Source organism: Stenotrophomonas sp. LARHCG68 (assembly GCF_052871705.1).
In genome coordinates, this window is record NZ_JBIXJV010000001.1 from 1,394,503 (window position 1) to 1,452,173 (window position 57,671).

Sequence of the window (57,671 nt, forward strand, 5' to 3'; positions counted from 1 at the left end):
TGCCGCCGTTCTTCATCGACGGCTTCGCGACCGAGGTCGCTCCTACAGCGTGCCCAAAAAAAACCCCGGCATTGCCGGGGCTTTTTGTTTGCCGGTACAGCGGGAGGATCAGCGATCCACCTGCGCCGTGCGTACCTTGTGCTGCTCCAGGTACTCCTTCGACGGTTCGTCGAGCTTGTCGCCGAGCACGCGGCGTACGCACACGAAGAACAGCGGGATCAGCAACACGCCGATGAGGGTGGCGAACAGCATGCCACCGATCACGCCGGTACCCAGCGAGTGACGGGCGTTGGCGCCGGCACCGGTGGAGATCGCCATCGGCAGGACGCCCAGGATGAAGGCGAAGGAGGTCATCAGGATCGGGCGGAAGCGCAGGTGCGCCGCTTCGATCGTGGCCTCGCGCAGGGTCTTGCCCATGGCGCGCTGCTCGACCGCGAATTCCACGATCAGGATCGCGTTCTTCGCCGCCAGGCCGATCACCGTCACCATGCCGATCTTGAAGTACAGGTCGTTCGGCAGGCCGCGCATCAACGAGAACACCACCGCACCGAGGATGCCGATCGGCACCACCAGCAGCACCGCGACCGGGATCGACCAGCTTTCATACAGCGCGGCCAGGCACAGGAACACCACCACGATGGACAGCACCATCAGCAGGGTGGCCGCGTTGCCCGCCAGGATTTCCTGGTAGGACATGCCGCTCCAGTCGAAGCCGAAGCCGGCCGGCAGGTCGTCCTGCACCAGCCGTTCCATCGTTGCCATGGCTTGGCCCGAACTGCCGCCCGGTGCCGGCGAACCGACGATGTTGACCGCCGAATAGCCGTTGTAGCGGTTCAGTGCGGGCGGGGCGTAGATCCACTCGGACTTGACCACCGCACTGAGCGGGATCATCGACGACTGCCCGTCGGCGTCCTTGCTCAGCGAGCTGGGCACGTAGTAGCTGCGCAGCGATTCCGGGCCGGTGCGGTAGGCCGCGTCGGCCTGCATGTTCACGCGCTTGATGCGGCCGGCGTAGAAGAAGTCGTTGACGTACACCGGCGCCAGCATCATCTGGATGGCGGTGTAGACGTCGTTGACCTTCACGCCCATGGTCTGCGCCTGCACGCGGTCCACGTGCAGCTGCAGCTGCGGCGAGTTCTCCAGCGTGTTGGGACGCACCGCGGTCAGCGACTTGTCCTGTGACGCGGCGCCGAGCAGGGTGTTGCGCGCATCCATCAGCGCATCCTGGCCGGCACCGGCACGGTCCTGCAGCCACATGTCGAAACCACCGAACTGGCCCAGGCCCTGCACGGTCGGCAGGTTGACGAAGAAGATCTGCGCGTCCTTGATGCCATACGCCTTCTGGTTCATCTTCTGGATGAACTCCGGCGCGGTCTCCTTGCGGGCGTCCCAGTCCTTCAGGCGGACGAAGGCCATGCCCACGTTCTCACCGGAGCCGATGAAGCTGAAACCGGTGATCTGCATCAGGCCTTCGAAGGCTTCTTCCTTCTCCAGCGTTCCCAGCAGCTGGTCGAACACGGCGCTGGTGCGGCTCTTGGTGGCGCCCGGCGGCAGCTGCACGATGGCCAGTGCGTAGCCCTGGTCTTCCTCGGGCAGGAAGCTGCCCGGCAGGCGGGTGAACAGGAAGCCGCACAGCACCAGCAGCAGCGCGAACACCATCAGCCAGCGTGGGCTGTGCTTGATGACGCCGCCGACCGTGCCGACGTAGCTCTTCTCCAGCTTGCCGTAGTACTTGTTGAAGGTGCGGTAGACCCAGTTCGGGTTGTCGTTGTGGGTCGGCTTGAGGAAGGCCGCGCACAATGCCGGGGTGAAGGTCAGCGCCAGCAGCGCCGAGAATGCCATCGACATGGCGATGGTCAGGGCGAACTGCTTGTAGATCTCGCCGGAGGCGCCCGGCTGCAGGGCGCTGGGGATGAACACCGCGGCCAGCACGACGGTGATGGCCACCACCGCGCCGGTGATCTGGCCCATCGCCTTCTGCGTGGCCGGCTTGGGGTCGAGCTTTTCCTCGCTCATGATGCGCTCGACGTTCTCGATCACCACGATCGCGTCGTCGACCACGATGCCGATCGCCAGCACCATCGCGAACAGGGTCAGCTGGTTGATCGTGAAGCCGATCGCCAGCATGCCCATGAACGTGCCGAGCAGCGCCACCGGGATGACCAGGGTGGGGATGATCGTGGCGCGGAAGTTCTGCAGGAAGATCAGCATCACCAGGAAGACCAGCACGATGGCTTCGATCAACGTGTGGATCACTTCCTTGATGGAGATGTTGACGAAGGTGGTGCTGTCATACGGGGTGAACCAGCTCACGCCCGGCGGGAAGCTCGGGGCCAGCTCGTCCATCTTGGAGCGCACCGCCTTGGACACGTCCAGGGCGTTGGCGCCGGGCAGCAGCTGGATGGCGAACACGGCCACCGGCTTGCCGTTGTAACGGGTGTCGAAGCCGTAGTTGCTGGCGCCGAAGGCGACGCGGGCGACGTCCTTCAGGCGCACCACGCTGCCGTCCGCGTTGGCGCGCAGGATGACGTTCTCGAAGTCTTCCGGGGTGCTGAAGCGGCCTTCGGCGACCACCGTGGCGGTGAAGGCCTGGTCGGACGGGGTCGGGTCGCCGCCCACCGAGCCGGCGGCGAACTGCAGGTTCTGGGTGCCGATGGCGTTGTACACGTCGCTGGCGGCCAGGTGGTAGCCCTGCAGCTTTTCCGGGTTCAGCCACACGCGCATGGCGTACTCGGAGCCGAACTGCTGGGTGCTGCCGACGCCCGGCACGCGCGATACCTGCTCCAGCACGCGTGCACCGACGATGTCGTTCAGGGCATCGCGGTCCACGCTGCCGTCATCGGAGCGCACGCCGATGGCCATCAGGAAGCCGGCGTTGGCCTTGGCCACCACCACGCCCTGCTGGGTCACTTCCGAGGGCAGGCGCGGGGTCGCCAGCGACACCTTGTTCTGCACCTGCACCTGGGCGATGTCCGGGTCGGTGCCGCTGTCGAAGGTCAGCGTGATGGTGGCGCGGCCGTTGGACGAGGACGACGAGCTGAAGTACATCAGGTTGTCGATGCCGGTCAGCTGCTGCTCGATCACCTGGGTGACCGATTTTTCCGTGGTGGACGCGCTGGCGCCCGGGTAGTTGGCGGTGACGGTGACCTGTGGCGGGGCCACGCTGGGATAGGACTCGATGCCCAGGTTGAGGATCGAGATCACGCCACCCAGCGAGATCAGGATCGCCACCACCCAGGCAAAGACCGGATGTTCGATGAAAAATTTAGGCATGACGGAGTTCCGTTAGTCCTTCTTCGCCGGTGCCGGTGCCGGCGCCTGTGCGGGGGCACCCGGCTGGGCGGCGGCCTGCGGCTGCCACGGCTTGGTCGTGGCCGGGGCGCCTTCCTTGACCTTCTGCAGGCCCGAGACGATGACCTTGTCGCCGCCGGCCAGGCCGGAGGAGACCAGCCAGCTGCCCGACTGCTGGCCATCGAGCACCACGTCCTTGCGCACGACCTTGCCATCGGCGCCGACGACCATCACGTAGCCGCCGCGGGTGTCGCGCTGCACCGCCTGCTGCGGCAGCAGGAAGGCGTTGTTGCGCGCGCCCAGGTTGGCCTTGAAGCTGACGAACGAGCCCGGCAGCAGGATGCGGTCCGGGTTCGGCAGCACCGCGCGCAGCGACACCGCGCCGGTGGCCGGGTCGACCGTCGGCGAGGAGAAGTCCAGCGTGCCTTCGTGGGCGTAGGCGCTGCCGTCGGGCAGGTTGACCTGCACGGTGGTCTTGCCGTCGCCGGCCAGTGCCAGCGTGCCCTTGTCCTGGGCGGCACGCAGGGCGCTCAGCTCATCGGCGGTCATCGAGAAGTTCACGTACAGCGGGTCGATCTGGTCGACCGTGGTCAGCAGGGTCACATCGCCCTGGCCCACCAGGGCACCTTCGGTCACCTGCGCCTTGCCGGCCAGGCCGGTGATCGGCGAGGTGACGCGGGCATAGCCCAGGTTGATGCGGGCATTGGCCACCGCGGCCTCGGCCTGCTGCACGGCGGCGGCGGCACTGCGCTCGGCGGCCACGGCGTTGTCCAGGTCCGACTGCGACACATACTTCTGTGGTGCCAGCGAACGGGCGCGGGTGGCGGTGGCGCGGGCGTTGGCCAGGGTGGCCCGGGCCGAGGCAAGGGCGCCCTCGGCCTCGTTGAGGGCGGCACGCAGCTGGGCCGGGTCGATCAGGAACAGCTCCTGGCCTTCCTTGACGTTGCTACCTTCCTCATAGACGCGCTTCTGCAGCACGCCGGCCACGCGCGCGCGCACGTCGGCCGAACGGTACGGGGACAGGCGGCCCACCAGCTCGCGCTGCAGCGGCAGGGTTTGCGGCTTGGCCTCGACCACGCCGACTTCCGGAGGCGGGGGAGCGGCCTGCTCCTGCGGCTTTTTGCAGGCCGCCAGCGAAATTGTCGCGGCGCAGGTAAGGGCGAGGAGACGGAGCGGGGCAGTCATCGGGGGAAAACTCCGGGGGTTCTTGATTTGTTGACGGAACCAGGAATGCCAGTCGGCGGTACCGGAAAGGCGCGCAGGAAGGCATCGATGGCGAATTCGGCCCAACGGTGGCGCTTTTCCGGCGTATCGCGATGGGGGGCGTGAAAGCGTTGGCGTTCGAAGTCCTGACCGGCAAGCATGCTGATCAGCAGTTCGGCCATGAACTGCGGATCGTCATGGATCAGGCGGCCTCTCGCCATCTCGGTTCGTAACCATTCAGTTATCTGACTGCGCACCGCGTCCGCGCTGAGGTTGTACAGGGTACGCGCCTCCTCGTGAAACTGGTTTGCACTGATGGCCAGCAATTGCGCGGTCTGGCGGATGCGGGGCTGGTTGCGGTGTTCCAGGTAGTGGATGGCGAATTCCACCAGGATCTGCCGCAGCGGCCGGCTGTCGCCCTTGATCAGCTGCGCGGTGGTGGTTGCCACGTGCTGCTGCATCACCAGCCGCAGCAGGTTGGTCTTGGAGCCGTAGCGGCTGTACAGGGTCTGCTTGGAACAGCCGACATGGGCGGCGACCGCATCCATGCTCAATTGCATGCCGTGGGTGGCCAGCAACTCGCCCACGGCAGCGAACACGGGCTGGTCCCGTGCCTGGGTGCGCGGCGGAGAGGAGGGCGGGGTGTTCACTTTCTGGACTATACCGTCCAGTACACAATTAGTACAGCGGCGCGAAACCCGACGGAATCGGCATGGCCGGAAATTGGTTGGGAAAGGCTTCAGGATGAAGAATATCCCTTGAAAACAGCGGTTTCGTTACATCTTCATTGCAATTTTGGCGCCGTGATTGCGGCCATGCAGCACAGCTATTTTTGTTGCCGGGGATACAATCGCCGCACCTTCAACGAGCCCTACCCGAAGCTCCGACATGAAATCGCAAAAGCCTGCTGCAAAGTCCGTCAAACCGAAGAGCACGCCCCTGGCCAAGCACGTCCCCGCCGACGCTGCGCTGTCGCTGGAGCCGGTCTTCGCTGCCCTGCGCAAGCGCTATCCCGCCGCGGCGCAGGCCCAGGCGGTCGCATTCGCCTCGGCCTTCTACAAGCGCATGGAAGGGGACGAGTTCAAGCTGCACTCGGCCGATGACTGGGCCGTGCTGGCCGCCGGCATGCTGGAGTTCGCACGTACCCGCAAGGCGGGCAAGGCCAACGTCCGCGTGTTCAACCCGACCCTGAAGGCCGATGGCTGGGAGTCGGCGCACACCGTGTTGCAGATCGTCAACGACGACATGCCGTTCCTGGTCGACACCGTGACCCTGGCGCTGGCCGAGCAGGGCGTCGGCGTGCATGTGCTGGGCCACCCGGTGATCGCCATTTCCCGCGACAAGGCCGGCAAGCTGGCTGGCGTGGGTGAGGGTGCGCTGGAATCGGTGATGCTGCTGGAGATCGATCGCCAGCCGGCGGCCGAGCTGGACGCAGTGGCCAAGCGCGTGTCCGAAGCGCTGGACGACGTGCGTGCCATCGTCAAGGACTGGGAGCCGATGAAGGCCAAGGCACAGGCGCTGGCCGATGACCTGGGCAAGCGTGTGCTGCCGGTCAGCAAGGCCTCGCGCGTGGAGGCGCAGGAGTTCCTGCGCTGGGCCGCGGACAACCATTTCACCTTCTTCGGCTACCGCGAATACAAGGTCGAGAAGCAGGGCAAGGAAGAAGTGCTGGTCGCCCAGAACGGCACCGGCCTGGGCCTGATGCGTGGCAAGGACACCTCGGTGGCGCGCCCGGTCAAGGGCCTGGCCGCGCAGGGCCTGAACACCAGCGGCGGCCTGGACGACGCGCTGATCCTGACCAAGACCAATGCCCGCTCGCGCATCCACCGCGGCGGCTACATGGACTACATCGGCGTGCTGGAGTTCGACGCCAAGGGCAAGATCATCGGCGAGCAGCGCTTCCTGGGCCTGTTCACCTCCAGCGCCTACAACCGTCGCCCGTGGGAAATCCCGCTGGTGCGCCAGCGCTATGAAGGCGTGATGCAGCGCTCGGGCCTGAGCCTGTCCAGCCACAGCGGCAAGGCACTGCGCCACATCCTGGAGTCGCTGCCGCGCGAGGAGCTGTTCCAGTCCAGCCAGGATGAGCTGTTCCGCACCGCCATCGGCGTGCTGGGCCTGCAGGAGCGCGTGCGCAGCCGCCTGTTCCTGCGCCGCGACAAGTTCAGCCGTTTCATTTCCGCGCTGGTGTTCCTGCCGCGCGAACGCTTCAACACCGACGTGCGCCTGCGCATCGAGAGCCTGCTCAAGGATGCGCTGCAGGGCGAGCACGTGGACTCCAGCGTGGTGCTGGGCGACTCGCCGCTGGCCCAGGTGCACCTGATCGTGCGCCCGAAGGCCGGCCAGAGCCTGGAGCTGGATACCGAAGGCCTGGAAAAGCGCCTGGCCCACGTGCTGCGCAACTGGCAGGACGACCTGCGTGAAGCGCTGGTCGCAAGCCACGGTGAAACCGAAGGCCTGCGCATCGCCGCCCGCATCGGCAAGGCACTGCCGGCCGGCTACATCGAGGACTCCAGCGCCGAGATCGCCGCGGCCGACGTGGCCCAGCTGGACGCGCTGACCGGTCCGGAAGACCTGCGCCTGAGCCTGCAGTCGATCCGCCGCGACGACGTCGATGGCCTGCGCCTGAAGCTGTACCGCCAGCTCGACGACATCCCGCTGTCGGACGTGCTGCCGATGATGGAGAACATGGGCCTGCGCGTGGTCGCCGAGCGCCCATACCGGCTGATGGTCGATGACGCGCCGGTCTACGTGCAGGACTTCGAGGTCGAATCGACCGTGCCGGGCATCGATGCGGCCGCCGCCAATGCCGGTTTCAGCGATGCCTTCGCCCGCGTGTGGCGCGGCGACGCCGAGAACGACGGCTTCAACCGCCTGGTGCTGGCCGCCGGCCTGGACTGGCGCCAGGTCTCGATGCTGCGTGGCTACTGCAAGTACCTGCTGCAGATCGGCGTGCCGTTCTCGCAGTCCTACGTGGAAGGCACCTTCAGCCGCTACCCGCTGCTGGCGCGCCTGATCGTGGAGCTGTTTGAAGCCCGCTTCGACCCGACCCCTGCCGTGGACGCCGCCGCGCTGGACGCCCAGCTGGCCCAGTTCAAGGCGCTGGCCGGTGGCGACGCGGCCACCCTCAAGCTGCTCGACGGCGTGGTCAAGGCGCGCAAGGGCAGCCGCGATGCACGCATGGCGCTGGTCCACGAGGTGCTGGTCAAGCTGCTCGACGGCGTCTCCAGCCTGGACGAGGACCGCATCCTGCGCAGCTTCATCGGCGTGATCGAAGCCACCCTGCGCACCAGCTACTACATGCCGCGCAAGGACGGCCTGCGTGCCGATGGCGGCCCGGCCGACTACATCAGCTTCAAGTTCGATGCCGCCAAGGTGCCGGACCTGCCCAAGCCGCGCCCGTACCGCGAGATCTTCGTGTGCGGCCCGCGCGTGGAAGGTACCCACCTGCGCTTCGGCCCGGTGGCCCGTGGCGGCCTGCGCTGGTCCGACCGCCGCGAGGACTTCCGCACCGAGGTGCTGGGCCTGGTCAAGGCACAGATGGTGAAGAACACCGTGATCGTGCCGGTCGGCTCGAAGGGTGGCTTCTTCGCCAAGCAGCTGCCCGACCCGTCGGTGGACCGCGATGCGTGGTTCGCCGAGGGCGTGGCCTGCTACAAGCGCTTCATCAACGGCCTGCTGGACATCACCGACAACATCGTCAACAACAAGATCGTGCCGCCGGTGGGCGTGGTGCGCCATGACCTGGACGATCCGTACCTGGTGGTGGCCGCCGACAAGGGCACCGCGACCTTCTCCGACACCGCCAACGGCATCGCCCGCGCGCACGGCTTCTGGCTGGACGACGCGTTCGCTTCCGGTGGTTCGGTCGGCTACGACCACAAGGGCATGGGCATCACCGCGCGCGGCGCGTGGGAGTCGGTCAAGCGCCACTTCCGTGCACTGGGCCGCGACTGCCAGAAGCAGGACTTCACCGTGGTCGGTATCGGCGACATGTCCGGCGACGTGTTCGGCAACGGCATGCTGCTGTCCGAGCACATCCGCCTGGTCTGCGCGTTCGACCACCGCCACATCTTCCTGGACCCGAATCCGGTGGCGGCGAGCTCGTTCAAGGAACGTGCGCGCATGTTCACCGTGCCGCGCTCGAGCTGGGCGGACTACGACAGCAAGCTGATCAGCAAGGGCGGCGGCATCTACCCGCGTTCGCTCAAGTCCATCGAGATCACCCCGCAGGTGCGCGAGGCCTTGGGCATCGATGCCAGCATCAAGGCGATGACCCCGACCGACCTGATCAACGCCGCGCTGAAGGCGCCGGTGGACCTGCTGTGGAACGGCGGCATCGGCACCTACGTCAAGTCCTCCACCGAGACCAACGCCGACGTGGGCGACCGCGCCAACAACGCGCTGCGCGTCAACGGTGGCGAGCTGCGTTGCAAGGTGGTGGGCGAGGGCGGCAACCTGGGCATGACCCAGCTGGGCCGCATCGAGGCCGCGCAGGTGGGCGTGCTGCTCAACACCGACTTCATCGACAACTCGGCCGGTGTGGACACCTCCGACCATGAAGTCAACATCAAGATCCTGCTCAACGACGTGGTGCGCGCCAAGAAGCTCACCGTCGACCAGCGCAACAAGCTGCTGGCGTCGATGACCGACGAGGTCGCCGAGCTGGTGCTGATGGACAACTACCGCCAGAACCAGGCGCTGAGCCTGATGGAGCGCATGAGCGCGACCCGCCTGGGGTCGAAGCAGCACTTCATCCGCACCCTGGAACAGCAGGGCCTGCTGGATCGCCAGATCGAGTTCCTGCCGTCCGACGCCGAGCTGTCGGCACGCAAGCTGCGTGGCCTGGGCCTGACCCGCCCGGAGCTGGCGGTGCTGCTGTCGTACTCCAAGATCGTCGCCTTCCAGCAGCTGCTGGAATCGGACATCCCGGAGGACCCGTACCTGTCCAAGGAGTTGCTGCGTTACTTCCCGCAGCCGCTGCAGAAGAAGTACGCCGATGCGATGGACCGCCACCGCCTGAAGCGCGAGATCATCGCCACGGCGGTGACCAACCAGACCATCAACCGCATGGGCGCCACCTTCCTGATGCGCATGCAGGAGGACACCGGCCGCACCGTGGCCGAGGTCGCCAAGGCCTACACCATCAGCCGCGAGACGCTGGATGCCCGTGCGCTGTGGACGCAGATCGACGCACTCGACGGCACCCTGCCGGAGGCCGTGCAGGTCGATGCGCTGGAAGTGATCTGGAAGCTGCAGCGTTCGTTCGTGCGTTGGCTGCTGAACCGTCCGGGTGCGATGCCGGGCATCACCGCCGCGGTCGATCGCTACCAGGGCCCGTTCAACGACATCCGCGTCGCCTCGGGCGTGCTGCCGGATTCGCAGCGCCCGGCCTACGAGGCCAGCGTCAAGCAGTGGAAGGAGAAGGGCCTGCCGGCGGCACTGGCACAGCAGCTGTCCGAACTGCACTTCCTGGAGCCGGCGTTTGACATCATCGAGCTGGCGCGTACCCGCAAGCTCAAGCCGGTGGACGTGTCCAAGGTCCACTTCCGCCTGGGCGAAGCCCTGCAGATGCCGTGGCTGTTCGAGCAGATCGACGCGCTGGAGGTCAATGGTCGCTGGCATGCGGTGGCCCGTGGCGTGCTGCGCGACGAACTGGCCGCGCACCAGCGCAACCTGACCGGCCAGGTGCTGTCGATGAAGGGCGCCTCGGCCGAGGCCAAGGTGGCGGCCTGGTTGAACCGGGACGACAGCAGCCTGCGCTTCACGCTGTCGATGCTGGCCGAGTTGGCCGAGCAGAAGACGCTGGACTACCCGACCGTGTCGGTGGCGGTGCAGCGCCTGGGCCAGTTGGCCGCGCACGGCGTCTGAAGCTGATGGTTTGAAGGCCGGGCCTGCGCGAGCGGGCCCGGCCTTTTTTGTTTCCGGTGTTTCTGTTTTTCCCTCACCCCAACCCCTCTCCTGCGGGCGGGAGAGGGATTGGGGTGAGGGCAAGAGGCAGCAACAGGAAACCCCACGCATGAAAGCAATGCTGTCGCTTCAGCCGCAGCGGGTTATCCTCGCCCCCAGAGCCGAACCCGAAGACGCCCGTGTCCCCCCGAATTGCTTTCCTGGCCAGTTCCGTCGACGCCGCGCAGCAGGCCCGCGGCACGCTGGCGGCCCGCTATGGCGACCATGATCCGGAAAATGCCGACGTGATCTGCCCGTTGGGCGGCGACGGCTTCATGCTCCAGACCCTGCACCGGCACGGCAACAAGGGCAAGCCGGTGTTCGGGATGAAGCTCGGCACGGTGGGTTTCCTGATGAACCACCACCGCGACGAAGACCTGGTCGAACGCCTGGCCCAGGCCGAGCCGGCGCACCTGCGCCCGCTGGAGATGATCGCGCTGACCGAATCCGGTACCAGCACCGGCTCGCTGGCCTACAACGATGTCTCGATGCTGCGGCAGACCCGCCAGGCGGCGCATATCGGCATCGACCTCAATGGCCAGCAGCGGGTGGAAGAGCTGATCTGCGACGGTGTGCTGGTCTCCACGCCGGCCGGCAGCACCGCCTACAACTATTCCGCGCATGGTCCGATCCTGCCGCTGGGCTCCAACACCATCGCTTTGACTCCGCTGGCCCCCTACCGGCCGCGCCGCTGGCGCGGGGCGATCCTCAAGGCCGACACCGAGGTGCGCTTCCGGGTGCTGGACCCCTACAAGCGCCCGGTCAGCGTCACCGCCGATTCGCACGAAACCCGCGACGTGGTGGAAGTCACCATCCGCGAATCGCGCGAGCGCCAGGTCACCTTGCTGTTCGACCCCGAGCACAACCTCGAAGAGCGCATCCTCAGCGAGCAGTTCATGTTCTGAGTGGGCGGCGTGACCGCCGTTGCACGGGGTTCCGGGTAGACTGGGTCCCGCTCCTCGATATCACTGGGTTCCTCGTTCATGGGTGACAACACTCCCCGGCTCCTCACCGTCGCGGTGACTTCGCGCGCCTTGTTCGACCTCGAGGAAGGGCATGCGTTGTTCGAACGCGAAGGGGTGGAGGCCTACGCGGCCTACCAGCGCGAGCACGAGGACGACATCCTCAAGCCGGGCGTGGCTTTCCCGGTGGTACGCAAGCTGCTGGCCCTCAACGACGGTGCACCGGAAGACACCCCGCGGGTGGAGGTGATCCTGTTGTCGCGCAACTCCGCCGACACCGGCCTGCGCATCTTCAACTCGATCCAGCATTACGGGCTGGACATCGTGCGCGCCACCTTCACCGCCGGCGAGCCCACCTGGCCGTACGTGAAGCCGTTCGGCACCGATCTGTTCCTGTCGGCCAACCCCGAATCGGTGCGGCGTGCATTGGTGCATGGCATCGCCGCGGCGACGATCCTGCCGCAGAGCGCCGCCGACGTGCTCGCCGCCACCGCCGCGGCAACCGATACCGGGCGTCCGAGCACCCAGCTGCGCATCGCCTTTGATGGTGACGCGGTGATCTTCAGCGACGAGAGCGAACGCATCTCGCGCGAACAGGGCGTCGAGGCATTTGGCCGGCACGAACGCGAACGCGCGCACGAGCCGCTCAGTGGCGGCCCGTTCCGCAACTTCCTTTCCGCCCTGCATGCGCTGCAGGCGGCCTTTCCGGCCGGCGAGGCGGCGCCCATCCGCACCGCGCTGGTCACCGCGCGTTCGGCACCGGCGCATGAGCGCGTGATCCGCACCCTGCGCGAATGGGGGGTGCGCCTGGATGAAGCCCTGTTCCTGGGCGGCCGCCACAAGGGGCCATTCCTGGAAGCCTTTGGCGCGGACATCTTCTTCGACGATTCGCAGCACAACATCGACAGCGCACGCCAGCATGTGACCGCCGGCCACGTGCCGCATGGCGTCGCCAACCCCGATTGATCCGCGGCAGGAGCAACTTCGGTCGCGAGGCCAACACTCCTCGCCGAGGATCGCTCGGCGCTGCCGTGGTCGGTTTGCAAACCGCCATGCAACGCATGTTAGGATGAAACCGCTTTCGCGGGCCTAGTCTTGACCCAGCGACAATCCTGTCGCGTCCTTTTCCATCTGCACGCAAGCGGCAGATCACCCGCCCGCACAGCACCCACCCGGTGATGAAGGGGCGGGGCCTGTTCCCCGATCGGTGGCTTGAATTCGCCAATCCCTCGTCGTGCTGCCTTGCGTGGCGGCCGGGTGTTTCGCGCGCGGCGCGGGACCGGACGCATTGTCTCTCCCGCCCGTGCATAACGCGCCCTTGCGCAGTGTTGTCGTGCCTGCACGGCAGCAGCTACACAGGAGAAACAACCCGAATGACCATGCGTATCGCCATTCTTGGTGCCGGCCCGAGCGGCCTGGCACAACTGCGTGCATTTGAATCCGCCCGCCGCGCGGGTGCACAGGTACCGGAGATCGTCTGCTTCGAGAAGCAGTCCGATCTGGGGGGGATGTGGAACTACACATGGCGCACCGGGCTGGATGCCTATGGCGAACCTGTACACGGCAGCATGTACCGCTACCTCTGGTCGAACGGCCCGAAGGAAGCGCTGGAATTCGCCGATTACAGCTTCGAAGAGCATTTTGGCCGCCCGATCGCCTCCTACCCGCCGCGCGCCGTGCTGCGCGACTACATCATGGGTCGCATCGAGAAGAGCGGCGTGCGCGACCAGATCCGCTTCAACATGGCAGTGCAATGGGTGGACTATTCCGAGCAGACCCAGCGCTTCACCGTGACCGTGCGTGATCTGAAGAAGGACGAGCTGGCAAGCGAGGAGTTTGACCGCGTCATCGTCGCCACCGGCCATTTCTCCACGCCGAACGCGCCGTTCTTCGAAGGGCTGGAGCGCTTCCCGGGACGCGTGCTGCACGCGCATGACTTCCGCGATGCCTGCGAGTTCACCGGCAAGGACCTGTTGCTGGTCGGCAGCAGCTATTCGGCCGAGGACATCGGTACCCAATGCCACAAGTACGGTGCCAGGTCGGTGACCTACAGCTATCGCAGCGCGTCGATGGGCTATGACTGGCCGGAGGCATTCGACGAGCGGCCGCTGCTGCTGCGCGTGGAAGGCACCACCGCGCATTTCGCCGATGGCAGCAGCAAGGACGTGGATGCCATCGTGCTGTGCACCGGCTACCAGCATCACTTCCCGTTCCTGCCGGATGCGCTGACCCTGCGCACCCGCAACCGGCTGTACCCGCCGGACCTGTACAAGGGCGTGTTCTGGATCGACAACCCGAACCTGATCTACCTGGGCATGCAGGACCAGTACTACACGTTCAACATGTTCGATGCGCAGGCCTGGTACGCGCGCGACGTGATCCTCGGGCGGATCGCCTTGCCGGAGGGGATGCGGATGCAGGCCGACAGCCAGGACTGGATGGCCCGTGAGGAGGCCACCACCTCGGTCGAGCAGGACATCGATTTCCAGACCGCCTATGTGCGCGACCTGCTGGATGCGACCGACTATCCCGACTTCAACGTCGAAGCGGTTGCCAACCTGTTCAAGCAGTGGAAGCACGACAAGAAGGACGACATCCTCGGCTACCGCAACTGCAGCTATCGCTCGGTGCTGACCGGTACCCTCGCGCCGCCACACCACACGCCGTGGATGGAGGCGATGGATGATTCGCTGGAGGCGTTCCTGGCCGACAGCGTGGTCGAGGAACCGCAGCGGCGTATCGCCTGAGCGGGGAGGGCGCCGACAACCGGCGCCCTGATAGTGCCGGGCCATGCCCGGCACGGAATACCCGCAACGCTGCGTGGCTGCGCGCTGCGTTGCAGGGGGCGTTTCGCACGTGGACGCGCGGCTACGGCGTCTGCAGCGGCAACTGGATTTGGTCAGCCGCCAGCGCAGTCCTTGCCGGCTCAGCACGAACACCACTTCGCGGCCATCCTCCAGGCGGGTGGTGGCGGTGAAGCGCGACAACGATTCGTAGTGGCCCTGGGTGTTGGCCAGGGGCTTGGCCGGCGCGGGCGGGCCCCAGGTATCGCCATTGGCCGTGTTGCCGATGGCACGCTTCCACAGGCTGTCGCCCTGCAACAGGGCGGCCACGCCGATGGGGGTCACCATCGTGTCGACGCCGGCGCCGGTCACGTTGCTGGCCACGCCCAGCAGCACCGCGCCGAAAAGATTGGACTGCGCGTCGGGACCGGCCTTGCGCACCATGTAGTCGCTGAGCTGGGCCTTGAGGTTGACCCGCAACGCCGGGAAGTCGACGTGACGTTGCAGGCGGCCGGTGTCGCGTTCCTCGATGGCGCGGCTGATGCCGTGGATGGCGAGGTAAGGGCCGCCAATGACATAGCCGGCCAGCGCCAGGGCGACCAGGATGACTGCAGGAAGGATCCATTTCTTCATCGTCTGCTCCTGCGGCTCACTGCCGTCCGCCGGCCTGCGATTCGGCCCAACGACGCAGCATCACCAGGGTTTCGGCCCACGCCTGGCTGCAGAAGCCGAAGTACTCGCTGTCGGGGTCCCAGCCCAGGTGCTGGAACTCCACCACGGTCATCGGCTCGCCTTCGTGCGGCAGGCCGCGCCACGCGCCGGGGCTGGCCCGGCGCGAGAGGTCGAAGCGGATTTCGGTCCCGGCCCAGGACGAGGCCGGGCTGAGCGCCGGGTGATGGCTGATGACCTCCAGCCGCACGCGTTGGCCGGGTACGGCCTCCAGCAGCTTCATCGCCACCACGCCATGCGCGCCACCGGGGTTGTGGCTGATGACCGGCTCGCCATCGATGACATGGTGCTGGTGGGGGATCCACCAGCGGCTCAGGCCCTCGGCCGAGGCCAGGGCTTCATAGACGGTGGCCAGGGGAGCGTCGATCCAGAGCTGGTGGTGGATGCTGGCCATGGCAGTGGGGTCCGGGAGGGTTGCAGGCAAGGTTGCCGCAAATCCGTGTTGGCTGCGTGAACCCCGGCTCAGAACTCCAGGTCCAGCGCCGCGCACAGGTAGTCGACGAACGGTGCCAGCGCGGCCAGGTCCTTGGCCAGTGTCTGGCGCAGGCGCGGCCCGGTCATGGTGTCGTCGTCGATGGCGCGCCACAGTACCCAGTTGCGATGCTTGAGGTCGTCGATGAACTCGAAATCGGCGGGGAACCCGCGCGGCGGGCGCACCAGTTTCTCGCTGGTCTCGAAGTCGTAGCGCTTGCGCACCGCCGGCGCGTGCGCGGCGGCCTTCCAGCTGCCCGGGTTGTCGAAGATGAACTGACGCAGCTTGCGCTGGGTGTCCGGTTCCGGATGCCAGATGCCGGCACCGATGAAGTTCTCGCCCGGTGCCAGGTGGATGTAGTACGACGGCGCGGGGACTTCCTTGCGGCGTTCGTGGAACAGCCGTGCGCCCTGCCAGGTCTTGTATGGCGTCTTGTCGTTGGAGAAGCGCGAGTCACGGTAGATGCGGAACAGCGAACCACCGACGGTGCGTGGGTCGGCACGGAAGTGCGCGCTGACCTCGGTCAGGTCTGGCTGCAGGTCGGTGATCAGGCGCAGGAACGGCTGCCGTACATGGTCTTCGTACTGCTGCTTGTGCTCGGCAAACCAGGCCTTGTCGTTGTGCCGGGCCAGGCCGCGCAGGAATTTGTAGCTGGCGTCGCTGAAGTACTGGGTCATAGCGTGGTCTGCAGGTCGTTGCCCCACTGGTCCAGCGCGTCGAGCAGGGTCAGGGAAGCCGGGTTGTCCTGGTGTTCGGAACGGAGTGCGGTGATCTGCGCGAAATACGCCGGCAAGGTCTGTTCGGACAGGCTGGGCACGTCGAGCAGTCGCTGGCGACGATACGCATCCCAGCGTGAGCGCGCGGTCGCATCCAGCGATTGCGGGTGGTTGCGGGCGCGGTAGCGGAACAGCAGCTCCGGCAGGCGCGGGTCACGGAAGCGTTGTTCCAGCGCCTGGAGTGCCTCCGGTGGGGCGGTGCGGACCTTGCTCAGCAGGCCCTTGTCGCCTTCGGCCAGGAAGCCGTCGTACAGCGAGGCGTCGGCGTCGACCGGGCCTTCCTGGCCGCGTTCGCGGGCGAACACCTGACGGGCCTTCTCGGCCAGTGCCGGGCCGATCGCGCGCAGCCTTTCGGCCTTGGCTTCGACCTCGGCCGGGTCGATGGCCAGGCGCTGGAAGTCGGGCGCGCGCAGGTGGTTCCAGGCCACCAGCGCCGGCACCTTGTTGAGGTGGACCTCTTTCAGTGGTACGCGCTGCTGGCCTTCGGGCAGGTCGGCGGCGCGGGTGTACAGGCGCTGGGTGATCTCCTCCACCGACAGGTCCATCAGCGCGTCGACGTCGCCTTCCAGATCGAACACGATCACCCGGTTGTTGATATGCGGGTGGTGGGCCAGCGGCAGTACCGGGGCCGCGCACAGCCGGCTGGCCGGGTAGCGCATGGAGATGTGCAGTACCGGCTGCATCGCCACCACGTCGAGCAGGCTGGCGACGAAGCGCTTGTCGCGCAGGCGCAGCGCGTACTCCCACATGCGCGGCTGCGCCTGCTGGAAGCGACGCGCCATGCCGATGGTGGCGTAGACGTCGGACAGTGCCTCGTGGGCATCGCCTTCGCGCACGTCGTTGGCCAACGCGAGGTGTTCCAGCTTGAACGAGGTGGCGCCGTCCTCGCGGGTGGGCCACTGGATGCCCTCCGGGCGCAGTGCGTGGACCAGGCGCAGCATGTCGAGCAGGTCCCAGCGCGAGTTGCCGCTGCGCCACTCGCGTTCGTACGGATCATGGAAGTTGCGGAACAGCCCGTAACGGACGAATTCATCGTCGAAGCGCAGCGTGTTGTAACCCAGCGTGCAGGTCTTCGGGCGTGCCATCAGCTCCTGGATGCGGGCGAACGCCTCCGCTTCGCTGACGCCTTCGGCCAGCGCGTGCTGCGGGGTGATGCCGGTGATCAGCGTGGCGATGGGCGAGGGCAGCAGGTCATCGGCCGGCTTGACGTAGAAGCTGACCGGCTCGTCGATCACGCGCAGTTGCGGGTCGGTACGGACCGCGGCGAATTGCGCGATGCGGGTGCGGCGTGGGTCCTGGCCGAAGGTCTCCAGGTCGTAGAACAGGAAGCTGTCGGCCATCAGTGCGCGCCCTCCAGTACGGGCAATTGCGCGTGCACGACCTGCTCCAGCGCGGCCCAGTCGATGTGCGCCAGCGTGTCATGGCCGGCGGTGGCGTCGGCCAGGATGCGCTGCTGGATGCGGGTGCGTTCCAGCGCGAGCGCATAGGGCGTGTGCAGGAAGGTGACCATCGTGTAGTGCGGGACGAAGCGGGTCGGCCAGCGCGCCTGCAGGGCCTGTTCCAGCTCGCGCTGCAGCAGGAAGGCCGGGTCGGCGACGCGGTCGCGCATCTCCAGGTAGTTGTCCAGCGCCATCTGCTGGATGGCCGCGGCATTGGGCTTGCGCTCGGCCTCGAATGCAGCGAAGGCGTCTTCGGTGGTCGCGCATTCGGCCAACGTGCGGGCCAGCACCACGCAGTCCTCGAACGCGCAGTTCATGCCCTGGCCGTGGAACGGCACCATCGCGTGCGCGGCATCACCGATCAGCACGGCCTTGCCACCCTGGTGCCAGCGGTCCAGGTACAGCGTGCCGAGCAGGCCCGGCGGGTGTTGTTCCCAGTCCTGGCGCAGGTTGGGGATCAGCGCCAGCGCATCAGGGAAATCGCGCTGGAACAGGGCCTCGGCTTCGGCACCGCTGCGCACCGTGGCGAAGCTTGGCTCCCCGGCGTTGGGCAGGAACAGGGTGACGGTGAAGGTGCCCTCGTCGTTGGGCAGGGCGATGCACATGTACCGGCCACGTGGCCAGATGTGCAGGGCATTGCCCTCGATCAGGAAGCGGCCGTCCGGACCGGGCGGGATCTCCAGTTCCTTGTACGAGTGGTCGAGGAAATCGATGCGCTCGCCCAGCGGTGACTTGCGGTTCATCGCCGCGCGCAGCGCCGAACCGGCGCCGTCGGCGCCGATCAGCGGTGTGTCGAAGTGGATGTCATGCGGCGAGTCATCGCGGTCATCGATGAAGCGGGCGTAGCCGGCATCGAAATCCACCGTGTGCAGGCGCCGGTGGAAATGCACCTGCGCACCGGCCTGCTCGGCCAGCTGCAGCAAGGTGACATTGAGGTCCTTGCGGTGCACTGACCAGATCACCTCGCTGTCGTCGCGCCCATACCGCTGCAGCTCCTCGCTGCCGCCACGCGGATGCACCATGCGCCCGCGCATCATCACCGTGCGCGCCATCACGGCGTCTTCCACGCCGGCCTGGCGCAGCGCGTTGCGCCCGCGCTCGGCCAGGGCCAGGTTGATCGAGCGGCCGGACTCGTAGTCGGCCACGCGCGGATCGCCGCGACGTTCGTAGATGGTGATGCGCCAGCCCTGGCGGGCCAGCAGGATGGCGAGCAGCGAGCCGGCCAGGCCGGCGCCGATCAGGGTGAGGCTGCGGGGAGCGGTCGTGGTCAAATGCAGGGGTTCCGTAGGCTCAGACACCGGCCCAGGCTTCCACTTCGTCGATGAAGCGGTAGACATCGCGGTAACGGTTGTACATCGGCGTGGGCGAGATGCGGATCACGTCCGGTTCGCGCCAGTCGCCCAGCACGCCCACCGATTGCAGGTATTCGAACAGCGAGCGGCCCTGGCTGCGGCCGCCGTTCACGCGCAGCGACAACTGGCAGCCGCGGCGTTCGAGCTCGCTGGGGGTGATGACCTGCAGCACTTCGCCCAGGCGCGCGCGGACCATCGTTTCCAGGTAGCCGGTCAGCCGCTCGGACTTGGCCCGCAGCGCCGGCATGCCGGCTTCGTCGAACAAGGCCAGCGAGGCCCGCAGCGGGGCCAGGCCGAGTACCGGCGGGTTGCTCAGCTGCCAGCCTTCGGCGCCGACTTCCGGCACGAACTGCGGCGCCATCTGGAAGCGGGTGGCCTGCTCGTGGCCCCACCAGCCGGCAAAGCGCGGCAGCGTGGTGTCGTTGGCATGGCGCTCGTGCACGAAGCAACCGGCGACCGCGCCGGGGCCGGCATTGAGGTACTTGTAGTGGCACCACACCGCGAAGTCGGGGGCGATGTCGTGCAACGCCAGCGGCACATTGCCGACCGAATGGGCCAGGTCGAAGCCGATGTTGGCGCCGTGTGCACGCGCCAGCCGGGTGATCGCGTCCAGGTCGAACACCTGGCCGGTGCGGTACTGCACGCCCGGCCACAGCACCAGCGCCACGCGCTTGCCGTTGCCGGCGATGGCGCGCTCGATCGCGGCCATCGAAATGGTGCCGTTGGGCTCGTCCGGCTGGACCTCGATCAGGTCGGTGTCCGGGTTGAAGCCGTGGAAGCGGATCTGCGCCTCGACCGCATGGCGGTCGGTCGGGAATGCGCCGGCTTCCATCACGATGGCCGGACGTTCGGCGGTCGGGCGGTAGAAGCTGACCATCATCAGGTGCAGGTTCACGCTCAGCGTGTTCATCGCCACCACTTCGCCGGGCAGCGCGCCGACCACGCGGGCCAGCGAGTCGCGCACCAGCCGGTGGTAGCTCATCCAGTGCGTGGGACCGGTGAAATGGCCCTCCACGGCAATGCTCGCCCACAGGTCCATGACTTCCTGCACCATCGCCTTGGCACCCTTGGGCTGCAGGCCCAGCGAGTTGCCGACGAAGTAGATCTGGTCCTCGGCGTCGTGCTGCGGGATCAGGAACTGCTTGCGCAGGTGGCGCAGCGGATCGGCAGCATCCAGTGCGGTGGCGTGGGCCGGGGACAGGGTTTCGTTCATCGGTGTGCGGGCGTCGAGAAAGAACCCGCAGTGTACCCCGGCACCGCGCCCCGGCTCAGGCCTCCGGGGTGGCCGGCTGGGGCAGCGGATGGACCGTGCCGCATTGCGTGCAGGTCCGGTGCTGCAGCGAGGAATGGAAGCGATCGAAGACCTTGGGCAGGTCGGTCTCGATGTTCTTCAACGGGAAGAACTCCTCGTAGATCTTGTGGTTGCAGCTTGGGCAGAACCACATGAATCCATCCAGTTCATGTTCCAGCCGCTTGCGCTCGACCACCAGCCCGACCGAGCCGGGCATGCGCTGCGGCGAATGCGGCACGCGCGGCGGCAGCAGGAAGATCTCGCCGGCCCGGATCGGGATGTCGCGCACCGTGCCGTCTTCCTGCACGCGCAGCACCATCTCGCCTTCCAGCTGGTAGAACCACTCCGGGCCTTCGTCCCAGTGGTAGTCGCTGCGGCTGTTGGGGCCGCCGACCACCATCACGATGAAGTCGCCGTTCTCGATCATCTTGTTGCCGACCGGCGGCTTGAGCAGGTGGCGGTGTTCCTCGATCCAGCCAGGCAGGTTGATGGGGGAAGCAAGCATGCGGATGTCCCGGCGGAAGGTTTGCCTTCTCCCGCCGACGGGAGAAGGTGCCCCGAAGGGGCGGATGAGGGAGCTCTTTTGCGTAAGCCCAAACGTACGACTCAGTGCCGCTTGCCGCGCCGCGGCACGAACGACAATGCCTTCTCGTAGGCCGGCTGCAGATCTTCCGGCGCACCGACGTCGATGCCCATCTCGCTGACCCGGCCGTCGCGCAGGCTGTAGACCCAGCCGTGCACCATCAGCTTCTGGCCGCGTGCCCAGGCGTCCTGCACGATGGTGGAGTGGCAGGCATTGACCACCTGCTCGATCACGTTCAGTTCGCACAGGCGGGCGTGGCGCAGCTCCGGGTCCTCGATCTGGGACAGGATGTCGTTGTGCTTCTGCGCGACATCGCCGACGTGGCGCAGCCAGTTGTCGGCCAGGCCGACGCGCACCTTGTTCAACGCCGCATGCACGCCGCCACAACCGTAGTGGCCGACGATCAGGATGTGCTTGATCTTGAGCTGGTCCACCGCGTACTGGATCACGCTCAGGCAGTTCAGGTCGGTATGCACCACCACGTTGGCGACATTGCGGTGCACGAACACCTCGCCCGGCGCCATGCCGATGATCTGGTTGGCCGGCACGCGCGAGTCGGAGCAGCCGATCCACAGGTATTCCGGGTTCTGCTGCTTGGCCAGCTGGTGGAAGAACTCCGGGTCTTCACGTTCGATCCGGTCCGCCCATTCGCGGTTGTTCTGCAGCAGCTTGAGGATGTCTTTCATCGTTGGGATTCCCTTGCGATCAGGTAGGAGAGGGCGCCGCACCGCGGGGCGGTGCGACGTCGCGGGAAGCGTTGTCGTCAGTCGTCGCCGGCCAGTCCGCGGCGGAACCGGCGCATCCACTGCGCAAGTTCGCGGTTGTCGGCATCGGCCAGCGCATCGAGGGCATCGATGACGGCCAGCTGGTTGGATTCGGGATGGTTCTGGCTGAACTTCAGCGTGAGTTCGGTGCGCTGTGCCTGGAAGCGGAAGCCGATGATGCCGCGCAGCATGCGCTGGTGGGGCGCATGGTCGCGTTCAAAGCGCCAGGCCTGGCCGGCGCGGGCCTCGAAATGGTCGCTGAGCTGTTCCAGCAGGTGGGAAAGGCTGTCGGCGTCATCGAAGGTGTGCAACTGGCCGGTCAACTCGGCGCCGGCATGGTTCCAGGTCGGGACCCGCGAGGCGGCCTCCTTGTCCGGGTACCAGCTGGCCGACACATAGCCGTGCGGTCCGTTGACCAGCACCTTGGCCGCGCCGGAATGGCGGGCCTGCGGATTGGGCCGCGCCCAGTGGCCGCTCAGCTCGATCCGGTCACCCTCACGCCGGTACAGCACCGGCAGCCGGGTGGCTTCCGGCAGGCCGTCGGCGCCGAGGGTCAGCACGGTGACGAACGGGTCGCGCGCCAGCAGCAGGTCCAGCCAGCGCAGATCGGTTTCGGCGAAGGCGGCCGGGGTGAACATCGGCCCGGATCAGGCCCGCCCGCCGAGCAGTTGCACCATGCGTCCGCGCAGGGCGTCGTCATCGCTGGCCTGCGGTGGCTGCACCTCGCTCAGCGAGAAGCCGCGTGCCAGCGCATCCTCTTCGTCCAGGCCGTCGTAGGCCACGAATTCGGCGTCGAACAACTGCGCGCGGGCGGTGTCCTCGCTGTCATAGCTGAGCGTGTTGCCGTCGCTGTCCAGCACCTCGGCGGTGCCGGCCGGGCGCACGCGCAGGCGTGCCCAGATCAGGGTGTTGCCGAGATGGGCCAGCCACCACTGGTCGGTGGGCGTGTCGGAGTCGTTCATTTCAGTACCAGGGAATAGAGCCAAAGCAGGCCGGCCATGCCCAGCCCGAACCAGATCACGTACAAGGCGATCCGGGCCGGGGTGGCCAGGCCGCTGAGCGCGCGGTCATCGAGCGCGCGGTAGCGGCCGCTGATCAGCCAGCGCAAGGCCCTGCCATCGAGGAAGGCGAACTCGCCAAAACCGTCCGCAACCGCCGGATGGCGGTCACGGACATGCACCAGCGTCAACGGCCAGAAGATCAGCAGCGCGCTGAACCCGGCGATCGCCACGCCGACGAAACACAGGGCGAAGAACAAGGTCATGCGCGTGGCGCCCGGTGACGGCAAGCAAGGGCAGGGCGGACAGCCGTGCCATGGGCGGTGACGGTGTTCACGGCGACCTGCTTTCTCATCACAAGGCTCCTGTCGATATCAGAACTCGGCCGAACCCGGGGCGCGCGGGTAGGGGATGGCGTCGCGGATGTTGGACAGGCCGCAGACGTAGACCACCAGGCGCTCGAAGCCCAGGCCGAAGCCGGCGTGCGGCACCGAGCCGTAGCGACGGAAATCGCGGTACCACTGGTAGTGCTCCGGATCCAGGCCGAACTGCGCCATGCGCGCGTCCAGCACGTCCAGGCGCTCTTCGCGCTGGCTGCCGCCGATGATCTCGCCGATGCCCGGGGCCAGCACGTCCATCGCCGCGACGGTCCTGCCGTCGTCGTTCAGGCGCATGTAGAAGGCCTTGATGTGCTCGGGGTAGTTGGTCACCACCACCGGGCGGCCGACGTGTTCCTCGGTCAGCCAGCGCTCGTGCTCGGTCTGCAGGTCCAGGCCCCATTCGACCGGGTAGTCGAACTTCTTGCCCGACTTCTGCAGCAGGGTGATCGCATCGCTGTACTCGATGCGCTCGAACGGTGCGTTGACGAACGACTCCAGGCGGGTGATGGCGTCCTTCTGCACGCGCTCGGCGATGAAGGCCATGTCGTCGGCGCGCTCGTCGAGCACCGCGCGGAACAGGTACTTCAGGAATTCCTCGGCCACGCGCGCGTCCTCGGCCAGGTCGGCGAAGGCGATCTCCGGCTCCACCATCCAGAACTCGGCCAGGTGGCGGGTGGTGTGGCTGTTCTCGGCGCGGAAGGTCGGGCCGAAGGTGTAGACCTTGCTCAGTGCCAGGCAGTACGCCTCGACGTTGAGCTGGCCGGACACGGTCAGGAAGGTTTCCTTGCCGAAGAAGTCGCGGCTGAAGTCGATCTCGCCGTTGCCGGTACGCGGCAGGTTGGCCATGTCCAGCGTGGAGACGCGGAACATCTGGCCGGCGCCTTCGGCGTCGGAGGTGGTGATGATCGGGGTGCTGATCCAGTAGAAGCCGTTCTCGTGGAAGTAACGGTGCACGGCCTTGGACAGGCAGTCGCGGATGCGGGTGACCGCACCGAACAGGTTGGTGCGCGGGCGCAGGTGCGCCACTTCACGCAGGAACTCCGGCGACATCGGCTTGGGCTGGATCGGGTAGGTCAGCGGGTCCTCGACCCAGCCGACCACTTCCAGCGTCTGTGCCTGGATCTCGAAGCTCTGCCCCTTGCCCTGCGACTTGACCAGGGTGCCGGTGGCGATCACCGAGCAGCTGGGGGTCAGGCTCTTGATCTCTTCGAAATTGGACAGCGTGTCGGTAGCCACGACCTGGATCGGGGCAAAGCCCGAGCCGTCGCTGACGTTGACGAAGGCCAGCCCCGCCGAGCCGCGCACCGTGCGCACCCACCCGCGAACCGTGACTTCTCCGCCTTCCGGGATCTTCCCGGCAAGGGCGTGTGCAACGCTGACCACCGTCATGACTTGAATCCTCTGTTGATCGACTCGATCTGTGAATGCGTGATTTTAGCGGCCTAAACGCCGGGCACGCGAGGCATTTATCAACGCTTGCGCTTCCCGGAGCCTGGCCACATCTATAATTGGACCGTAAATCTGCTGGAGTCGCCCCGCATGGCTGTTCATCTGACCCCCGTCGCCCATTTGCGCGTGCAGCGCTTCGTCAGTTCCACGCCCGGCGCGTTGGGCCTGCGTTTTGGCGTGACCCGCACGGGTTGCTCCGGTTGGGGGCACATCACCGACCTGGCCAAGGACCAGCGTGAAGGCGATACCGTGTTCGAGCAGGACGGGGTGCGCATCTACGTCGACGCGCAGAGCCTGCCGCTGGTGGATGGCACCGAGATCGACTTCGGCAAGCATGGCCTCAGCGAGACCTTTACCTTCAACAATCCCAATGCCGCCGCCGAATGCGGGTGCGGGGAGAGCTTCACCACCGACGAAGCCCTGGGCTGAGTCGACCGCCCAGCCGCGCTGGCGCCGAACCGCGCGCCACTGCGGCCTTGCCCGACGGATTCCCGCCGGGCGTCCATGCCCAGCAAGCGTGCCGGGCATGGCTCGGCATTACGTGCAGGTTTGTCCTGCCGGCGCCTGGCGACGCTCCAGCGCCACCGCCACGCCCCACAGCAGCAGGCCGACCGCCGCCGTCGCGGCGCCGACCCAGCCGGTCGAGCCATAGCCGAAACCTGCACCGATCGCCATGCCGCCCAGCCAGGGACCCAGCGCATTGGCGGTATTGAACGCGGCGTGGTTCGACGCCGCGGCCAGCGTCTGGGCCTCGCCGGCGGCGTCCATCAGGCGGGTCTGCAGGGCCGCGGCCAGGGCGCCCATGGTGCCCACCGCGATCACTGCCGGCACCATCGCCCAGGCCGAGTGCGCGGCCAGCGGGTACAGCAGCAACACCACGATCGACCAGGCCAGCAACACGCCGGCGGCGCGGAACTGCAACCGGTCCACCAGCTTGCCGCCGGCCACGTTGCCGATGATGGCGCCCACGCCGAACAGGCAGACCGCCACCGGCATCCAGCGTTCGTCCACGCCGGTGACATGCACCAGGGTCGGTGCGAGGTAGGTGAATACGCAGAACATGCCGGCGAAGCCGATCGCGCCGATCGCCAGCGCCAGCCAGACCTGCGGCGTGTTGAAGGCGCGCAGCTCGCGCATCGGCGTGGTGCGCGCCTCGTTCGGGTCGGGGGCCAGTTGGCGGGCGACCATCAGCACGGTGGCGATGGCCAGCAGGCTGACCAGGCCGAAGGCGGTGCGCCAGGTGAACTGCTGGCCCAGCCAGGTCGTCAATGGATTGCCGACCAGGATGGCGATGGACAGTCCCAGCAGCACCCGCGAGACGGCCGAGCCGCGTTGTTCGGGCGGGCTGATCGAGGCGGCCACCAGCATCGCCACGCCGAAATAGGCGCCATGCGGCAGGCCGGCCACGAAGCGGGCCAGCAGCATCGTGGCGTAGTTCGGCGCCAGGGCGCTGGCCAGGTTGCCAGCGGCATAGAAGCCCATCAGCCACAACAGCAGGGTGCGCCGGCTCACGCTGGCGCCGGCGAAGGCCAATACCGGCGCGCCCACCACCACGCCGATCGCGTAGGCGCTGATCAGGTGGCCGACCTGGGCTTCGCTGATGGCCAGGCCACGGCTGATCTCCAGCATCAGGCCCATGCTGGCGAACTCGCTGGTGCCGATGGCGAAGCCGCCGAGTGAGAGGGCGAGGAGGACGAAGGTACGTTGGCGCGGGCTCAGCGAGGCGGCCAGGGAGGGCAGAGGGGGCACGAGGGCTCCGGGTGCGGCGTGGAAGCGGTTACAGAGTGTACTTGCTGCGGCGCAGCAGTTGATTGGTCGGGCCGGGTGCAAGCATCGGATGCTGTGTTCAGCCGGGCGCACTGCCTGACTTGCCTGCGGGCCGGTTCGGGTGGATAATTGCCGGCTTCCTGCGCCCCGGCGCGGGATCCCTTGCCCCACCGCAATCCACGGCGGGGGGCTGTCCGGCCCGCAAGGGCTACATCCGAAAGGTATGAAAACATGAGTCGTCATTACGAAGTCGTGTTCCTGGTCCACCCGGACCAGAGCGAACAGGTTCCCGCCATGATCGAGCGCTACAAGGCGCTGGTCGAAGCCGGCAACGGCACCATCCACCGTCTGGAAGACTGGGGCCGCCGCCAGCTGGCGTACCCGATCCAGAACCTGGTCAAGGCCCACTATGTTCTGCTGAACATCGAAGCCGACCAGTCGGTCCTGAACGAGCTGACCGAAAGCTTCCGCTTCAACGACGCCGTGCTGCGCAACCTGGTCATCAAGCGTGACGAGGCTGACACCGAGCAGTCGCTGATCATGAAGAGCAAGGACGAGAAGGGTGACAAGCCCGAGCGTGGCGAGCGTCGTCGTCGTGACGACGAAGAAGGTGCCACTTCCAACAACGACGAAGCCGGCGACGACGCCGCTTCTGCTGAATAAGGAGCACTTTCATGTCCAAGTTCTTCCGTCGCCGCAAGTTCTGCAAGTTCACCGCCGAAGGCGTGAAGGAGATCGATTACAAGGATCTCAACACCCTGCGCCAGTACCTGACCGAGAACGGCAAGATCGTTCCGAGCCGCGTCACCGGCACCAAGTCCAAGTACCAGCGCCAGCTGTCGACGGCCGTCAAGCGCGCCCGTTTCCTGGCCCTGATCCCGTACACGGACAACCACGACGTCTGATAAGGCGCGGAGCGCTGGCCGGCCCTGCCGGTTCGGGCGCTCCGGTCTTCTCTACACCGTCCATTCGGACAGCAAGCGTTGCGGCGCCCCCGGGTGCCGCTAACGAATAACGGAGCACTACCAATGAAGCTGATTCTCCTGCAGAAAGTGACCAACCTCGGCGGCCTGGGCGACCTGGTCGACGTGAAGCCGGGCTACGGCCGCAACTTCCTCGTGCCGCAGGGCAAGGCCGTCCCGGCCACCGAGAGCAACGTTGCCGAGTTCGAAGCCAAGCGCGCCGAGTACGAAGCCAAGGCCAAGGCCGCCCATGACGGCGCCGAAGGCCGCGCTGCCAAGTTCGAAGGCGCCAGCGTCACCATCGGTGCGCACGCTTCGACCGAAGGCAAGCTGTATGGCTCGGTTGGCCCGCGCGACATCGCCGAAGCCTTCACCGCTGCCGGCCTGGAGCTGAGCAAGAGCGAAGTGATCCTGGGCGAAGGCGCGTTCCGCAACGTGGGCGAGTACGACGTGATCGTCAAGCTGCACGCCGACGTGGAAACCACCGTCAAGGTCATCGTCGAAGCCGACGCCTGATCCTGCCGCACGGGTTGCAAAGAACGGGCGCCGAAAGGCGCCCGTTTCTTTTGCCCGGCCGCCGCCGACCGCCCGTGAACCAAGGGTGTCGCTATACTCGGTTGCCAATGCCGCCTCGTGAACATTGAATCTCCACGGATATCAATGACTTGAGGGCGGAAGCGGAACCTCCGGAGTTTCCCTCCGGGCAACGGCTGGAACGCCGGGGCCCGCCAACAGCCCGAATCCATGCGTCTATCCACGATCAAGCTCTCTGGTTTCAAGTCGTTCGTCGATCCCACGACGCTGCACCTGCCGACCAACATGACCGGCGTGGTCGGCCCGAACGGCTGTGGCAAGTCCAACATCATCGACGCGGTGCGCTGGGTGATGGGCGAGAGCTCGGCCAGCCGCCTGCGCGGCGATTCGCTGACCGACGTGATCTTTTCCGGCGCCTCCGGGCGCAAGCCGGTGTCGCAGGCCACGGTCGAGCTGATCTTCGACAATTCCGACCACACCATTTCCGGCGAGTACGCCTCGTTCACCGAGATCTCGGTCAAGCGCACCGTCAGCCGCGACGGCAGCAGCAACTATTACTTGAACGGCACCAAGTGCCGGCGTCGCGACATCACCGACCTGTTCCTGGGTACCGGCCTGGGGCCGCGCAGCTACTCGATCATCGAGCAGGGCATGATCAGCCAGATCATCGAGGCGCGCCCGGAAGACCTGCGCGTGTATCTGGAGGAGGCGGCCGGCATCTCCAAGTACAAGGAGCGCCGCAAGGAAACCGAGACCCGCATCCGCCACACCCGCGAGAACCTGGACCGCCTGAACGACCTGCGCGAGGAGATCGGCAAGCAGCTGGAGCACCTCAAGCGCCAGGCCAGGCAGGCCGAGCAGTACCAGGCCTTGCAGGAAGAGCGCCGGGTCAAGGATGCCGAGTGGAAGGCGCTGGAGTTCCGTGGGCTGGATGGCCGCCTGGGTGGGCTGCGCGAGGCGCTGTCGCGGGAGGAAACCAAGCTGCAGCAGCTGATCGCCGAGCAGCGCGAGGCCGAGAGCGGCATCGAGACCGGCCGCGTGCGCCGCGAGGAGGCCGCCGAGGCGCTCAATCGCGCCCAGGCCGACGTCTACCAGGTGGGCAGCACGCTGGCCCGCCTCGAACAGCAGATCCAGCACCAGCGCGAGATGGCGCAACGCCTGCACAAGGCGCGTGACGAGACCCGGCAGGCGCTGGCCGACCTGGGTCAGCACATCAGCGGCGACGAAGCCCGCCTGATCGTGCTGCGTGAAGCGGTCGACGAAGCTGAGCCGAAGCTGGAGCAACTGCAGGAAGAGAACGAATTCCGCCAGGAAGCCCTGCGTGAGGCCGAGGCCCGGCTGGCCGACTGGCAGCTGCGCTGGGAGGCGCACACCCGCAACACCTCCGAAGCCACCCGTTCCGGCGAAGTCGAGCGCACCCGCGTGGACTACCTGGATCGACAGATCCTGGAAGCCGATCGCCGCCGCGAAGCCCTCAGCGCAGAGCGTGCCAGCCTGGACCTGGACGCGCTGGCCGAAGCCTTCGAGCAACTGCAGCTGCAGCATGAAACCCAGAAGACCACGGTCGACGAACTGAGCGAGCAGGTTGAATCCCGCAAGGAGACCGCCGCGACGCTGCAGGAAACGCAGCGCGGTAGCCAATCCGAGCTGGCCGACGTGCGCCAGCAGGTGCAGGCCGCGCGCGGCCGGTTGTCATCGCTGGAAGCGCTGCAGCAGGCGGCGCTGGGCCAGGAGCAGGGTGCCGCGGTGGCCTGGTTGAAGGCGCGCGGGCTGGATTCGGCGGCGCGTGTGGGCGAGCGCATCAGTGTCGAAGGCGGTTGGGAAAACGCGGTGGAAAGCGCGTTGGGCCAGCTGATCGAAGGCGTGCTGGTGGAAGCGCCGGAAACCCTGGTCGAGGCGCTGGGCGAGCTCGGCGAAGGCCGCATCACGCTGGTCTCGGCCGACGAAGGCAAGGCGGATTTCGCCGCGACCTCGCTGGCCGCCAAGGTGCAGGGGCCGTTGGCCATCCGCCGTCTGCTGATGCACCTGCACGCGGCCGAGGACCTGCCCCAGGCGCGGGCGTTGCAGGCCAAGCTGCCGGCGGGCGATGCGGTCATCACCCGTGACGGCGAGCGGCTGGGCGATGGTTGGCTGCAGGTGTCCCATTCCGGTGCCGCCCAGCAGGGTGCGCTGCTGCGTGAGCGCGAGATCGTCTCCCTGCGCGAGCAGATCGAGGGCCTGCAGGCCCGGGAGGGTGAGCTGGTCGAACAACTGGCCAGCCTGCGCGAGCAGTTGCTGGCCGCCGAGCAGCACCGCGAGGAAGCGCAGCGGGCCCTGTACCAAGCGCACCGCGCGACGTCGGAACTGGCGGGGCAACTGCAGAGCCAGCAGGGGCGCGTGGATGCCGCACGGACCCGCATCGAGCGCATCGAGAACGAGTTGGCCCAGCTGCTCGAAGCACTGGATGAGAGCCGCGAGCAGGCCAGCGAGGCACGCGTGCGGCTGGAAGACGCGGTGTCGAGCATGGGCGACCTGGAGTCGGGCAAGCAGACGCTGGAAAGCGAACGCCGGCAGCTGACCGAAGCACGTGACCTGGCCCGCGACGGCGCGCGCAGCGTGCGCGACAACATGCATGCGCTGGCCCTGACGCTGGAGTCGCAGCGCACCCAGATCGCCTCGTTGAGCCAGGCGCTGGAGCGCATGAGCAGCCAGCGCGGGCAACTGGATTCGCGCCTGGGCGAACTTCATTCGCAGCTGGATGACGGTGACACGCCGGTGCAGGCGCTGGAAGCCGAGCACCAGAACGCATTGGGCGAGCGGGTTCGCGTGGAGCGCGTGCTGGGCGAGGCGCGGGCGCTGCTGGAGAGCGTGGACGCCGAGCTGCGCAAGCTGGAGCAGACCCGCCAGCAGCGCGACGAGCAGGCCTTGGCCCAGCGCGAACGCATTTCCCAGCGCAAGCTGGACCAGCAGGCGCTGGTGCTCAGCGCCGAGCAGTTGTCCGGCGCGGTCGAGAAGGCCGGGTTCGTCCTGCAGGACGTGATCAACACGCTGCCCGAGGACGCGCGCCTGTCCGACTGGGAGCAGGCCGTGCACCAGATCGACGCGCGCATGCGCCGGCTGGAACCGGTCAACCTGGCGGCGATCCAGGAGTACGGCGAGGCGTCGCAGCGCTCGGAGTACCTGGACGCGCAGAACGTGGACCTGACCACCGCGCTGGAGACGCTGGAAGACGCCATCCGCAAGATCGACCGCGAGACCCGCGGCCGTTTCAAGGACACCTTCGACCGCGTCAACACCGGCGTGCAGGCGCTGTACCCGCGCCTGTTCGGCGGCGGCCATGCCTACCTGGAGCTGACCGGCGAAGACCTGCTCGACACCGGCGTGACCATCATGGCGCGCCCGCCGGGCAAGCGCGTGTCCAGCATCTCGCTGCTGTCCGGCGGCGAGAAGGCGATGACCGCGGTGGCGCTGGTGTTTGCCATCTTCCAGCTCAACCCGGCCCCGTTCTGCCTGCTGGACGAGGTGGACGCGCCGCTGGACGAGGCCAACGTCGGCCGCCTGGCCAACATGGTCAAGGAAATGAGCGAGAAGGTGCAGTTCCTGTTCGTCAGCCACAACAAGGCCACCATGGAGGCTGCCCACCAGCTCTCCGGGGTGACCATGCGCGAGCCGGGCGTCAGCCGTCTGGTCAGCGTGGACCTGGAAGAGGCCGCGCGATTGGCGGGCGCGGCCTGACGTGCCATTCTTTAGCCACCTGAACGATTTACCCGGAGATTCCCACGCATGTCCGACATGGCACTGTTGCGTATCGGCATTCTGGTTGCCGGACTGCTGCTGATTGCAGCCATCTTCCTGTTTGGCCGCCCCCGCAAGGCGGCGCAGGGCAAGCGCAAGGAGCCGGTGGACACCGCCGAGCGCCCGTCGCGGCGTGAGCCGGTACTGGGCGCGGTGGAGGAGGGCGGTGCGCCGGGCGAAGGTGCCGATGGCGAACCGGTCACCCAGGCCGAGCTGGGCCTGCCCGACACCGAGCCGGCCGGTGGCAGCGACCTGGGCAAGCGCCCGAGCCAGGATTTCGACAAGATCGTTTCCCTGTACGTCGCCGCCCGCGCCGGCCAGGTGCTGCGTGGCGAGGACATCGTGGTGGCTGCCGAGAAGACCGGGCTGGTCTTCGGTTACATGGGCGTGTTCCACCGCTTGGTCGAGGGCCACCCGGAGCGGGGGCCGATCTTCTCGATGGCCAGCATCATGAAGCCGGGGAGTTTCGACATGGCCAACATCCGTGAGATGGAGACCCCGGCCATCGCCTTCTTCCTGACCCTGCCGGCGCCGATGACCGCGCTGGACGCCTGGGAAAAGATGCTGCCGACCGTGCAGCGCATGGGTGAGCTGCTCGACGGCGTGGTGCTGGATGACAGCCGCAACGCCCTCGGCCGCCAACGCATCGCGCATATCCGCGACGAGCTGCGTGCCTACGACCGCCAGCACCAGGCGCCGCCGCTGACCAAGTCGCCGCGCTGGTGATCTTCCCCCTCCCTTTGCCGGAGGCAAGGGGAGGGCCGGGGAGGGGGCCTTTCGCATCTTCCTCGGGCCGCAGATGAGAACCTCCGTTGGCAGGTATTGCCGCCAACGCGACCGCAACGGCTCTGGCCCTCATCGCATCCACACCCTCGCGGTTTAAAATCACCGCATGACTTCCAACACCCCCGCCTCCCAGCGCGTCGCCGAGCTGCGAAAGCTGCTGACCGACGCTTCACGCGCCTATCACGAGCGCGACGAACAGATCATTCCCGACGCCGAGTACGACCACCTCATCCGTGAGCTGGAGGCGCTGGAGGCGGCGCATCCGGAGTTGGATTCGCCCGACTCGGTGACCCATGCGGTGGGCGGCAAGGCGTCCTCGCGGTTCCCCGAGGTCGTGCATGCGGTGCCGATGCTGTCGCTGGGCAATGCCTTCAGCGACGAGGAAGTGCGCGACTTCGTGCGCCGCATCGACGAGCGCCTGCGCCGGCCGACGCTGATGTTCTCCGCCGAGCCCAAGCTCGACGGCCTGGCGATCAACCTGCGCTACGAGAACGGCGTGTTCGTGCAGGGCGCGACCCGTGGCGACGGTGCCACCGGCGAGGACGTCAGCGCCAACCTGCGCCAGATCAAGGTGATCCCGCAGCAGTTGCAGGGCGAGGGCTGGCCGGACGTGCTGGAAGTGCGCGGCGAGGTCTACATGCTGCGCGCGGACTTCGAGCGCTACAACGAGCAGGCGCGCCTGCACGGCGGCAAGGTGCTGGCCAACCCGCGCAACGGCGCGGCTGGCTCGCTGCGTCAGCTGGACCCGAAGATCAGCGCCCAACGCCCGCTGAGCTTCTATGCCTACGGCCTGGGCGAAGTGGACGGTGAACTGCCGCCGACCCATTCCGGCACGCTCGCGCAGCTGGTGCGCTGGGGCTTCCCGGTCAGCGACCTGTGCCAGGTGGTGGAAGGTGCCGATGGCCTGCTGGCGTATTACCGCGACATCGGCGCGCGCCGCGACGGCCTGGCCTTCGACATCGATGGCGTGGTCTACAAGCTCGATGACCGCGAAGGCCAGCAGGAAATGGGCTTCGTTGCGCGCGCGCCGCGTTGGGCCATCGCCCACAAGTTCCCGGCGCAGGAGCAGACCACCACGGTCGAGGCCATCGAGATCCAGATCGGCCGCACCGGCGCGGCGACGCCGGTGGCCCGCCTGAAGCCGGTGCACGTGGCCGGCGTGGTGGTGACCAACGCCACCCTGCACAACGCCGACCAGATCGCGCGGTTGGACGTGCGCGTCGGCGACACGGTGATCGTGCGCCGTGCCGGTGACGTGATCCCGGAAGTGGTCAGCGTCATCACCGACCGCCGCCCCGAGGGCACCACGCCGTGGCAGATGCCGGCCAACTGCCCGGTGTGCGGTTCGGAAATCGTCCGCGAGGAAGGCGAGGCGGTATGGCGTTGCTCCGGTGAGCTGAGCTGCCCGGCGCAGCGCAAGGAGGCCATTGCCCATTTCGCCTCGCGCAAGGCCATGGACATCGATGGGCTCGGTGACAAGTACATCGAGACGCTGGTGGATGCCGGCATCGTGCGCGGCGTGGCCGACCTGTACGCGCTGCAGCGCGACCAGTTGCTGGTGCTGAAGCTGGCGCTGGATGCCGAATCGCCGGAGGCCTTGGCGTCGCAGCTCAGCCTGCATCTGGCACCGGAAGGCAGCGGCGGGACGCTGAACCAGATCCTCCGGCTGGACGTGGCCGACGCCGGCTGGCGTGCGCAGGCATTGTCGGTGCCCGCCCGTTTCGAATGGAACACGAAGAAGATCGCGACCAAGTGGGCCGACAACCTCATCGCCGCCATCGCCAACAGCCGCAGTACCACGCTCAGCCGGCTGCTGTTCGCGCTGGGCATCGAGCACGTCGGCGAGAGCACGGCCAAGGCGTTGTCGGTCTGGTTTGGTGACCTGGCGCTGATCCGCCGCATGCCGTGGCCGCTGTTCAAGCGGGTGCCCGACATCGGTGGCGAAGTCGCGCGTTCGATCGGCCACTTCATGGCGCAGCCGGGCAACCAGCAGGCCATCGATGCGTTGCTGGCGCGTGGCGTGCAGATCACCGATGCACACGCCCCCCACGCCAAGCTGCGCGCCGAGCTGAACCTGGCCAACCTGCTGCAGGACCTGGAGATTCCCAAGGTCACGCCGGTACGGGCCAAGCAGTTGGCCGAAGCGTTCCCCTCGGCCGAGGCGATCCGCGACGAAAGCGCGCACAACTTCGTCACCGCCGGATTGCCGGCGGAGACCGCCAATGCGCTGGTGGCATGGCTGGACGTGGATGCCAACGCCGCCTTGTTCTCCGCCGCCGGGGCTGCGTTGCAGCAGTTGCTGGCGCTGACGCCCGAGGCGCAGCAGCAGGCGGCCGTTCCGCTGGAAGGCCAGACCGTGGTGCTGACCGGCACGCTGGCGCAGATGAACCGCGACGACGCCAAGGCGCAGCTGGAGGCGCTGGGCGCCAAGGTCGCCGGCAGCGTGTCGAAGAAGACCAGCTTCGTCGTCGCCGGCACAGAGGCCGGTTCCAAACTGGACAAGGCCAATGAACTGGGCGTGGCGGTGTGGGATGAAGCCCGGCTGCTGGCCTTCCTCGCCGAGAACGGGAAGCAGGCATGAGCGACGAACTGAAATGCCGTGTCGCCGACGCGCAGGACTTCCCGCGCATCATCGGCATGGTCCGTGATTTCTACACCGAAGACCGCATCACCTACCAGCCCGCGCTGGTCGAGCCCGGCCTGCGCACGGTGCTGGAGGATGAGCGCTGCGGCGCCGTCCTGCTGTTGTCCTCCGAGGCGGTTGCCGACGCGGGTTACGTGACCCTGGGGTGGTGTTTCAGCGTCGAGCAGGGAGGGCGTTTCGTTCTGCTCGACGAGTTGTACCTCGCGCCCGCCGCGCGTGGCCGTGGTTGGGGCCGGCAGGCATTGGCGCTGGCGCGGGACTGGGCCGCGGGGCAGGGTGCGGCGGTGATCCGGCTGGAGGTCAATCACCACAACGCGCGGGCCAAGTCGCTGTACCTGTCGGCCGGGTATCGCGATGACGCACGCGACATCCTGACGTTGCCGCTGGTCGACGCGGTCGGGGAGCTGCACTCGTGATCGAGGCATTGCGCCGGCGGGCACGTCTGAATGCACTGATCCGCGCGTTCTTCGCGCGCCGGGAGGTGCTGGAGGTGGAAACGCCGATCATGTCCGCCGCCGGCAACACCGAGCCGAACATCGAGGGCTTCCAGACCCGCTTCACCGGGCACGTGGATGCCGGTTCGCCGCTGCGCTGGCTGCGGACCTCGCCGGAATATCCCCTCAAGCGGCTGCTGGCCGCCGGCGTGGGCGACTGCTACGAACTGGGCCGGGTGTTCCGCAACGGCGAAGCCGGTGGCCGGCACAACCCCGAGTTCACCATGCTGGAGTGGTACCGCGTCGGCTGGGATCATCACCAGCTGATCGAGGAAACCGTCGCGCTGGTGCGCGAAGCGCTGGCCGCGGTGGGCCGCGAAGCGTCGGTGCGCGTACTGACCTACCGCCAGTTGTTCCTGGAGACGATCGGGCTGGATCCCTTCCTGGCCGATGAAGCCACCCTGCGCGCGGCGCTGGGTGAGGTCGGCATCCAGCCCGAGGGCCTGACCCGCGATGATTGGCTGGACCTGCTGATGACCCATCGCATCCAGGCCCACTTCCTGCCTGACCAGATCACCGTCATCCATGACTGGCCCGCCACCCAGGCGGCACTGGCCAGGATCCGCAGGGAGGATCCGCCGGTGGCCGAGCGCTTCGAGTTGTACCTGGGGGCGTTCGAGCTGGCCAACGGCTACCACGAGCTGACCGACGCGCAGGAGCAGCGCCAGCGCTTCCAGCGTGACCTCGCGATCCGCGCTTCGCGTGGTGCGGAGGTGTTGCCGCTGGACGAGGCATTCCTCGCGGCGCTGCCGTCGATGCCTGCCTGCGCGGGCGTGGCGGTGGGCGTGGATCGCCTGCTGATGGCGTTGGCCGGCACCTCGCGCATCGCCGACGTGCTGGCGTTCGACTTCGCCAACGCCTGAACCGTCTTGCGATGCGCATGGCCTGAACAGACGCGGCGTTCATCGGCGAGGACGCTATCGCGGGATGAACGGGAATCATCTGAATATTCCCTGTAATGGCGATGATTTCAGGCCAATCACCCGTTCAGGTCATGGACCTGCCTTGCCGGCATGGCGATGATGATGCTTTGATCACAACCACTCGGGCACTGTGCCCGTGCCGGAATCCATCAAGGCTGCAAGGGGGCGTGAGCATCGGATGAAGGGAGTTTTTGGCCTGTTGTTGCTGGTGTCGCCTTCGCTGCTTGCAGCGGAGGGAGGCGGGCCTGACACCCCGGCGCCCTTGGTCGTGCGCTGCGAGTCCGGCGAGATGGAACGCGTGTTCTGTCCGATGGATGTCTCCCGTGGCGTGCAGATGGTGCGCCAGCTCTCCACCCGTGATTGCATCCGCGAAACCAGCTGGGGCGTGGAAGGCGACGCGATCTGGGTCAGCGACGGCTGTCGTGCCGAGTTCGCCCGCCGTGGCAGCAACTCGCGGGTGTCGCGGCGGGTGGTGCGCTGCGAGTCGAAGGGGCGCTACGAATCCTGCCCGGTGGTCCTGCGTGGCGCCCCGGTGCGGCTGTTGCGCCAGCAGTCGGTATTGCCGTGCCGGGAAGGGCGTAGCTGGGGCTACGACCGCAACGAGATCTGGGTCAGCCGCGGGTGCCAGGGCCAGTTCGAGGTGGGCGCCGAGGACGGCTCGGGCTTCGTCGACGTCCCGCGCCGCGTCGTCTGCGAATCCAAGGGCGGGCTGCGCCGCGAATGCGGCGTCAGCGTCACCCGCCGGGTCACCCTGGTCGAACAGCTGTCCAGCGCGGCCTGCCGCGAGGGCGACAGCTGGGGCTGGGATCGCTTCGGCATCTGGGTCGACAAAGGCTGCCGGGCGGAATTTTCCGCCGATTGAACGGGCCGCCAGGCGGGCCGATTACAATGGCCCGATGAACGCCATCCCCACCATCGATTACGCCCGTTACGACCACATCCGCCCGATCCGCTGGACGGGTGACGCCCTTGAACTGCTGGACCAGCGCAAGCTGCCGTTCGTCGTGGAGCACGTGCTGTGCCATGACAGCGACGCCGTGGCCGAGGCCATCCATGCGTTGACCGTGCGGGGCGCGCCGGCCATCGGCATCGCCGCGGCCTGGGGCGTGGTGCTGGCGGCGCGTGAAGTGCAGGCGGCCGATGGCGCTGCGGCGCTGGCGATGCTGGAGCCGGCGCTGGAGCGCCTGAATGCCTCGCGTCCGACCGCGGTCAACCTGGCCTGGGCGCTGGCGCGCATGCGCCGGGCGCTGGCGACAGCCGGGACGGACTGGAAGCAGGTGCTGGCGCTGGAAGCGCAGGCCATCGCCGACGAAGACTTGGCCGCCAACCGGCACATGGGCGCGTTGGGCGCCGGGTTGATCGCCCCGGGCAGCGGCGTGCTGACCCACTGCAATACCGGTTCACTGGCCACCGCGGGCTTTGGCACCGCGCTGGGCGTGATCCGCGCGGGCAAGGCGCAGGGCAACATCGCGCGCGTATTTGCCGGCGAAACCCGGCCGTGGCTGCAGGGTGCACGGCTGACCGTGTGGGAACTGCAGCAGGACGGCATCGACGCCACCCTGATCGCCGACTCGGCCGCCTCGCACCTGATGAAAACCGGTGCGGTGCAGTGGGTGATCGTCGGCGCCGACCGCATCTGCGCCAACGGCGACACCGCCAACAAGATCGGCACCTACCAGTTGGCCATCGCCGCGCGCCACCACGGCGTCAAGTTCATGGTGGTGGCGCCGTCCTCGACGGTGGACATGAACACCGCCCATGGCGACCAGATCGAGATCGAGCAGCGTGATCCGGGCGAGCTGTTCGGCGTCGGTGGCGTGCGCACCGTGGCCGAAGGCATTGCAGCCTGGAACCCGGTGTTCGATGTCACCCCGGGCGAGTTGATCGATGCCATCGTCACCGAGCGCGGCGTGATCCTGAAGCCGGACGCCGCGGCCATGGCAGCGGCCTTCGCCTGAACCAGCACCCGGCCCGAGCCAGCGTCCACCCCGGTAGTGCCGAGCCACGCCCGGCAAGGGGGATCCCGGCAAGGCCCCCGCGGAGCGTGGCTTGGCTCCGCGGTGTTTCCCGTGCCGGCGCGGCACGCCGGCATCGTCCAGAAAGCGGCGCCTAAGTTCCTGATTTGTTCCGGTAAAACCCCCGTCTGTGATAGACTCCATCGGTTGATTCAAGGCTCCGGCGGGGTTGCCTCCAAGGCCACTCCACCGGACGGGATCGTCACCAGACAACGGAACCCGAATGGCAGAAACAGCCAAGGAAATCATCCAGGTAAAACTGGAAGACGAGATGCGCAAGAGCTACCTCGATTACGCCATGAGCGTGATCGTCGGACGCGCACTCCCCGATGCACGCGATGGCCTCAAGCCGGTCCATCGCCGTGTCCTGTTCGCGATGAACGAACTGGGCGCGCACAGCAACAAGCCCTACTACAAGTCGGCGCGTATCGTCGGTGACGTCATCGGTAAGTACCACCCGCATGGCGACCAGTCGGTGTACGACACGCTGGTGCGTCTGGCGCAGCCGTTCTCGCTGCGTTACATGCTGGTGGACGGCCAGGGTAACTTCGGTTCGATCGACGGTGACTCGGCCGCGGCCATGCGATACACCGAGGCGCGCATGTCGCGCCTGGCGCATGAGCTGATCGCCGACCTGGACAAGGAAACCGTCGATTTCCAGCCCAACTACGACGAGAAGGAACTGGAGCCGACGGTCATGCCGACCCGGTTCCCGAACCTGCTGGTCAACGGTTCGGCCGGCATCGCGGTGGGCATGGCCACCAACATCCCGCCGCACAACCTGGCGGAGTCCATCAGTGCCTGCATCGCCTTGATCGACGACCCGTCGATCGATGTCGATGGCCTGATGGAATACATCCCGGGCCCGGACTTCCCGACCGCCGGCATCATCAACGGCACCGCGGGCATCATCGCCGGCTACCGCACCGGCCGTGGCCGCGTGCGCATCCGTGCCAAGGCCGATATCGAAGTGGCCGACAATGGCCGCGAGTCGATCATCGTCACCGAGATCCCGTACCAGGTGAACAAGGCGCGGTTGATCGAGAAGATCGCCGAGCTGGTCAAGGAAAAGAAGCTCGAAGGCATCAGCGAGCTGCGCGATGAGTCCGACAAGGACGGCATGCGCATCTACATCGAGATCAAGCGCGGTGAGTCTGCCGAGGTTGTGCTCAACAACCTGTACCAGCAGACCCAGATGGAGTCGGTGTTCGGCATCAACATGGTGGCGCTGGTCGACGGCCGCCCGAAGTTGATGAACCTCAAGGAGATGCTGGAGTCCTTCCTCCGCCATCGCCGTGAAGTGGTTACCCGCCGCACCATCTTCGAACTGCGCAAGGCCCGTGCCCGCGCGCACGTGCTGGAAGGCCTGACCGTCGCATTGGCCAACATCGACGAGATGATCGAGCTGATCAAGACGTCGGCCAACCCGGGCGAGGCCAAGGAGCGCATGCTGGCCAAGGTGTGGGAGCCGGGCCTGGTGGGCTCGTTGCTGGCCGCCACCGGTGCCGAGGCGTCGCGTCCGGAAGACCTGCCCAAGGGCATCGGCCTGGTCAACGGCAACTACCAGTTGTCCGAAGTCCAGGCCACCCAGATCCTGGAAATGCGCCTGCACCGCCTGACCGGGCTGGAGCAGGACCGCCTGACCGAGGAATACCGCCAGCTGCTGGTGGTGATCGCCGGCCTGATCGAGATCCTGGAAGACCCGGAGCGCCTGCGCCAGGTCATCCGCGAGGAACTGGTCGCCATCAAGGTCGAGTACGGCGACGAGCGCCGCACCGAGATCCGCCACAGCGAGGAAGACCTCGACATCCTCGACCTGATCGCGCCGGAAGACGTGGTGGTGACGCTGTCGCGCGCCGGTTACGTCAAGCGCCAGCCGGTCAGTGCCTACCGCGCCCAGCGTCGCGGTGGCCGTGGCCGCAGTGCGGCGGCGACCAAGGACGAGGATTCGATCGAACAGCTGTGGCTGGTCAACACGCATGACACGCTGCTGACCTTCACCAGCTCGGGCAAGGTGTTCTGGCTGCCGGTGCACCAGTTGCCGGAGGCCGGCTCCACCGCGCGCGGCCGCCCGATCATCAACTGGATCGCGCTGGAGAACGGCGAGCGCGTGCAGGCGGTGTTGCCGGTACGCGAGTACGACGACAACCACTTCGTGTTCTTCGCCACCCGCAACGGTACGGTCAAGAAGACGCCGCTGAGCGAGTTCGCGTTCCGTCTGGCGCGCGGCAAGATCGCCATCAACCTCGATGAAGGCGATGCGCTGGTCGGCGTTGGCCTGACCGATGGCGAGCGCGACGTGCTGCTGTTCGCGTCCAACGGCAAGACCGTCCGCTTCGGCGAGGACCGGGTCCGCTCGATGGGCCGTACCGCCACCGGTGTGCGCGGCATCAAGCTCGCCAACGGCGAGGAAGTGGTCAGCCTGATCGTGGCCGAAAGCGCCGGCGGCGCCGAGGACGAGAACGAGGACGAGGGCAGCAGCGTCGAGGACGTGGCAACCGATGGCGGCGAGATCGTCGACAACGGCAGCGACGATGCCAGCATCCGCTACATCCTGACCGCGACCGAGAACGGCTACGGCAAGCGCACCCCGCTGGCCGACTACCCGCGCAAGGGTCGTGGCACCCAGGGTGTGATCGGCATCCAGACCAGCGAGCGCAACGGCAAGCTGGTCAGTGCGGTGCTGATGGGCACCAGCGATGAAGTGCTGTTGATCTCCGACGGCGGCACGCTGGTGCGTACCCGTGGTTCGGAAATCTCGCGCGTGGGCCGCAACACCCAGGGCGTGACCCTGATCCGCCTGTCCAAGGGCGAGAAGCTGCAGGCCGTCGAACGCCTGGATGCCTCGCTGGACGACGGTGAGGACGTCCTCGACGACGACGCCAACACCTCGGCGGATGAAACGGCACCGGCCACGCCGGAAGCCTGATCGCCGCAGCGGTTGGAATGAGAAAGGCGCCGGCTTGCCGGCGCCTTTCTCTTTGCGGGAACGCTGCTTGCGGGGCTGCGCCGGGAAGGATGAACGGCGCGTGCGCCAGGCCGGCGCAGAGGCCACCTCCGGCGCGGATCCCAACGCAGGACGGGCCGTCCGGCAGCAATGAGCCAATTCCCTGCGACTAAGGTCGCAGCGACAAACCCCCGCCTCCTGCCCGACTCTCTGCCGGCACATCACCGGAGAGAGGGCCCCTCGATGTATCAGGATCTTGGCCGCAACCAGGCCAACTACACGCCGTTGTCGCCGCTGAGCTTCCTGCGCAAGGCGGCCACCGTGCACCCGCAGCGGTTGGCGGTGGTGCATGGCGAGCGGCGCCTGAGCTGGGCCCAGGTGCAGGCGCGTTGCCGTCGATTGGCGTCGGCATTGCAGCGCATGGGCGTGGCCGAAGGCGATACCGTGGCGGCGTTGCTGCCCAATACGCCGGCGATGATCGAGCTGCACTTCGCCCCGGCCATGCTCGGTGCCGTGCTCAATACGCTCAACACCCGCCTGGACGCGGAAACGCTTGCATTCATGCTGGACCACGGCGAGGCCAAGGTGGTGTTCGTGGACCGCGAGTTCTCGCCGGTGATGAAGCGGGCGCTGGCGCTGTGCCGGCAGGCACCGCAGGTCATCGACGTGGACGATGCGGCCATCGAGGAAGGCGAGTTCCTTGGTGCGATCGAGTACGAAGCGTTGCTGGAAACCGGTGACCCGACGTTCGCCTACGGCCTGCCCGGCGACGAATGGAATGCGATCGCGCTGAACTACACCTCGGGCACCACCGGCGACCCGAAGGGCGTGGTCTACCACCATCGCGGCGCTTACTTGAACGCGGTGGCCAACATCATCGATTGGGGCATGCCGCCGCATCCGGTCTACCTGTGGACGCTGCCGATGTTCCACTGCAACGGCTGGTGTTTCCCGTGGACGATGGCTGCCGTCGCAGGCACCCAGGTCTGCCTGCGGCGATTCGACCGCAAGCAGGTGCTGGAACTGATGCGCACACATGGCGTCACCCACTACTGCGGTGCGCCGGTGGTGCATGCCGCGTTGGCGGCGGCACCGGAGGAACTGAAGCAGGGGCTTGCCGGCGTGAAGGGGCAGGTGGCCGGTGCCGCGCCGCCGGCGGCGGTGCTGGAAGAAATGGAGCGCATGGGCGTGGAGATCACCCACGTCTACGGCCTCACCGAAGTCTACGGCCCTGCATCGATCTGCCAACCGAAGCCGGAGTGGGCGCAGTTGCCCATCGACGAACGCGCCGAGCTCAACAGTCGCCAGGGCGTGGCCTGCCTGTTGCAGGAAGACATGCAGGTGCTGGACCCCGATACCCTGCAGCCGGTGCCGTGGGACGGCGCCAGCGTCGGGGAAATCATGTTCCGCGGCAACATCACCATGAAGGGCTACCTGAAGAACCCCCGCGCCACCGATGCGGCCTTCTCCGGTGGCTGGTTCCGCACCGGTGACCTTGCCGTGGTGTATGCCGACGGCAACGTGAAGATCCGTGACCGCTCCAAGGACGTGATCATTTCCGGCGGCGAGAACATTTCCTCGCTGGAAGTGGAAGACGTGCTGTGCCGCCACCCTTCGGTGCTCGCCGCGGCCGTGGTGGCCAGGCCGGATCCGAAGTGGGGCGAGACGCCATGTGCCTTCGTCGAGTTGAAGGACGAACTGGACCTCAGCCCGGACGCAGCCCTGGCGCATTGCCGCCAGAATCTGGCCGGTTTCAAGGTGCCCAAGCGCTTCGTGTTCGGGCCGCTGCCGCGGACGGCCACCGGCAAGGTGCAGAAGTTCGCGCTGCGCGATGCCGCGCGTGCCCTGACGGACGCCGAATGAACAATGGCCCGCGTGACGCGGGCCATTGTCCTGGCGTGCACGTGCCGGCGGTCAGCGCGGTACGCGCACCATCCGCTCGAGCAGGTGCTCGACGATGCCCGCCGGTTCGCGGGTGCGGCCAACGTGGGTCACCGAGGTCTGCACCACCGAGCTGCGCTTGGCGGTGAGGAAATGGAAGCGTGCCCGCGGCGGCAGCTGTGCGATCGGGCCGGCTTCGGCGCGACCTTCGCAGATGGCGACGATGGCGTCCAGCCAGGGGCGCAATGCCACCAGGTCCAGTTGCGGGGCGAATGCCTGCAGGCGTGCTTCATCGATCTCGATGGCTGCCTGCAGGTGCCCGGCGCTCGGGCAGGACACGATCACGCCGACATTGATGAATTCCTCACGCTCGACCCGCGGCACGACGCGGATAACCGCGTAGTCATACGTGTGCAGCGTGGGCACGGATGGCCTCCTGTACGAATGCATCCCGCAGCTGCAGGCGGCGCTTGAGGTAATCGGCGTAGGCCTTGCGGTAGCTGGCGGCATCGGCAAATGCCGGCTCGCCCTGCAGCCAGGCGTCCGGGATCAACGCGACGATGTCGTCGATGACCGCATCGGTCAGCAGCGGGGCCAGTGCGCGGTCGGCGCCGGCGATGTCCTTGGCGAAGGGCAGCAGCACATGGTCGCGGATGAGGACGAAGGGCTTGGCGCAGGCCTCGCCGGCGTTCTCCCAGTCGTGGTGGAAGTACAGCGCGGCACCGTGGTCGATCAGGTACAGCTTGCGGTGCCAGACCATCAGGTTGGGGTTGCGTACGGTGCGGTCCACGTTGCTGGTGTAGGCATCGAACCAGACGATGCGCGAGGCCAGCGCGGCATCGGGCTGCATCGCCGCCGGATCGTAGTTGATCGCGCCGGGCAGGTAGTCGCTGCCCAGGTTGGTGCCCTCGCTGGCGCGGATGAGGTCCTGGATCTCGGGGTCCGGCTCGGTGCGCGCGAATTCGCGGTCCAGTTCGACCAGGACGATCTCCGGGATGGGCAAGCCAAGCGCGCGGGCCAGTTCACCGGCGACCAGTTCGGCGATCAACGCCTTCGGTCCCTGGCCGGCGCCACGGAATTTGATGACGTACATGCCATCGTCGTCGGCCTCGATCACGGCCGGCAGGGATCCCCCTTCGCGCAGCGGTGTGATGTAGCGGGTTGCGTGGACGGTTCTCAAGACGTGTGCCGTTGCTGGCGTTGGGGCGACAAGCCTAGCGTATCGGGCGCGCAGTGGCGGTGACCGGGTGGGGTGCGTCGATGGATGCGGGACGCGCGGCGTTGCTGCGCTCCCTCCCTTTCGCGCAGCGAAGGGGAGGGCTGGGGAGGGGTAGCTTTGCGAGACTGCAGGAGTCGCGGCTCCGTGGCCGAGGCCGCTCCTACGAGGATGAGCGCCGGTGCTGCGCTCCCTCCCTTTCGCGCAGCGAAGGGGAGGGTTGGGGAGGGGTAGCTTTGCGAGACTGCAGGAGTCGTGGCTTCGCGGCCGAGGCCGCTCCTACGGGGTGCATGAGCGCCGGTGCTGCGCTCCCTCCCTTTCGCGCGGCGAAGGGGAGGGCTGGGGAGGGGTAGCTTTGCGAGACTGCAGGAGTCGTGGCTTCGCGGCCGAGGCCGCTCCTACGGGGTGCATGAGCGCCGGTGCTGCGCTCCCTCCCTTTCGCGCAGCGAAGGGGAGGGTTGGGGAGGGGTAGCTTTGCGAGACTGCAGGAGTCGTAGCTTCGCGGCCGAGGCCGCTCCTACGAGGTGTGCGTGCGCCGGTGCTGCGCTCCCTCCCTTTCGCGCAGCGAAGGGGAGGGCTGGGGAGGGGTAGCTTTGCGAGACCGCAGGAGTCGTAGCTTCGCGGCCGAGGCCGCTCCTACGAGGTGTGCGTGCGCCGGTGCTGCGCTCCCTCCCTTTCACGCAGCGAAGGGGAGGGTTGGGGAGGGGTAGCTCTGCGAGACCGCAGGAGTCGTGGCTTCGCGGCCAAGGCCGCTCCTACGGGGATGCCGTTGCTTCGAATGCCGCGTGGTAGTGCACCTGCGCCACCGGTACGGTGCCGGCCAGCGGCAGCGCCTGGAAGTACTCCGGCGGAACCCCCGGCAGTTCCAGACCCGGAACTACCTTGAAGCCGAACCGCGCGTAGTACCCCGGTTCCCCCAGCAGCACGCAGCCAGCACTGCCCAGCTGCGTCAGGCGATCAATCGCCGCCCGCATCAACGCCGCTCCAATCCCCTGGCCCTGACGATCCGGGCGGACCGATATCGGCCCCAGGCCATGCCAGCCGGCGTCGCCCGATGACAGCACCACCGGCGATACCGCGACGTGCCCGATCAGCGCGCCGTGCTCCTCGGCCACCAGCGACACCGTCATCTGCCCGGCCGCACGCAATGCGGCAACGATGAACTGCTCGGTATGGCTGGAATGGACCGCCTCGGCGAATGCAGCCTCGGTCAGGCGGTGGATCGCGTCGATGTCGGCGGGCTGCTCGTCGCGGATATGAAACGTCATGCCATGCATCCAGAACGTTGCGGGGCGGATGACCGCCCCGGGAAGAAAGAAAACAGGCGCGGCTCAGTCGTCGAACGACTTGCCGTCGCTACGCAGGTGTTCCTTGGCCGACTGCCACCAGCCGTCGAGCATGCCCTTGCCGTCGCCCATCAACTGGTCGACCTTCGCGCTCTGCTGGTCGACGAACTCCATCAGGCTGGCCAGCCCATCCGGCCCGTGCCGCTTGATCTCGCCCCAAACCACCTTGGTGAACACCCTGGCCATCCATAGGCTGGAATCGACGTCGCCGGTCTCGGCCTCGATCTGCGCGATCAGTTCACCCAGATAGGCGCGCGCTTCCGGCGGCACCTGCGGGTTCTCGCTCAGGCGCTTGAGCATCACCAGCCCTTCGCGCACGTCGCCGTTGTTGATGGCCAGACCGGCGCGCCCCAGCTCCGACAGCCACGGCTGTTTCAGGCTCAGCGCGATCGCGTCGATATGGACCTGGGCGCGGTCCCAGCGCTTGTCCGTGATGGCCTTGTAACCCAGTGCGGCATGCACGATCAGCATCCGCATCCGTGCCTCGGTGGCCTGCCCGGCGTCGAGCGTCTTGCCGCCGTTGATCGCGAATTCGCTCTGCTGTTCGGCCAGTTGCGGCCATTCCCGCCGATGGAAGGCCACCGAACGGAGGGCGGCGCTGATCTGCGCGTAATCCCTGCAGGCGGGCAGGGCATCGACGATGTCCGATTCGGCGATGGCGATGGTGCTGCGGTCGGCGCTGAGCGCGCTGTAGCCGAGCAGGCCATGGATCATGCATTCGGTATCGGGCGTCAGCTCCGGCGTGGGCTCGCTGCCGGCCATCCGCATGCCCTCGCGCCAGGCGTTGTAGGAGGCGGGCAGGCCGTGGTGCGAAAGGCGCCGGTACTGCGTGTAGGTCAGGCTGTCGCGCAATGCCTCCAGCTGCTCCTGCTCGGTCTTCTCACCGCAACCGGCAAGGATCAGGACGCCGGCGACTGCGGTGAGCCAGCGCAGGCGGAGGCGGGTGTGCGGAAGTGTCATGCGGTCCATCCGTGGGAACACGAGCGCTATAGATACCGCAGCCGAGCGCCACCCGTACAGTGCGGCGGCGATCATGAAGACGGCGCTGTGGCGCAGTGGGGGCCGGCAACGTACTGTGCCGGGCATTGCACGCACGCTGAGTTCGACCTTCATGTACCCGGGATGCCCGCTGTGAATGCCGCTTTCATGCCCGTCTTGCCGCTGCCCCTGCACCGTGCCCTGCTGGGGGCGGTTGCGATGGGCGTCCTGGCTGCCTGCAGCACGGTGCCGGCGCCCGCCCCGGGTCCGCCGGCGGACGTGGTGCGCAACGAGATCGAGCGTCGCATCCCTGCGCGGACCGCGGACCGTGCCGGTTGGGCGGCGGACATACAGGCGGCCTTCGCCGCGCAGCGCATTGCCCCCAACGCCGAGAACATCTGCGCGGTGCTGGCGGTGATCGAGCAGGAGTCGGGGTATCGCGCCGATCCGGCCGTCGCCAACCTGCCGCGCATCGCGCGCCAGGAGATCGACCGGCGTGCCTCGGCGTTGCATGTCCCGGGCCTGCTGGTGGATGCCGGCCTGCGGATCAAGGCAACCGATGGCCGCAGCTACGGTGACAAGCTGGCCGGGGTGCGTACCGAGCGTGACCTCAGCCGCCTGTATGAGGAGATCATCGACCGCGTGCCGCTGGGGCAACGTTTGTTCGCCGGCAAGAACCCGGTGCAGACCGGTGGCGCGATGCAGGTCAGCATCCCCTTTGCGCAGGCGCATGCCCAAGGGTATCCGTACCCGGTGCAGGCCAGCATCCGCGACGAGGTGTTCAGCCGGCGCGGTGGCGTGTACTTCGGCACGATGCACCTGCTGGGCTATGAAACGCCGTATACCCGCAAGGTGCACCGGTTCGCCGACTACAACGCCGGCTGGTATGCCAGCCGCAATGCGGCCTTCCAGAACGCGGTGGCGGTTGCCACCGGGCAGGCGCTGGCGCTGGATGGTGACCTGCTGGCACCGGGGGCGCCGCTGGATGCGCCGGGCCAGACCGAGCGTGCCGTGCGGCAGCTGGGCGCGGCGCTGGGAATGGACGAGCGGGGCATCCGGCGGGCGCTGGAGCAGGCGGACCAGTTGGCCTTCAGCGAGAGCCCGCTGCACCAGCGCGTGTTCGCCCTGGCCGAATCCCGGGCCGGCAAGCCGTTGCCGCGCGCGGTGATCCCCGGCATCCGCCTGGACAGCCCCAAGATCACCCGTGAGCTGACCACCGAGTGGTTCGCCAACCGCGTGGACGGACGTTACCGGGAGTGCCTGCAGCGCTGACCGTGGCAGGTTCGGGTGGGTGTTGCGGCAGGTGAGGGTGGTGGCCTGCCCGCGGGTGCGCAGGCGGGCAAGGCTGCGCCGCTCAGGCGCGGACGGGGTTGCGCCCCAGCACGCGTGCGCCGGTGATGATCATGCGGATCATCTGCGACATCTGCTCGATCAGCTCCGGGTCCTTCTCTTCCGGCAGGTCCATGGCGGTGCCGCCCATGGCGAAGATCAGGCGGGTGATGGCCTTGGCGGCCAGCGCAGGCTCATGCAGCGTGGCACCGTCCAGTGCGGCCAAGCGCACCAGGTCCACCTTGAGCTCGTCCTCGAAATAGTTGAGCTCGCGGTCCACCGCCTGCTTGAAGGCGTCCGAGCCGGCGGTGCCCTCGCGCAGCAGCACGTGCATCAGCCGGTCGTCGGCGCGCAGCTGCTCCATGAAGGTTTCCACCGACAGGCGGATCACGCCGCGGTTGCTGTCGGCCGCACGCAGGCGGGCCTGGCCGATGATGGTGCGCAGCGAACGGCCCGCCAGGTCGATCAGGGCCACGGTCAACTCGTCCATGTCCCTGAACTGGCGATAGAACGAATTCGGCGCGATCCCTGCTTCGCGGGCCACCTCGCGCAGGCTCAACGTGGACACGCTGCGATGCGGGCCGATCAGCGCCAACGCCGCCGCCAGCAGGTCGTCGCGCGAGATCGAAGCCTTGCGTGCCGGGTGCTGGTCGTCGTGGTGGGTCAAGGGCTGATCGGGACGGGTCATCGCGGGCAGGATGGACGGATTCGTGAATCATAGCCGGTATGGTGAATATACGAGTGTATACACAGCTGTATGCTCGGCCGTATAGTTCGTCGCCATGAGTGCTGTCTACCGTAATGCCACGCCCCCCCAGATCCCCTGGCTGAGCGAGGGCTTCTTCGATTTCTGGTCTACCCGCGTCAATCGCCTGTGGACGCTGCGCCGCCCGTTGGCGCGTGTCGTGGCCCGCAACGCCGCCAGCGCCGATGCGGTGACCCTGGAGCTGCAGCCCAACCGGCACTTCGCCGGGGTGCAGGCGGGCCAGCACATCAACGTCGGCGTGGAGGTGGATGGCCGCCTGGTCACCCGCAGCTACAGCCCGACCGTGCTGCCCAATGGGCGCCTGGCCATCACCGTCAAGGCAATCCCCGATGGCAAGGCCAGCACCTGGCTGACCCGCGATGCCCGGCCGGGCGACGTGATCGCGCTGGGCCAGGCTTTTGGTGAGATGACCCTGTGCGCCGATCCAGGCCAGCGCCTGTTGTTGCTGGCCGCCGGCAGCGGCATCACCCCGATGCGCTCGCTGCTGCAGGCGCTGGATGCGCAGGGCATGCCGGTGGCCGTGGACCTGTTGTACTGGGCGCGTCACCGCCAGGAGCTGTGCTTCGTCGAGGAGCTGCAGGCGCTTGCCGCCCGCCATCCGCACTTCCGCCTGCAACTGTTGCTGACCCGCGATGCTTCCGCGCCCGCGGCGCGCGTGGATGCGCACGACTTCGCGGCATTGGATGCACCGGCGGCCACGCGTGTGCTGGCCTGCGGGCCGGCCGGGTTCGTTGAAGCGGCGCGGCAACGCCTGCAGGGCCAGGTTGCCCAGTTTGAAAGCGAGGCCTTCAGCCAACCGGCATTGCCGGACATCGAGCAGGGCAGCGTGCAGGTGCAGCTGCTGCGGACCGGTCGCACGTTGACGCTGCCGCGCGGCAAGCCCCTGCTGGCGGCGCTGGAGGCCGAGGGCATCCAGCCGGCCAGTGGTTGCCGCATGGGCATCTGCAACACCTGCGTCTGCGACAAGGTGTCCGGCATCACCCGGCATACGCTGACCGGCGACTACGCCGCCGAACCGTCCACCCCGCTGAAGCTGTGCGTCAACAGCGCCAGTACCGATCTCGCCCTGGAGCTGTAACCGATGTCTTCCGTGCACAACCGCACCCTGTCCGCGGCCGAACTGCAGGCCTTCGGCGATGAACTCGACGCGGTACGCGCCAGGCACCTGGCTTCGCTGGGCGCCGCTGACGCGCGCTACATCCGCAGGATCGTCGCGGCCGTGCGCTGGACCGGCGTTGCCGGGCGCACGCTGCTGTTTCTGGGGGCATTCGTGCACAGCGTGCTGGTGCCGGCCTGGATTGCCGGCGTGGTGCTGCTGGCGTTGTCCAAGATCCTGGAGAACATGGAGCTGGCGCACAACGTCATCCATGGCCAGTACGACTGGATGGGCGACCCGTCATTGCAGGGCAAGACCTACGAGTGGGACATCGTCGGCACCGCCGAGAACTGGCGCAAGACCCACAATTTCCGCCACCACACCTACACCAACGTGCGTGGGCTGGACGATGACATCGGCTACGGGCTGCTGCGCATCTTCCCCGAGCAGCGCTGGCATCCGTTCTTCCTGGCGCAGCCGTTCGTGGCGGTGGTGTTCGCGCTGCTGTTCGAGTGGGGCATCGCCATACAGGACCTGCGCGTGGGCCGCCTGCTCAACCGCAAGGTCACGCTGCGGCAGCTGTGGGCGCAGGCCAGGCCGGTGCGCCGCAAGATGCTCAAGCAACTGCTGAAGGACTACGTACTGTTTCCGGCACTGGCCGGCCCGTTCTTCCTGCCGGTGCTGCTGGGCAACCTGCTGGCCAACGTCATCCGCAACGTGTGGACGTACGTGGTGATCTTCTGCGGCCACTTCACCGCCGACGCGGAAACCTTCCCCAAGGACTGCATCCGCAACGAGACGCGTGGCCATTGGTACCTGCGCCAGTTGCGCGGTTCGTCCAATCTCGCCGGCGGCCGATTGCTGGACGTGATGACCGGCAACCTCAGCCACCAGATCGAGCACCACTTCTATCCCGACATCCCCGCCAACCGGTATGCCGCGATGGCGGTGGACGTGAAGGCCATCTGCGCCCGCTACGGCCAGCACTACAACACCGGCTCACTGCCGAAGCAGTTCGGCCAGGTGGTCTGGCGCATCCTGCGGCACGCCTTCCCGAGCCGCCCGGCCCCCGAGCGCCCGCTGGTAGCCGCCGAGCCCGCCGAGCCGCCTGGCAATGCTCCATCGGTGGGCGCGGCGTAGTCCGCGAAACCGCCAACGCTTGGTAATCCCCCAAGCCAGCGTTCGTCAGCGGCCGCAATCTCACATGCGTCCTAAGCCACGCACCAAATTGGGGCGTTGATTGCCCCGGAAGCGCCGCCCGTGCCGTGAGTTGTGTCATCGGCGCCGATCACACTGGCAGCGATGACGCTCTTTTCGCCAGCGGTGGCGAATGAACCGGCAACGATGCCGCTTTTTTCGCCATCCATGGCGCTCGTAACGGCATCCATGCCCCTTGAAGGTGCGCGCGGCAAGCACATGTGGCACGTCTGCCACCGGGAGCATGGCCCATGCCGCTTCAAACGCCACGCGAGAGGCCGACACGTTGACCGTTGAAGCACCGGCCGGGCCAATGAAGGGCAGGGCCGGCGATACGACGCCCGGGCGCGCAACATCCCTGCCAAAGAAAGAGGCCGCCCGTGGGCGGCCTCTTCGCGGTCTAGCGCTGGAGCAGTGACGGCAGCCCCGTCAGTACGGTTTCACGAAGGGGAAGACCTGCCGCCGCGCGAGGATTTGGAGAAGCGGCTGCCCAGATTGCGCCGCAGGGCTTCCAGGCCTTGGTTGCGACCGGCCACCTTGAGCAGGGCGTAACCGTCCAGGGCGCAGCGCATCACGTCGCTGCGCAGGGCGATGTCGGTATCGGAGGCCCGTTCGGCAAGGCGCAGGATGCGCTGCAAGCGGGGGCGCAGGCGGTCCAGTGTGTCCAGGTCGGACAGGGCCTCGGCGATGCTCAACGTCGCCGGTACCACCTGTGGATTCTGCGCCAGCACATGCAACGTCTGCCGGCAGAAGGCTTCGGATTTGCTGCCCATGCGCGAGAGCTTCTTGCGCTGCGCGGCGGACATCGCCACCAGCCCCACCAGTTGTGCCTCCAGCTCGGTCAGTGCGGCATCCAATGCGCTCAACTGCTTGTCGGTCAAACGAAGGGAACTCAGGTTCTGCATCGTCGGTCGTCCTTTTCGATCAAGGGGATGGCCGCTTTCGCCGCGGCCATCGCCACCTTGCCCGCCCGGAGCGTCGTTGCCGCCGGGAAAACACCGCCCTTCATCCTAAGAGGCTACCCCCACTTCCCGTAGGGGCAGCCATGGCCGCGAAGCGCGTGCGTCGTGGGAACAAAACGCGCCAACCGATCCAATCCCGTGCCTCACCCCCGGCGTGCCGCCTCGATCCTGGCGACGTCGATCTTCGTCATCTCCATCATTGCGGTGAACGCCCGCTTGGCCGCGGCCGGGTCGGGGTCGCTGATCGCCTCGCTGAGCACGCGCGGTGTGATCTGCCACGACAGGCCCCAGCGGTCCTTGCACCAGCCGCAGGCGCTCTCCTGGCCGCCGTTGCCGACAATGGCATTCCACAGCCGGTCAGTTTCGGCTTGGTCATCGGTGGCCACCTGAAACGAGAACGCTTCGGTGTGCTTGAAGGCCGAGCCGCCGTTCAAACCCAGGCAGGGGATGCCCATCACCGTGAACTCCACGGTCAGGACGTCGCCCTGCTTGCCGGCGGGGTAGTCCCCCGGCGCGCGATGCACTGCATTCACCTTGCTGTCGGGGAACGTGGCGGCATAGAACGTCGCCGCCTCCAGCGCCGTGCCGTCATACCAAAGGCAGATCGTGTTCTTGCTGTTCATGGCAAACCTCCATCAACGGGCCCCCGGCATACCACAGCAAACCTTCAACCCGCGTCGTAGGCGTGGCCTGGGCTGTGAATCCGGCAGGCCAGGCGGCCCACCCGCGCGCTCGAGCCAGATCCCCGGCTAGAATCCGGGAAAACAACCACACCCGCTGGCGCCGGAAACGCATTTCCGGACGGGTGCCGCAATCGGACAGGAGTCCACGGGGGAAAGGATGGCGGAAGTAACCAAGGCCCGAACCGGCCAACTGATACGCAAGCTGTTTGGCATCCTGCAGGCCCAGCCGGACGGCATGAAGGCCGGTGATGCCTTGGCGGCCCTGGCCGCGCAGGTGCAGCTGACACCTTACGAGGCAGGTGACTACCCCACCGGTGGACGGCGTTTCGAGAAGATCGTGCGCTTCGCCACCGTGGACACGGTCAAGGCCGGCTGGCTGGTGAAGGACAAGGGCATCTGGACGGTGACCAGCGAAGGCGCACAGGCGCTGCAGCAGTATCCCGATGGCGAGCAGTTCTACCGCGAGGCGGTGCGGCTGTACCACAAGTGGAAGAAAGCCCAGCCGGTCGCGGAGGTGGAGGAAGGCGACGATGAGGCCGTGGAAAAATCGGCCAGCATCACGCTGGAGCAGGCCGAGGAAATGGCATGGGCCGAGATCGAGGCCCACCTGGCCGACATGCCCCCGTATGAGTTCCAGGAACTGGCTGGCGCCCTGCTCACCGCCATGGGTTACCACGTCGCATGGATCGCACCGCCCGGAAAGGACGGCGGCATCGACGTCATTGCCTACAACGACCCACTGGGCACCCGCCCGCCGCGCATCAAGGTGCAGGTCAAGCGCAATGCCAACTCTCCCCGGATCGACGTCATGGGGCTGCGCAGCTTCATGGCGGTATTGGGCGAGGGCGACGTGGGCCTGTTCGTGGCCCTGTCAGGTTTCACCAAGGATGCCGACCTGGAAGCGCGTCAAAGCCACCGCCGAATCACATTGATCGATGCCAACCAGCTGGTGGATCTGTGGACGCGACATTATGGCCAACTGGACGATGGTGCGCGGCGCAGGCTGCCGCTGAAACCGGTCTGGTTTCTGGCGGGGGATGAGTAGGGCGGCGGGAATGGTTTGTCGGCTTTCGACCCATAGCGGCCATTGGTGCCGCCGCCGAGCCTGGCGCTGGGTCCGGTTATACGCTGGCTTGTTAGGCGGACCCAGTCACCCTAAGATCGAGCTGTATCAAGGGGAAAGCCCACCATACGGTGCTTTGTGGATAAGTCGTATAACCGGACCCGCGGGTCCGTCTATTAGGTAGTTTGGCCGCATGACAAAGCTCCTCGCAAACTTGGCCATAGTCTTAGGCACAGTTGTCGCAGGCTTTGCTCTCATTGCTATTCTTGGGTTACTTCCGGTAGACCTCATTCTACTCGCTGACACCCATACCAACTCCAACTACTGGCGCGCTACCCCGACTGCATCGCAGAATTTCGCCAATCTACAATATGCTCTACTGCTCGGCGGCTTCATCCTATTCATTGCAGGTGTAGCTCTTCGTCAAAGGCCATCCGGCAATGCGGCCTAACAGTTCATTCAAGCCGAACCCGCTTCGCGGGTCGGCTTAATTCCAGAGTTAGGCCGCAATGAAAGTTCTCGCAGCTGTCTTCTTAGCTCTTCTCGCCGCAGGCTGCGTCTCGGCACCTGCACAAACTGCAGGCATCGAGACCTCGGCCGCTCCTAGCTCGGTCACGGGCACATGGGACTTTGTCGTTTCCGGCAAGAACCTGCCTCAGTCGTTCAGTTTTGCTCTCACAGACATTCCGGCCGAGACCTGCATATCGGGCACTTGGTACCAAGCGCAGCCACTCTCTGCCCCGAACGGCTCAGTCTCCCGGCCAGCCTATCAATACCAATCTGGCAGGCTCGAGATTCTATTTTCCACAGAGCTATGTGACGCCTACACTTCGCTCATTGGTAGCGTCTCTGGCTCCAGCTTCGAGGGTTCTCATGTTTCCTATGGTCTCTTTGGCAGCACCGAGCATGGCAAGGCTAGAGGCACATTGCGGCATTAGTCGGTCGCGGCCTAACAACTCATTCAAGCCGACGCCGCTTCGCGGCGCGGCTTAATTCCAGAGTTAGGCCCACATGAGAATTCCATGGTTGCCACTGATGGTTCTTGCGGCCTGTCCTGTAACCGCATTCGCTTGCCGCGAGCCGTCTCAGGATGTGCAGTTCAAAGATGCGGACACTGTTTTGGTCGGCTGGATATCTAGCGCATCCGCTCCAGAGCTAGAGACACTAGCTCCTGGTAGCACAGATACGGATGCTTTTAATCAGAGCATCAATAGTGGCCGAGTCCTTCGGATCATCGTGACTGAAACCCGCAAGGGGCGATCGGTCGCCCAACAAACAGTTGAAGTCTCGCGATGCACTGGTGCGTATAACAATGTTAGCTTTCGTGTTATCGCGTACCACTTTGCAGATGGGTCATGGCGGGTTTCGCAGTTGCCTTTTCAAGATTCGGGCAGCGGGCCCTAACAATTCGTTCAAGCCGAGCCAGCGACGCGGATCGGCTTTACTCCGGTATTGAACTTCCGCTTCTGGCCGCAGAGTGCCATGCGACCTAAAGCGGACATCTGCACTTCTACCGGAGCGAGCTTGCGGTGGTCACTGAACCCTCCGCTGGGTCCGGTTATACGCTGGGTTGCTCGCCGGACCCAGCCGCCCTAAGATCGAGCTGTATCAAGGGGAAAGCCTGCCATGCAGTGTGCCGTGGATATGTCGTATATCCAGCCCACGGGTCCGTCTACTAGGTAGTTAGGCATCACACAAGGAGTATGTAGTGACTGAAAAAAAGCCGTGGCTAAGTACACTTGCTCTTATCGGATTTGAAGCAAACGCGGCCATTGAAGCGGGTCATGGGAACGCTCTCTCGTTCGATGAGATCTATAGAGGTATTGAGAGAGGGACTCTGCTCGAAGACATCGACAAGAAGCTACCTGGAGTCTGTGACTTCAGCTTGTATCCAGCTGGCAGTGAACAATCAATTGCTCTCCATGAGGTACTCAATTTAGTGGCCGGTGGGCTGCAAGGGCGGGAACGCCGGAAACTTGGCATAGAGAGATCGGGGTTGCACTTGCTTCTTGCCTTTATTCTGGAGGCTATGCAGCATCAGTATTGGGTGAAGCCAAGGTGATGCCTAGCAATTCATTCAAGCCGACGTCGCTTTTCGGCGCGACTTAACTCAGGCGTTAGGTGGCACATGGAAGCTGACATGATGAAACAAATCTCAGAGCATGTAGAGATAATCAAGTCATATAGGGATTTGTTGGACAAGGAGGCAAAGCGTCTGCGCCCACCCGAGCTGACCGTATCCTTCGATAAAGCTAACCCTCATCATTGGTGCTTGTCTGTCGTTGGAGATAGCCTTGTTCGCATCCGCCTGTTAATTGAGCAAAGCTTCCAGTTCGTTGAGTCACTTGGCATTGTTGCCGCGTCTCGATATCTGTTCGAACTAAGCATCTGGCTCAATCTTTTCAACAAAGATGAGCGCTATGGTCTTCTCTATTACGATCAACTAATTGATACACAGAAAAACTACTATCAAAGCACGCTCGATCAGTTTAAGCGCGAAATCGCTTTGTTAGAAGAATTCGCGCATAGAGATGAAAAAGAGCTGGATGGCTCTATGAAGCAGGATGCGTCGATAGAAGATGTCGCCGTGGCCATCAGAAATGCTGAGGAAAAAATTGATAGAGAGGCTGCGAGAAAATTTTCGATCTACGCGGAGCAGGCAAAATATAACGGCTACGGATTTCAGGCATGCCTAGTCAAGCAGAATTCCATTCCCCCGGTCGAATCTGCCTTATTAGAAATAGCTGCCGAACGGGATGGATTTAACAAAAGTATCCTTCCAATAGTTTCCGATCTGGCGCTTGATACGAAGAAAAGAAAGAAACGGTGGAACTGGAAAGAAATGGCTAAAGAAGTTGGGCTAGATGATGAGTATGACTACATCTACTCGTTCTCAAGCAAAATACTTCATGCCACGCCTGCAAGCATCACTACAAACCAAAAGAACCTAGAGGCAGCAGAGATGCTTGTTTTCCTAAAATACATTGAGGTCAAGTTGGCAGACTTGCTTGACATTTCTAAGCGATATAACGCGAGTGCCACCTTGCAATTCAATCAAGCCAAACCCAACCCGCTATGCGGGCTGGGTTTGGCTTAACTGTCGAATATCCGCTTCTGGCCGCAGGGCGTCATGCGACCCTAAGCGGACATCTGGACTTCTGCCGGCGCGAGCTTGCAGTGATCGCCTGGGCTACCTCGCTGGGTTTGGTTTTGCGCTGGCTTGTTAACCGGACCCAGGGATCCGGCTATTAGGTAGTTAGGAGGCATATGAGGAATTCACGCACATGACGCAAGTTGACGAAGCACTGCTAAAGGCAATTGGAGTCTGGGGAAACATTGACAGTCGCCTAGGCGGGTTGGCGCTTTCATATCTTGCAACGCTTGAAAAAATCAACGAAGTGGCATCAATTCAATTCGCCGATGACGCACTTGATAGATACAGCAACAAGATGCGCATGAAAGACGTGGGCGGCGCTGCAATTCAGTACAACGACTTCCTGCACGAAACCGCAATACTCTCGCTCGCTAAAGTAATTGATGATACGGCTCGAGACCTGAAGCAAACATTCAATTTCAAGTTTGACTCGTTTGACAAAAATCACGATGTCTCAAACGTGAAAATTCTTCAGCAAATTCGTTGCCTGGCAAACGTCATAAAACACAATGGCAGTGATCTTGTTAGGGGCTCTTCTACCTCGGCCACTTTCTTGATAGATGAATGCGGAATGGCTGATGGATGGGATCTTGGAACACTCATCCTTACGCGAGACCCAGCATTCAACATCATTGAGCATGTTCCAACGGTCTATTTCTCTATGCTTGAGTTAGTTGCCAAAGCCAGTGGCAGGAGCCATCCCGCGCTAGCCTTCGGATCGGCTGACTTCTTCAAC

46 protein-coding genes and 2 pseudogenes (1 of these 48 running past the window's edge) are annotated in these 57,671 nt (G+C 66.1%); 24 read left to right on the forward strand and 24 right to left on the reverse strand.

The features are described 5' to 3' along the window. Positions 1–108 precede the first annotated feature (108 nt). The 3 genes and pseudogenes from ACIPR8_RS06140 to ACIPR8_RS06150 all read right to left on the reverse strand — a co-directional run bounded on the left by ACIPR8_RS06140 (position 109) and on the right by ACIPR8_RS06150 (position 5,144). The gene (locus ACIPR8_RS06140; RefSeq protein ID WP_132864273.1) at positions 109–3,273 is read right to left on the reverse strand and encodes an efflux RND transporter permease subunit; all 3,165 of its coding nucleotides are present in this window, start codon (positions 3,271–3,273) and stop codon (positions 109–111) included. 30 nt (positions 3,274–3,303) lie between these two features. Next, positions 3,304–4,476, reverse strand: a pseudogene (locus ACIPR8_RS06145) (efflux RND transporter periplasmic adaptor subunit); the annotation flags it as partial. Beyond that, complete coding sequence (locus ACIPR8_RS06150; protein ID WP_446540438.1) at positions 4,473–5,144, reverse strand: TetR/AcrR family transcriptional regulator; 672 nt, start codon at positions 5,142–5,144, stop codon at positions 4,473–4,475. The pseudogene ACIPR8_RS06145 and the gene ACIPR8_RS06150, both read right to left, overlap by 4 nt. A 238-nt stretch (positions 5,145–5,382) precedes the next feature. On the opposite strand from ACIPR8_RS06150, the gene ACIPR8_RS06155 reads away from it, so the two are divergent. The 4 genes from ACIPR8_RS06155 to ACIPR8_RS06170 all read left to right on the forward strand — a co-directional run bounded on the left by ACIPR8_RS06155 (position 5,383) and on the right by ACIPR8_RS06170 (position 14,149). Continuing rightward, positions 5,383–10,362, forward strand: a complete 4,980-nt coding sequence (locus ACIPR8_RS06155; RefSeq protein WP_446540439.1) for an NAD-glutamate dehydrogenase — start codon at positions 5,383–5,385, stop codon at positions 10,360–10,362. Positions 10,363–10,580: 218 nt separating this feature from the next. Next, a complete protein-coding gene (locus tag ACIPR8_RS06160) occupies positions 10,581–11,345 on the forward strand; it encodes an NAD kinase (RefSeq protein WP_446540440.1) in 765 nt (254 codons plus the stop codon). Between the two features lie 78 nt (positions 11,346–11,423). Next, complete coding sequence (locus ACIPR8_RS06165; protein WP_192288513.1) at positions 11,424–12,368, forward strand: 5'-nucleotidase; 945 nt, start codon at positions 11,424–11,426, stop codon at positions 12,366–12,368. A gap of 407 nt (positions 12,369–12,775) precedes the next feature. Continuing rightward, complete coding sequence (locus ACIPR8_RS06170) at positions 12,776–14,149, forward strand: flavin-containing monooxygenase (RefSeq protein WP_446540441.1); 1,374 nt, start codon at positions 12,776–12,778, stop codon at positions 14,147–14,149. A gap of 121 nt (positions 14,150–14,270) precedes the next feature. Here the strand turns inward: ACIPR8_RS06170 and ACIPR8_RS06175 are convergent. The 12 genes and pseudogenes from ACIPR8_RS06175 to asnS all read right to left on the reverse strand — a co-directional run bounded on the left by ACIPR8_RS06175 (position 14,271) and on the right by asnS (position 24,358). After that, positions 14,271–14,818, reverse strand: a pseudogene (locus ACIPR8_RS06175) (DUF2939 domain-containing protein). 16 nt (positions 14,819–14,834) lie between these two features. Continuing rightward, positions 14,835–15,338 carry an SRPBCC family protein gene (locus ACIPR8_RS06180; protein ID WP_446540442.1) on the reverse strand — a complete coding sequence of 168 codons (504 nt, stop codon included), beginning with the start codon at positions 15,336–15,338 and terminating at the stop codon, positions 14,835–14,837. Between the two features lie 38 nt (positions 15,339–15,376). Further along, positions 15,377–16,063, reverse strand: a complete 687-nt coding sequence (locus tag ACIPR8_RS06185; protein ID WP_446540443.1) for a DUF2461 domain-containing protein — start codon at positions 16,061–16,063, stop codon at positions 15,377–15,379. Continuing rightward, positions 16,060–17,502, reverse strand: a complete 1,443-nt coding sequence (sbcB, locus tag ACIPR8_RS06190; protein ID WP_446540444.1) for an exodeoxyribonuclease I — start codon at positions 17,500–17,502, stop codon at positions 16,060–16,062. Before sbcB ends, ACIPR8_RS06185 begins: the two co-directional genes overlap by 4 nt. Next, positions 17,502–18,872 (reverse strand): FAD-dependent oxidoreductase, encoded by a 1,371-nt coding sequence (locus ACIPR8_RS06195; RefSeq protein ID WP_446540445.1) that lies wholly within the window; start codon positions 18,870–18,872, stop codon positions 17,502–17,504. The genes sbcB and ACIPR8_RS06195 overlap by 1 nt, the downstream gene beginning before the upstream one ends. A 19-nt stretch (positions 18,873–18,891) precedes the next feature. Then, positions 18,892–20,166: a kynureninase gene (gene kynU / locus ACIPR8_RS06200; protein ID WP_446540446.1), complete on the reverse strand. Its 1,275-nt coding sequence runs from the start codon at positions 20,164–20,166 to the stop codon at positions 18,892–18,894. A 55-nt stretch (positions 20,167–20,221) separates the two neighbouring features. Next, the gene (locus tag ACIPR8_RS06205; RefSeq protein ID WP_132864260.1) at positions 20,222–20,749 is read right to left on the reverse strand and encodes a 3-hydroxyanthranilate 3,4-dioxygenase; all 528 of its coding nucleotides are present in this window, start codon (positions 20,747–20,749) and stop codon (positions 20,222–20,224) included. Positions 20,750–20,850: 101 nt separating this feature from the next. Next, positions 20,851–21,513 (reverse strand): carbonate dehydratase, encoded by a 663-nt coding sequence (can, locus tag ACIPR8_RS06210; RefSeq protein WP_192288522.1) that lies wholly within the window; start codon positions 21,511–21,513, stop codon positions 20,851–20,853. A gap of 77 nt (positions 21,514–21,590) precedes the next feature. Continuing rightward, positions 21,591–22,229, reverse strand: coding sequence for an FMN-binding negative transcriptional regulator (locus tag ACIPR8_RS06215; RefSeq protein WP_446540447.1), 639 nt, complete (start codon positions 22,227–22,229; stop codon positions 21,591–21,593). 9 nt (positions 22,230–22,238) lie between these two features. Then, the gene (locus ACIPR8_RS06220) at positions 22,239–22,553 is read right to left on the reverse strand and encodes a hypothetical protein (protein ID WP_313251001.1); all 315 of its coding nucleotides are present in this window, start codon (positions 22,551–22,553) and stop codon (positions 22,239–22,241) included. Next, the gene (locus ACIPR8_RS06225; RefSeq protein ID WP_446540448.1) at positions 22,550–22,855 is read right to left on the reverse strand and encodes a hypothetical protein; all 306 of its coding nucleotides are present in this window, start codon (positions 22,853–22,855) and stop codon (positions 22,550–22,552) included. The genes ACIPR8_RS06220 and ACIPR8_RS06225 overlap by 4 nt, the downstream gene beginning before the upstream one ends. A gap of 108 nt (positions 22,856–22,963) precedes the next feature. Next, a complete protein-coding gene (gene asnS / locus ACIPR8_RS06230) occupies positions 22,964–24,358 on the reverse strand; it encodes an asparagine--tRNA ligase (protein ID WP_132864255.1) in 1,395 nt (464 codons plus the stop codon). Positions 24,359–24,508: 150 nt separating this feature from the next. On the opposite strand from asnS, the gene ACIPR8_RS06235 reads away from it, so the two are divergent. Next, positions 24,509–24,847: a HesB/IscA family protein gene (locus ACIPR8_RS06235; RefSeq protein ID WP_446540449.1), complete on the forward strand. Its 339-nt coding sequence runs from the start codon at positions 24,509–24,511 to the stop codon at positions 24,845–24,847. Positions 24,848–24,955: 108 nt separating this feature from the next. Here the strand turns inward: ACIPR8_RS06235 and ACIPR8_RS06240 are convergent, their stop codons facing one another. Beyond that, the gene (locus tag ACIPR8_RS06240; protein ID WP_446540450.1) at positions 24,956–26,167 is read right to left on the reverse strand and encodes an MFS transporter; all 1,212 of its coding nucleotides are present in this window, start codon (positions 26,165–26,167) and stop codon (positions 24,956–24,958) included. 249 nt (positions 26,168–26,416) lie between these two features. Between ACIPR8_RS06240 and rpsF the strand changes: the two genes are divergently transcribed. From rpsF to ACIPR8_RS06300, 12 genes are all read left to right on the forward strand, one after another. Then, positions 26,417–26,848, forward strand: coding sequence for a 30S ribosomal protein S6 (gene rpsF, locus ACIPR8_RS06245; RefSeq protein ID WP_132864252.1), 432 nt, complete (start codon positions 26,417–26,419; stop codon positions 26,846–26,848). 11 nt (positions 26,849–26,859) lie between these two features. Further along, positions 26,860–27,090, forward strand: a complete 231-nt coding sequence (gene rpsR, locus ACIPR8_RS06250; RefSeq protein WP_054666474.1) for a 30S ribosomal protein S18 — start codon at positions 26,860–26,862, stop codon at positions 27,088–27,090. Positions 27,091–27,213: 123 nt separating this feature from the next. Further along, complete coding sequence (rplI, locus tag ACIPR8_RS06255; protein ID WP_192288526.1) at positions 27,214–27,663, forward strand: 50S ribosomal protein L9; 450 nt, start codon at positions 27,214–27,216, stop codon at positions 27,661–27,663. Between the two features lie 228 nt (positions 27,664–27,891). Next, a complete protein-coding gene (gene smc, locus ACIPR8_RS06260) occupies positions 27,892–31,395 on the forward strand; it encodes a chromosome segregation protein SMC (protein WP_313250995.1) in 3,504 nt (1,167 codons plus the stop codon). A 48-nt stretch (positions 31,396–31,443) separates the two neighbouring features. Beyond that, a complete protein-coding gene (zipA, locus tag ACIPR8_RS06265) occupies positions 31,444–32,181 on the forward strand; it encodes a cell division protein ZipA (protein ID WP_132864249.1) in 738 nt (245 codons plus the stop codon). Positions 32,182–32,347: 166 nt separating this feature from the next. After that, positions 32,348–34,822, forward strand: coding sequence for an NAD-dependent DNA ligase LigA (gene ligA / locus ACIPR8_RS06270; RefSeq protein WP_446540451.1), 2,475 nt, complete (start codon positions 32,348–32,350; stop codon positions 34,820–34,822). After that, positions 34,819–35,301 carry an N-acetyltransferase family protein gene (locus ACIPR8_RS06275; RefSeq protein ID WP_446540452.1) on the forward strand — a complete coding sequence of 161 codons (483 nt, stop codon included), beginning with the start codon at positions 34,819–34,821 and terminating at the stop codon, positions 35,299–35,301. The genes ligA and ACIPR8_RS06275 overlap by 4 nt, the downstream gene beginning before the upstream one ends. Next, positions 35,298–36,242, forward strand: coding sequence for an EF-P lysine aminoacylase EpmA (gene epmA / locus ACIPR8_RS06280; RefSeq protein ID WP_323439540.1), 945 nt, complete (start codon positions 35,298–35,300; stop codon positions 36,240–36,242). Before ACIPR8_RS06275 ends, epmA begins: the two co-directional genes overlap by 4 nt. A gap of 238 nt (positions 36,243–36,480) precedes the next feature. Then, positions 36,481–37,164, forward strand: coding sequence for a DUF3011 domain-containing protein (locus tag ACIPR8_RS06285; protein WP_446540453.1), 684 nt, complete (start codon positions 36,481–36,483; stop codon positions 37,162–37,164). Positions 37,165–37,198: 34 nt separating this feature from the next. Further along, a complete protein-coding gene (gene mtnA, locus ACIPR8_RS06290; RefSeq protein WP_446540454.1) occupies positions 37,199–38,260 on the forward strand; it encodes an S-methyl-5-thioribose-1-phosphate isomerase in 1,062 nt (353 codons plus the stop codon). A 280-nt stretch (positions 38,261–38,540) separates the two neighbouring features. Continuing rightward, on the forward strand, positions 38,541–41,246 hold the full coding sequence (gene gyrA / locus ACIPR8_RS06295; protein WP_192288533.1) for a DNA gyrase subunit A: 2,706 nt from the start codon (positions 38,541–38,543) through the stop codon (positions 41,244–41,246). A 261-nt stretch (positions 41,247–41,507) separates the two neighbouring features. Then, positions 41,508–43,127 carry an acyl-CoA synthetase gene (locus ACIPR8_RS06300; protein WP_446540455.1) on the forward strand — a complete coding sequence of 540 codons (1,620 nt, stop codon included), beginning with the start codon at positions 41,508–41,510 and terminating at the stop codon, positions 43,125–43,127. A 51-nt stretch (positions 43,128–43,178) separates the two neighbouring features. Here the strand turns inward: ACIPR8_RS06300 and ACIPR8_RS06305 are convergent, their stop codons facing one another. The 4 genes from ACIPR8_RS06305 to ACIPR8_RS06320 form a co-directional block, all read right to left on the reverse strand. Next, positions 43,179–43,571, reverse strand: coding sequence for a DUF3037 domain-containing protein (locus ACIPR8_RS06305; protein WP_132864241.1), 393 nt, complete (start codon positions 43,569–43,571; stop codon positions 43,179–43,181). Further along, positions 43,549–44,325 carry a HipA family kinase gene (locus ACIPR8_RS06310; protein WP_192288536.1) on the reverse strand — a complete coding sequence of 259 codons (777 nt, stop codon included), beginning with the start codon at positions 44,323–44,325 and terminating at the stop codon, positions 43,549–43,551. The genes ACIPR8_RS06305 and ACIPR8_RS06310 overlap by 23 nt, the downstream gene beginning before the upstream one ends. A 791-nt stretch (positions 44,326–45,116) precedes the next feature. After that, on the reverse strand, positions 45,117–45,629 hold the full coding sequence (locus ACIPR8_RS06315) for a GNAT family N-acetyltransferase (protein ID WP_446540456.1): 513 nt from the start codon (positions 45,627–45,629) through the stop codon (positions 45,117–45,119). A 63-nt stretch (positions 45,630–45,692) separates the two neighbouring features. Next, positions 45,693–46,667, reverse strand: a complete 975-nt coding sequence (locus tag ACIPR8_RS06320) for a hypothetical protein (protein ID WP_313250975.1) — start codon at positions 46,665–46,667, stop codon at positions 45,693–45,695. Positions 46,668–46,853: 186 nt separating this feature from the next. On the opposite strand from ACIPR8_RS06320, the gene ACIPR8_RS06325 reads away from it, so the two are divergent. Next, complete coding sequence (locus tag ACIPR8_RS06325) at positions 46,854–47,957, forward strand: DUF1615 domain-containing protein (protein WP_446540457.1); 1,104 nt, start codon at positions 46,854–46,856, stop codon at positions 47,955–47,957. 82 nt (positions 47,958–48,039) lie between these two features. On the opposite strand, the gene fabR is transcribed toward ACIPR8_RS06325, so the two are convergent. Then, positions 48,040–48,702, reverse strand: coding sequence for an HTH-type transcriptional repressor FabR (fabR, locus tag ACIPR8_RS06330; RefSeq protein ID WP_132864236.1), 663 nt, complete (start codon positions 48,700–48,702; stop codon positions 48,040–48,042). Positions 48,703–48,796: 94 nt separating this feature from the next. On the opposite strand from fabR, the gene ACIPR8_RS06335 reads away from it, so the two are divergent. Then, positions 48,797–49,858, forward strand: coding sequence for a ferredoxin reductase (locus ACIPR8_RS06335; RefSeq protein WP_446540458.1), 1,062 nt, complete (start codon positions 48,797–48,799; stop codon positions 49,856–49,858). 3 nt (positions 49,859–49,861) lie between these two features. After that, the gene (locus ACIPR8_RS06340) at positions 49,862–51,016 is read left to right on the forward strand and encodes a fatty acid desaturase family protein (protein ID WP_446540459.1); all 1,155 of its coding nucleotides are present in this window, start codon (positions 49,862–49,864) and stop codon (positions 51,014–51,016) included. A gap of 71 nt (positions 51,017–51,087) precedes the next feature. Here ACIPR8_RS06340 and ACIPR8_RS06345 read toward each other — a convergent pair whose 3' ends face one another. The 3 genes from ACIPR8_RS06345 to ACIPR8_RS06355 all read right to left on the reverse strand — a co-directional run bounded on the left by ACIPR8_RS06345 (position 51,088) and on the right by ACIPR8_RS06355 (position 52,658). Beyond that, a complete protein-coding gene (locus ACIPR8_RS06345; RefSeq protein ID WP_446540460.1) occupies positions 51,088–51,264 on the reverse strand; it encodes a hypothetical protein in 177 nt (58 codons plus the stop codon). 249 nt (positions 51,265–51,513) lie between these two features. Continuing rightward, positions 51,514–51,978 carry a hypothetical protein gene (locus tag ACIPR8_RS06350; protein ID WP_132864233.1) on the reverse strand — a complete coding sequence of 155 codons (465 nt, stop codon included), beginning with the start codon at positions 51,976–51,978 and terminating at the stop codon, positions 51,514–51,516. Positions 51,979–52,178: 200 nt separating this feature from the next. Beyond that, complete coding sequence (locus tag ACIPR8_RS06355) at positions 52,179–52,658, reverse strand: VOC family protein (protein ID WP_446540461.1); 480 nt, start codon at positions 52,656–52,658, stop codon at positions 52,179–52,181. Positions 52,659–52,875: 217 nt separating this feature from the next. Between ACIPR8_RS06355 and ACIPR8_RS06360 the strand changes: the two genes are divergently transcribed. From ACIPR8_RS06360 to ACIPR8_RS06375, 4 genes are all read left to right on the forward strand, one after another. Next, the gene (locus ACIPR8_RS06360) at positions 52,876–53,763 is read left to right on the forward strand and encodes a restriction endonuclease (protein ID WP_446540462.1); all 888 of its coding nucleotides are present in this window, start codon (positions 52,876–52,878) and stop codon (positions 53,761–53,763) included. Positions 53,764–55,489: 1,726 nt separating this feature from the next. Next, the gene (locus tag ACIPR8_RS06365) at positions 55,490–55,843 is read left to right on the forward strand and encodes a hypothetical protein (RefSeq protein ID WP_446540463.1); all 354 of its coding nucleotides are present in this window, start codon (positions 55,490–55,492) and stop codon (positions 55,841–55,843) included. A 78-nt stretch (positions 55,844–55,921) separates the two neighbouring features. After that, positions 55,922–56,878 (forward strand): hypothetical protein, encoded by a 957-nt coding sequence (locus tag ACIPR8_RS06370; protein ID WP_446540464.1) that lies wholly within the window; start codon positions 55,922–55,924, stop codon positions 56,876–56,878. 187 nt (positions 56,879–57,065) lie between these two features. Beyond that, positions 57,066–57,671 carry the 5' portion of a hypothetical protein gene (locus tag ACIPR8_RS06375; RefSeq protein ID WP_446540465.1) on the forward strand. 66 nt of this gene lie beyond the right edge of the window, so only the first 606 of its 672 coding nucleotides appear in the window; it begins with the start codon at positions 57,066–57,068; the stop codon falls past the right edge of the window.

Bases quoted from the DNA above. Each gene is read 5' to 3' on its own strand.
- ACIPR8_RS06140 (WP_132864273.1), bottom strand. From the start codon at position 3,273: ATGCCTAAATTTTTCATCGAACATCCGGTCTTTGCCTGGGTGGTGGCG.
- ACIPR8_RS06155 (WP_446540439.1), top strand. From the start codon at position 5,383: ATGAAATCGCAAAAGCCTGCTGCAAAGTCCGTCAAACCGAAGAGCACG.
- ACIPR8_RS06165 (WP_192288513.1), top strand. From the start codon at position 11,424: ATGGGTGACAACACTCCCCGGCTCCTCACCGTCGCGGTGACTTCGCGC.
- ACIPR8_RS06170 (WP_446540441.1), top strand. From the start codon at position 12,776: ATGACCATGCGTATCGCCATTCTTGGTGCCGGCCCGAGCGGCCTGGCA.
- ACIPR8_RS06185 (WP_446540443.1), bottom strand. From the start codon at position 16,063: ATGACCCAGTACTTCAGCGACGCCAGCTACAAATTCCTGCGCGGCCTG.
- sbcB (WP_446540444.1), bottom strand. From the start codon at position 17,502: ATGGCCGACAGCTTCCTGTTCTACGACCTGGAGACCTTCGGCCAGGAC.
- kynU (WP_446540446.1), bottom strand. From the start codon at position 20,166: ATGAACGAAACCCTGTCCCCGGCCCACGCCACCGCACTGGATGCTGCC.
- ACIPR8_RS06205 (WP_132864260.1), bottom strand. From the start codon at position 20,749: ATGCTTGCTTCCCCCATCAACCTGCCTGGCTGGATCGAGGAACACCGC.
- can (WP_192288522.1), bottom strand. From the start codon at position 21,513: ATGAAAGACATCCTCAAGCTGCTGCAGAACAACCGCGAATGGGCGGAC.
- ACIPR8_RS06215 (WP_446540447.1), bottom strand. From the start codon at position 22,229: ATGTTCACCCCGGCCGCCTTCGCCGAAACCGATCTGCGCTGGCTGGAC.
- ACIPR8_RS06220 (WP_313251001.1), bottom strand. From the start codon at position 22,553: ATGAACGACTCCGACACGCCCACCGACCAGTGGTGGCTGGCCCATCTC.
- ACIPR8_RS06225 (WP_446540448.1), bottom strand. From the start codon at position 22,855: ATGACCTTGTTCTTCGCCCTGTGTTTCGTCGGCGTGGCGATCGCCGGG.
- asnS (WP_132864255.1), bottom strand. From the start codon at position 24,358: ATGACGGTGGTCAGCGTTGCACACGCCCTTGCCGGGAAGATCCCGGAA.
- ACIPR8_RS06235 (WP_446540449.1), top strand. From the start codon at position 24,509: ATGGCTGTTCATCTGACCCCCGTCGCCCATTTGCGCGTGCAGCGCTTC.
- rpsF (WP_132864252.1), top strand. From the start codon at position 26,417: ATGAGTCGTCATTACGAAGTCGTGTTCCTGGTCCACCCGGACCAGAGC.
- rpsR (WP_054666474.1), top strand. From the start codon at position 26,860: ATGTCCAAGTTCTTCCGTCGCCGCAAGTTCTGCAAGTTCACCGCCGAA.
- rplI (WP_192288526.1), top strand. From the start codon at position 27,214: ATGAAGCTGATTCTCCTGCAGAAAGTGACCAACCTCGGCGGCCTGGGC.
- smc (WP_313250995.1), top strand. From the start codon at position 27,892: ATGCGTCTATCCACGATCAAGCTCTCTGGTTTCAAGTCGTTCGTCGAT.
- zipA (WP_132864249.1), top strand. From the start codon at position 31,444: ATGTCCGACATGGCACTGTTGCGTATCGGCATTCTGGTTGCCGGACTG.
- ligA (WP_446540451.1), top strand. From the start codon at position 32,348: ATGACTTCCAACACCCCCGCCTCCCAGCGCGTCGCCGAGCTGCGAAAG.
- ACIPR8_RS06275 (WP_446540452.1), top strand. From the start codon at position 34,819: ATGAGCGACGAACTGAAATGCCGTGTCGCCGACGCGCAGGACTTCCCG.
- ACIPR8_RS06285 (WP_446540453.1), top strand. From the start codon at position 36,481: ATGAAGGGAGTTTTTGGCCTGTTGTTGCTGGTGTCGCCTTCGCTGCTT.
- mtnA (WP_446540454.1), top strand. From the start codon at position 37,199: ATGAACGCCATCCCCACCATCGATTACGCCCGTTACGACCACATCCGC.
- gyrA (WP_192288533.1), top strand. From the start codon at position 38,541: ATGGCAGAAACAGCCAAGGAAATCATCCAGGTAAAACTGGAAGACGAG.
- ACIPR8_RS06300 (WP_446540455.1), top strand. From the start codon at position 41,508: ATGTATCAGGATCTTGGCCGCAACCAGGCCAACTACACGCCGTTGTCG.
- ACIPR8_RS06315 (WP_446540456.1), bottom strand. From the start codon at position 45,629: ATGACGTTTCATATCCGCGACGAGCAGCCCGCCGACATCGACGCGATC.
- ACIPR8_RS06320 (WP_313250975.1), bottom strand. From the start codon at position 46,667: ATGACACTTCCGCACACCCGCCTCCGCCTGCGCTGGCTCACCGCAGTC.
- ACIPR8_RS06325 (WP_446540457.1), top strand. From the start codon at position 46,854: ATGCCCGTCTTGCCGCTGCCCCTGCACCGTGCCCTGCTGGGGGCGGTT.
- fabR (WP_132864236.1), bottom strand. From the start codon at position 48,702: ATGACCCGTCCCGATCAGCCCTTGACCCACCACGACGACCAGCACCCG.
- ACIPR8_RS06335 (WP_446540458.1), top strand. From the start codon at position 48,797: ATGAGTGCTGTCTACCGTAATGCCACGCCCCCCCAGATCCCCTGGCTG.
- ACIPR8_RS06340 (WP_446540459.1), top strand. From the start codon at position 49,862: ATGTCTTCCGTGCACAACCGCACCCTGTCCGCGGCCGAACTGCAGGCC.
- ACIPR8_RS06345 (WP_446540460.1), bottom strand. From the start codon at position 51,264: ATGGATGCCGTTACGAGCGCCATGGATGGCGAAAAAAGCGGCATCGTT.
- ACIPR8_RS06350 (WP_132864233.1), bottom strand. From the start codon at position 51,978: ATGCAGAACCTGAGTTCCCTTCGTTTGACCGACAAGCAGTTGAGCGCA.
- ACIPR8_RS06355 (WP_446540461.1), bottom strand. From the start codon at position 52,658: ATGAACAGCAAGAACACGATCTGCCTTTGGTATGACGGCACGGCGCTG.
- ACIPR8_RS06360 (WP_446540462.1), top strand. From the start codon at position 52,876: ATGGCGGAAGTAACCAAGGCCCGAACCGGCCAACTGATACGCAAGCTG.
- ACIPR8_RS06370 (WP_446540464.1), top strand. From the start codon at position 55,922: ATGATGAAACAAATCTCAGAGCATGTAGAGATAATCAAGTCATATAGG.